This is a genomic window from Roseobacter sp. HKCCA2468, from assembly GCF_037805105.1.
GTDB lineage: Bacteria > Pseudomonadota > Alphaproteobacteria > Rhodobacterales > Rhodobacteraceae > M30B80.
On record NZ_JBBLYN010000001.1, the window covers coordinates 1 to 57,479 of the forward strand.

At 56.8% G+C, this 57,479-nt stretch carries 51 protein-coding genes, 2 tRNA genes and 2 pseudogenes (1 of these 55 running past the window's edge); 29 read left to right on the forward strand and 26 right to left on the reverse strand.

Translation table 11 applies throughout. The features are described from left to right. Together AAC620_RS00005 and AAC620_RS00010 are read left to right on the forward strand one after the other, a co-directional pair. Positions 1-233, forward strand: a pseudogene (locus AAC620_RS00005) (hypothetical protein); the annotation flags it as partial. A gap of 185 nt (positions 234-418) precedes the next feature. Further along, positions 419-1,582, forward strand: coding sequence for an NADH:flavin oxidoreductase/NADH oxidase (locus AAC620_RS00010; RefSeq protein WP_340242161.1), 1,164 nt, complete (start codon positions 419-421; stop codon positions 1,580-1,582). A 2-nt stretch (positions 1,583-1,584) separates the two neighbouring features. Here AAC620_RS00010 and AAC620_RS00015 read toward each other — a convergent pair whose 3' ends face one another. Next, complete coding sequence (locus AAC620_RS00015) at positions 1,585-2,469, reverse strand: DMT family transporter (RefSeq protein WP_340242162.1); 885 nt, start codon at positions 2,467-2,469, stop codon at positions 1,585-1,587. A gap of 371 nt (positions 2,470-2,840) precedes the next feature. Between AAC620_RS00015 and AAC620_RS00020 the strand changes: the two genes are divergently transcribed. Further along, positions 2,841-4,124, forward strand: a complete 1,284-nt coding sequence (locus AAC620_RS00020; RefSeq protein ID WP_340242163.1) for a DEAD/DEAH box helicase — start codon at positions 2,841-2,843, stop codon at positions 4,122-4,124. A gap of 97 nt (positions 4,125-4,221) precedes the next feature. Next, a complete protein-coding gene (locus AAC620_RS00025; protein ID WP_340242165.1) occupies positions 4,222-5,226 on the forward strand; it encodes a Gfo/Idh/MocA family oxidoreductase in 1,005 nt (334 codons plus the stop codon). Here AAC620_RS00025 and AAC620_RS00030 read toward each other — a convergent pair. Then, the gene (locus tag AAC620_RS00030) at positions 5,223-6,599 is read right to left on the reverse strand and encodes an 8-oxoguanine deaminase (protein WP_340242167.1); all 1,377 of its coding nucleotides are present in this window, start codon (positions 6,597-6,599) and stop codon (positions 5,223-5,225) included. The genes AAC620_RS00025 and AAC620_RS00030 overlap by 4 nt on opposite strands. Before the next feature lie 218 nt (positions 6,600-6,817). Between AAC620_RS00030 and xdhA the strand changes: the two genes are divergently transcribed. Genes xdhA through AAC620_RS00065 form a run of 7 tightly spaced genes read left to right on the forward strand, consistent with a single transcriptional unit; the run spans position 6,818 to position 16,000 of the window. Further along, positions 6,818-8,176, forward strand: a complete 1,359-nt coding sequence (gene xdhA, locus AAC620_RS00035) for a xanthine dehydrogenase small subunit (protein ID WP_340243546.1) — start codon at positions 6,818-6,820, stop codon at positions 8,174-8,176. Further along, positions 8,173-10,455: a xanthine dehydrogenase molybdopterin binding subunit gene (gene xdhB, locus AAC620_RS00040; protein ID WP_340242168.1), complete on the forward strand. Its 2,283-nt coding sequence runs from the start codon at positions 8,173-8,175 to the stop codon at positions 10,453-10,455. Before xdhA ends, xdhB begins: the two co-directional genes overlap by 4 nt. Next, positions 10,452-11,375 carry a xanthine dehydrogenase accessory protein XdhC gene (gene xdhC / locus AAC620_RS00045; RefSeq protein ID WP_340242169.1) on the forward strand — a complete coding sequence of 308 codons (924 nt, stop codon included), beginning with the start codon at positions 10,452-10,454 and terminating at the stop codon, positions 11,373-11,375. Before xdhB ends, xdhC begins: the two co-directional genes overlap by 4 nt. Then, the gene (locus AAC620_RS00050; RefSeq protein ID WP_340242170.1) at positions 11,372-12,883 is read left to right on the forward strand and encodes an ABC transporter ATP-binding protein; all 1,512 of its coding nucleotides are present in this window, start codon (positions 11,372-11,374) and stop codon (positions 12,881-12,883) included. The genes xdhC and AAC620_RS00050 overlap by 4 nt, the downstream gene beginning before the upstream one ends. Continuing rightward, a complete protein-coding gene (locus AAC620_RS00055) occupies positions 12,876-13,961 on the forward strand; it encodes an ABC transporter permease (protein ID WP_340242171.1) in 1,086 nt (361 codons plus the stop codon). Before AAC620_RS00050 ends, AAC620_RS00055 begins: the two co-directional genes overlap by 8 nt. Beyond that, positions 13,961-14,866 carry an ABC transporter permease gene (locus AAC620_RS00060; protein WP_317655310.1) on the forward strand — a complete coding sequence of 302 codons (906 nt, stop codon included), beginning with the start codon at positions 13,961-13,963 and terminating at the stop codon, positions 14,864-14,866. Before AAC620_RS00055 ends, AAC620_RS00060 begins: the two co-directional genes overlap by 1 nt. Positions 14,867-14,917: 51 nt before the next feature. Further along, positions 14,918-16,000 (forward strand): BMP family ABC transporter substrate-binding protein, encoded by a 1,083-nt coding sequence (locus tag AAC620_RS00065; RefSeq protein ID WP_340242173.1) that lies wholly within the window; start codon positions 14,918-14,920, stop codon positions 15,998-16,000. Positions 16,001-16,061: 61 nt separating this feature from the next. Here AAC620_RS00065 and AAC620_RS00070 read toward each other — a convergent pair whose 3' ends face one another. From AAC620_RS00070 to AAC620_RS00080, 3 genes are all read right to left on the reverse strand, one after another. Then, complete coding sequence (locus AAC620_RS00070; protein WP_340242174.1) at positions 16,062-16,985, reverse strand: 3-hydroxyacyl-CoA dehydrogenase NAD-binding domain-containing protein; 924 nt, start codon at positions 16,983-16,985, stop codon at positions 16,062-16,064. Positions 16,986-17,328: 343 nt separating this feature from the next. Beyond that, complete coding sequence (locus AAC620_RS00075) at positions 17,329-18,450, reverse strand: Gfo/Idh/MocA family protein (RefSeq protein ID WP_340242175.1); 1,122 nt, start codon at positions 18,448-18,450, stop codon at positions 17,329-17,331. 9 nt (positions 18,451-18,459) lie between these two features. Next, positions 18,460-19,179 (reverse strand): GntR family transcriptional regulator, encoded by a 720-nt coding sequence (locus AAC620_RS00080; protein ID WP_340242177.1) that lies wholly within the window; start codon positions 19,177-19,179, stop codon positions 18,460-18,462. 125 nt (positions 19,180-19,304) lie between these two features. Between AAC620_RS00080 and AAC620_RS00085 the strand changes: the two genes are divergently transcribed. The 8 genes from AAC620_RS00085 to AAC620_RS00120 all read left to right on the forward strand — a co-directional run bounded on the left by AAC620_RS00085 (position 19,305) and on the right by AAC620_RS00120 (position 27,836). Continuing rightward, positions 19,305-20,459, forward strand: a complete 1,155-nt coding sequence (locus tag AAC620_RS00085) for an LLM class flavin-dependent oxidoreductase (RefSeq protein WP_340242179.1) — start codon at positions 19,305-19,307, stop codon at positions 20,457-20,459. A 17-nt stretch (positions 20,460-20,476) separates the two neighbouring features. Continuing rightward, positions 20,477-21,370, forward strand: a complete 894-nt coding sequence (locus AAC620_RS00090) for an aldo/keto reductase (RefSeq protein ID WP_340243548.1) — start codon at positions 20,477-20,479, stop codon at positions 21,368-21,370. Further along, a complete protein-coding gene (locus tag AAC620_RS00095; protein ID WP_340242180.1) occupies positions 21,370-21,906 on the forward strand; it encodes a flavin reductase family protein in 537 nt (178 codons plus the stop codon). The genes AAC620_RS00090 and AAC620_RS00095 overlap by 1 nt, the downstream gene beginning before the upstream one ends. Positions 21,907-21,978: 72 nt before the next feature. Then, positions 21,979-23,244, forward strand: a complete 1,266-nt coding sequence (locus AAC620_RS00100) for an ABC transporter substrate-binding protein (RefSeq protein ID WP_340242181.1) — start codon at positions 21,979-21,981, stop codon at positions 23,242-23,244. 23 nt (positions 23,245-23,267) lie between these two features. Next, entirely contained in the window at positions 23,268-24,332 is a 1,065-nt protein-coding gene (locus AAC620_RS00105; RefSeq protein ID WP_340242182.1) for a carbohydrate ABC transporter permease, read from the forward strand. Then, positions 24,329-25,765, forward strand: a complete 1,437-nt coding sequence (locus tag AAC620_RS00110; protein WP_340242183.1) for a carbohydrate ABC transporter permease — start codon at positions 24,329-24,331, stop codon at positions 25,763-25,765. Before AAC620_RS00105 ends, AAC620_RS00110 begins: the two co-directional genes overlap by 4 nt. Beyond that, positions 25,765-26,826 carry an ABC transporter ATP-binding protein gene (locus tag AAC620_RS00115; protein WP_340242184.1) on the forward strand — a complete coding sequence of 354 codons (1,062 nt, stop codon included), beginning with the start codon at positions 25,765-25,767 and terminating at the stop codon, positions 26,824-26,826. The genes AAC620_RS00110 and AAC620_RS00115 overlap by 1 nt, the downstream gene beginning before the upstream one ends. Further along, complete coding sequence (locus AAC620_RS00120) at positions 26,823-27,836, forward strand: YeiH family protein (RefSeq protein ID WP_340242185.1); 1,014 nt, start codon at positions 26,823-26,825, stop codon at positions 27,834-27,836. The genes AAC620_RS00115 and AAC620_RS00120 overlap by 4 nt, the downstream gene beginning before the upstream one ends. A gap of 81 nt (positions 27,837-27,917) precedes the next feature. On the opposite strand, the gene modC is transcribed toward AAC620_RS00120, so the two are convergent. Genes modC through modA form a run of 3 tightly spaced genes read right to left on the reverse strand, consistent with a single transcriptional unit; the run spans position 27,918 to position 30,443 of the window. Beyond that, on the reverse strand, positions 27,918-28,991 hold the full coding sequence (gene modC, locus AAC620_RS00125; RefSeq protein ID WP_340242186.1) for a molybdenum ABC transporter ATP-binding protein: 1,074 nt from the start codon (positions 28,989-28,991) through the stop codon (positions 27,918-27,920). Then, positions 28,984-29,685 carry a molybdate ABC transporter permease subunit gene (gene modB, locus AAC620_RS00130; RefSeq protein ID WP_340242188.1) on the reverse strand — a complete coding sequence of 234 codons (702 nt, stop codon included), beginning with the start codon at positions 29,683-29,685 and terminating at the stop codon, positions 28,984-28,986. Before modB ends, modC begins: the two co-directional genes overlap by 8 nt. Beyond that, entirely contained in the window at positions 29,682-30,443 is a 762-nt protein-coding gene (gene modA / locus AAC620_RS00135) for a molybdate ABC transporter substrate-binding protein (RefSeq protein ID WP_340242189.1), read from the reverse strand. Before modA ends, modB begins: the two co-directional genes overlap by 4 nt. A gap of 349 nt (positions 30,444-30,792) precedes the next feature. Between modA and AAC620_RS00140 the strand changes: the two genes are divergently transcribed. Further along, entirely contained in the window at positions 30,793-32,946 is a 2,154-nt protein-coding gene (locus AAC620_RS00140; RefSeq protein WP_340242190.1) for an esterase-like activity of phytase family protein, read from the forward strand. A 60-nt stretch (positions 32,947-33,006) separates the two neighbouring features. On the opposite strand, the gene AAC620_RS00145 is transcribed toward AAC620_RS00140, so the two are convergent. The 6 genes from AAC620_RS00145 to AAC620_RS00170 form a co-directional block, all read right to left on the reverse strand. Continuing rightward, the gene (locus AAC620_RS00145; protein ID WP_340242191.1) at positions 33,007-33,690 is read right to left on the reverse strand and encodes a DUF1045 domain-containing protein; all 684 of its coding nucleotides are present in this window, start codon (positions 33,688-33,690) and stop codon (positions 33,007-33,009) included. 206 nt (positions 33,691-33,896) lie between these two features. Beyond that, positions 33,897-35,189, reverse strand: coding sequence for an NAD(P)/FAD-dependent oxidoreductase (locus AAC620_RS00150; protein WP_340242192.1), 1,293 nt, complete (start codon positions 35,187-35,189; stop codon positions 33,897-33,899). An 18-nt stretch (positions 35,190-35,207) separates the two neighbouring features. Beyond that, positions 35,208-36,422, reverse strand: a complete 1,215-nt coding sequence (locus tag AAC620_RS00155; protein ID WP_340243550.1) for an acyl-CoA dehydrogenase — start codon at positions 36,420-36,422, stop codon at positions 35,208-35,210. Positions 36,423-36,481: 59 nt separating this feature from the next. After that, positions 36,482-37,273: a metal ABC transporter permease gene (locus tag AAC620_RS00160; protein WP_340242193.1), complete on the reverse strand. Its 792-nt coding sequence runs from the start codon at positions 37,271-37,273 to the stop codon at positions 36,482-36,484. After that, complete coding sequence (locus AAC620_RS00165; RefSeq protein WP_340242194.1) at positions 37,273-38,052, reverse strand: metal ABC transporter ATP-binding protein; 780 nt, start codon at positions 38,050-38,052, stop codon at positions 37,273-37,275. Before AAC620_RS00165 ends, AAC620_RS00160 begins: the two co-directional genes overlap by 1 nt. Beyond that, positions 38,049-38,531 (reverse strand): Fur family transcriptional regulator, encoded by a 483-nt coding sequence (locus AAC620_RS00170; protein WP_317655256.1) that lies wholly within the window; start codon positions 38,529-38,531, stop codon positions 38,049-38,051. Before AAC620_RS00170 ends, AAC620_RS00165 begins: the two co-directional genes overlap by 4 nt. A gap of 102 nt (positions 38,532-38,633) precedes the next feature. Here AAC620_RS00170 and AAC620_RS00175 point away from each other — a divergent pair, with 102 nt between their 5' ends. Then, a complete protein-coding gene (locus AAC620_RS00175) occupies positions 38,634-39,680 on the forward strand; it encodes a zinc ABC transporter substrate-binding protein (RefSeq protein WP_340242195.1) in 1,047 nt (348 codons plus the stop codon). A gap of 4 nt (positions 39,681-39,684) precedes the next feature. Here AAC620_RS00175 and AAC620_RS00180 read toward each other — a convergent pair whose 3' ends face one another. Continuing rightward, the gene (locus tag AAC620_RS00180; protein ID WP_340242196.1) at positions 39,685-40,341 is read right to left on the reverse strand and encodes a class I SAM-dependent methyltransferase; all 657 of its coding nucleotides are present in this window, start codon (positions 40,339-40,341) and stop codon (positions 39,685-39,687) included. A gap of 160 nt (positions 40,342-40,501) precedes the next feature. On the opposite strand from AAC620_RS00180, the gene AAC620_RS00185 reads away from it, so the two are divergent. After that, the gene (locus AAC620_RS00185; protein ID WP_317655253.1) at positions 40,502-41,128 is read left to right on the forward strand and encodes an ATP-dependent Clp protease proteolytic subunit; all 627 of its coding nucleotides are present in this window, start codon (positions 40,502-40,504) and stop codon (positions 41,126-41,128) included. Positions 41,129-41,281: 153 nt separating this feature from the next. Continuing rightward, positions 41,282-42,550, forward strand: coding sequence for an ATP-dependent Clp protease ATP-binding subunit ClpX (gene clpX / locus AAC620_RS00190; protein ID WP_317655252.1), 1,269 nt, complete (start codon positions 41,282-41,284; stop codon positions 42,548-42,550). 3 nt (positions 42,551-42,553) lie between these two features. On the opposite strand, the pseudogene AAC620_RS00195 reads toward clpX, so the two are convergent. Further along, positions 42,554-43,574 (reverse strand): annotated as a pseudogene (locus AAC620_RS00195) (hypothetical protein). Here AAC620_RS00195 and gph point away from each other — a divergent pair. After that, positions 43,575-44,372: a phosphoglycolate phosphatase gene (gph, locus tag AAC620_RS00200; protein WP_340242197.1), complete on the forward strand. Its 798-nt coding sequence runs from the start codon at positions 43,575-43,577 to the stop codon at positions 44,370-44,372. Between the two features lie 30 nt (positions 44,373-44,402). Here the strand turns inward: gph and AAC620_RS00205 are convergent. Further along, positions 44,403-44,486 (reverse strand) — tRNA-Tyr (locus tag AAC620_RS00205). A 97-nt stretch (positions 44,487-44,583) separates the two neighbouring features. Here AAC620_RS00205 and rlmB point away from each other — a divergent pair. Continuing rightward, positions 44,584-45,369 (forward strand): 23S rRNA (guanosine(2251)-2'-O)-methyltransferase RlmB, encoded by a 786-nt coding sequence (gene rlmB / locus AAC620_RS00210; RefSeq protein ID WP_340242198.1) that lies wholly within the window; start codon positions 44,584-44,586, stop codon positions 45,367-45,369. A 16-nt stretch (positions 45,370-45,385) separates the two neighbouring features. After that, the gene (locus AAC620_RS00215; RefSeq protein WP_340242199.1) at positions 45,386-45,676 is read left to right on the forward strand and encodes a hypothetical protein; all 291 of its coding nucleotides are present in this window, start codon (positions 45,386-45,388) and stop codon (positions 45,674-45,676) included. Between the two features lie 153 nt (positions 45,677-45,829). Here AAC620_RS00215 and AAC620_RS00220 read toward each other — a convergent pair whose 3' ends face one another. From AAC620_RS00220 to hisB, 5 genes are read right to left on the reverse strand one after another with little or no spacing between them, the layout of a single operon-like run. Beyond that, a complete protein-coding gene (locus AAC620_RS00220; RefSeq protein WP_340242200.1) occupies positions 45,830-46,141 on the reverse strand; it encodes a phosphoribosyl-ATP diphosphatase in 312 nt (103 codons plus the stop codon). Then, positions 46,138-46,899, reverse strand: coding sequence for an imidazole glycerol phosphate synthase subunit HisF (hisF, locus tag AAC620_RS00225; RefSeq protein WP_340242201.1), 762 nt, complete (start codon positions 46,897-46,899; stop codon positions 46,138-46,140). Before hisF ends, AAC620_RS00220 begins: the two co-directional genes overlap by 4 nt. Continuing rightward, entirely contained in the window at positions 46,899-47,624 is a 726-nt protein-coding gene (gene hisA, locus AAC620_RS00230) for a 1-(5-phosphoribosyl)-5-[(5-phosphoribosylamino)methylideneamino]imidazole-4-carboxamide isomerase (RefSeq protein WP_340242202.1), read from the reverse strand. The genes hisF and hisA overlap by 1 nt, the downstream gene beginning before the upstream one ends. A gap of 26 nt (positions 47,625-47,650) precedes the next feature. Next, positions 47,651-48,289, reverse strand: a complete 639-nt coding sequence (hisH, locus tag AAC620_RS00235) for an imidazole glycerol phosphate synthase subunit HisH (RefSeq protein ID WP_340242204.1) — start codon at positions 48,287-48,289, stop codon at positions 47,651-47,653. A gap of 5 nt (positions 48,290-48,294) precedes the next feature. Further along, entirely contained in the window at positions 48,295-48,882 is a 588-nt protein-coding gene (hisB, locus tag AAC620_RS00240) for an imidazoleglycerol-phosphate dehydratase HisB (protein ID WP_317655243.1), read from the reverse strand. Between the two features lie 255 nt (positions 48,883-49,137). Between hisB and AAC620_RS00245 the strand changes: the two genes are divergently transcribed. Genes AAC620_RS00245 through AAC620_RS00255 form a run of 3 tightly spaced genes read left to right on the forward strand, consistent with a single transcriptional unit; the run spans position 49,138 to position 52,603 of the window. After that, positions 49,138-50,097, forward strand: coding sequence for a TAXI family TRAP transporter solute-binding subunit (locus AAC620_RS00245; RefSeq protein ID WP_340242205.1), 960 nt, complete (start codon positions 49,138-49,140; stop codon positions 50,095-50,097). 56 nt (positions 50,098-50,153) lie between these two features. Next, complete coding sequence (locus AAC620_RS00250; RefSeq protein ID WP_340242206.1) at positions 50,154-50,594, forward strand: DUF1850 domain-containing protein; 441 nt, start codon at positions 50,154-50,156, stop codon at positions 50,592-50,594. Positions 50,595-50,614: 20 nt separating this feature from the next. Next, entirely contained in the window at positions 50,615-52,603 is a 1,989-nt protein-coding gene (locus AAC620_RS00255; RefSeq protein WP_340242207.1) for a TRAP transporter permease, read from the forward strand. 82 nt (positions 52,604-52,685) lie between these two features. On the opposite strand, the gene AAC620_RS00260 is transcribed toward AAC620_RS00255, so the two are convergent. The 4 genes from AAC620_RS00260 to AAC620_RS00275 form a co-directional block, all read right to left on the reverse strand. Beyond that, positions 52,686-52,760: transfer RNA gene (locus tag AAC620_RS00260), tRNA-Gly, on the reverse strand. A 173-nt stretch (positions 52,761-52,933) separates the two neighbouring features. Then, positions 52,934-53,638, reverse strand: coding sequence for a Flp family type IVb pilin (locus AAC620_RS00265; RefSeq protein WP_340242208.1), 705 nt, complete (start codon positions 53,636-53,638; stop codon positions 52,934-52,936). Positions 53,639-53,786: 148 nt separating this feature from the next. Further along, positions 53,787-57,230: a pyruvate carboxylase gene (locus AAC620_RS00270; RefSeq protein ID WP_340242209.1), complete on the reverse strand. Its 3,444-nt coding sequence runs from the start codon at positions 57,228-57,230 to the stop codon at positions 53,787-53,789. 183 nt (positions 57,231-57,413) lie between these two features. Beyond that, positions 57,414-57,479: the 3' end of a hypothetical protein gene (locus AAC620_RS00275; RefSeq protein ID WP_340242210.1), read on the reverse strand. The gene runs 327 nt beyond the window's last position; only the last 66 of its 393 coding nucleotides appear in the window; its start codon lies beyond the right edge, outside the window; its stop codon occupies positions 57,414-57,416.

A 57,479-nucleotide genomic window follows, 5' to 3' on the forward strand; every position in this document is an offset into this window, starting at 1 on the left:
TTGTGGCCTTGGTCATGTGTTCGATCTTTTACGCGGTTGCCTTTGAGGCTGTATTTGTTGTCTCGGATAAATTGCAGCAGTCCGTGGTGCCTGGCATTATTTATGGCAGCGTGCTGTTCTTCCCGCATGGTGTTCGGGTGCTGGCGGCCTATTTATTTGGCTGGCTGAGCATCCTCTACCTTCTGCCTATCAGCGCGGTTTATGCGGGGCTTGGAGGTGACACGCCCACGTAATCAAGGGTTTCAATCGAGGTCATCGGCGGCACGCTCCAGATATATTTTTTGCGATCTTAACGGCTCCTGCCGCGCTTCTAAAGGAGCACGCTTTTTGGATTGTGATGAGATCACTTTACTTTCTCAGTCAAGCGCATAAGTCAGGGGCAACCCATTTCATCCAGTCTTATCATAGGCGGTCTGCTATGCCCTTTGAGAGTAAATTATTTTCACCCGTAACTATGCGCGGGCTGACCTTGCGCAATCGTATCGTTCTCTCGCCGCTGTGTATGTATTCCGCACAGGATGGTTTGGCCTCTGATTTTCACGCGTCCCACCTGTCGGCGTTTGCGCGCGGCGGGGTGGGATTGGTCTTTACCGAAGCGACTGCGGTCGAGCCGCACGGACGGATCACGCCCAAATGTTTGGGAATTTGGAACGATGCACAGGTGGAGGCGTTCAAACCCATCACGCGGTTCATCACTGAGATGGGCGCGGTGCCTGCAATCCAATTGGCCCATGCGGGGCGCAAAGCCAGTAGCGCCCCCCCATGGGGTGGCGGCAAGCCTGTTGCTCCCGATGACACAACATGGGGCGAGGGGGGGTGGCAAACGGTTGCGCCCTCTGGCCTGCCTGTAGCCGATGGGTGGCCAAGCCCCAAAGCGTTGAGTGTGGATGAGATCGCGGGTCTGATTGCGGCCTTTGCCGATGCCGCAAAACGCGCGCTGGCCGCAGGGTTCAAGGTGATCGAAATTCACGGCGCGCATGGGTATTTGATCCATAGCTTTTTGTCGCCCGCCACCAATCAGCGCCATGATGCCTATGGTGGGGATCTTGAGGGGCGAATGCGCTTTGCCTTGGAGGTCAGCCGCGCGGTGCGCGCGGTTTGGCCAGAGGATCTTCCCCTGTTTTTCCGCATCTCTGCAGTGGATACAGGGGGGTGGTCGCTTGAGGATTCCATCACGCTGGCCAAGGCGCTTAAGGCGATTGGGGTTGATGTGATTGATTGCTCATCAGGTGGGATTGCGGGCGCGCCTGCCTTCCGCGCCAGTGATGATGGGCGGCCTTTACCTGCAGGCGGACAACGACCCTTGGGATTTCAGGTGCCCTATGCCGAGGCGATGGAGCGCGAAGCAGGTATTGCTGCCATGGCGGTTGGACGGATCGTGGACGGGCAGCAGGCCGAGGATATCCTGCAAGAGGGTCGCGCCAGTTTCATCGCCTTGGGGCGGGAATTGATGCATGATCCGTTTTGGCCCCTTCACGCCGCCGAGGCCCTTGGCGAGGCGGATGCGTTTTCGCTCTGGCCTGAACAATATCGGTGGGCCATCGTGCGCCGTGCCGAGCTTGGACAGTATCAGGCGGGGTGACCTCAGGCCCTGTGGTCAAACAGGCCCGATGCCAACACCACGCCCGCAGCCACCAAGATCACACCGATCAATTTGATCAGGGTAACAGTTTCGCTCAAAAACAGCGCGCCCCCGATTAAGGCGAGAACGGGGGTCAACGCGCCAAAGGCGGCGGTTTGTGCGGCCCCCAATTGGCGCACCGCTATGGCATAGAGAACCAAAGCCAAAACCGCGATGAGAACGCCTTGCAACAGCGCCATGACTAGAAAATCGCGCGGGCTTACACCCGCAAAGCTGACATTCCCTGAGAGGGCCAAAAATGGCGCCACGGCAAGGGTTCCCCAAAATAGCCCAATCACCAAACCATGCAGGGGCGTGAATCCACTTTGTTTGAAATAGACCGAATAAATCGCCCATAAAAAAGACCCAGAGAGAAACAGGATATGCCCCCGCCATGCGCCATCTGCGCTGCCATGCAAGACCTGCCACAGCCCCACCATCAAAGCCCCGACAAAGATCACGATCAATCCGATCAGTCGTGGCTTTGAGGGCTGCTCACCCGTCATGACGCCCATAACAAGCGCCGTCCAAAACGGCAGCATTCCAGGTGCCAAAACCCCCGCATCCGAGGCAGGCGCAAAGAATAGGCCCATCGAAACGATGTAGGGGAAAAGCGCACTGGCCCCTAGACCCAGCATGACTGCACCAATCACGCTTTGCCCGCGCGGGATCACGCCCAACTTCAACATCAGCGGGATTGTGACCAAAAACCCAGTGCCAAGGCGCAGAAGCAACACCTCCTCTACTGTGAAATTCGTGCTGACGGCAAACCGCGTGCCGACCAGAAACACGGCCCATATCGTGACAGTCGCCAATGCGGCGAAAAGACCTTTGAGGGGAAGGGTCATTGGCGGGTGTCATCCATCATTGCAAAGGGGTTTTGCGCGCGGAAACTGCGCAACCCGACCATCGCGCGGATTGTGGCCCAAATGCAAGGGGTCGGGTGCATAGCGGCTATGCACCAATCACCGCTTGACTTCTCATCTCAGATACACGAGGTGCAAGCCCTGCACCCGCGTGATCGCGTGAGAGAGTTGTGCCCGACAGACGGGCCGAGCGGGGCATCACCACTCAGTATCCCAACACGCAGGGTTCCTGATACAGCGATAGGGTGGCGGGAAGGCCAATGTCGTTGTGAACCCGAAACGGCTGCCTATCATTTGGCGGCCAAACGGCTTTGTGCGCGCTTTGCATAGGGCTTTGTGAAAAGGATATCTCTTTGTTTGATTTTGATATGCTGGGACTTGAGCCCACATTGAACGCGGCGTTGAAGGCCGCAAACTTGTCCGAACCCACCCCGATCCAGAACCAAGCCATTCCTTTGGCCTTGGAAGGGCATGACATTATGGGTCTGGCGCAAACAGGCACAGGCAAGACGCTGGCCTTCGGTTTGCCGCTGATCAACCATTTGTTGGGCAAGCAGGGCAAGCCTGAACCAAAAACCGTCAAGGCATTGGTGCTTGCGCCAACGCGTGAATTGGTCAACCAAATCGCAGATAGCCTCAAGCCTCTGACGGCAGGGTCCAAGTTGCGGGTTCATTCTGTGGTGGGGGGGCAATCGATCCCCAAGCAGATCAACCTTCTTGCGCGCGGCACTGATATTTTGGTGGCAACACCCGGTCGCTTGATTGATCTGCTCAATCGCCGCGCGGTTGATCTCAGCCAAACGCGCCATCTGGTTTTGGACGAGGCCGATCAAATGCTTGATCTGGGCTTTATCCATGCGCTGCGCCAAATCGCGCCGCATTTGGCAACCCCGCGTCAAACCATGCTGTTCTCGGCCACCATGCCCAAGCAGATGGAAGAATTGTCGAGCGCCTATTTGAACAACCCTCGCCGTGTTCAAGTTTCGCCGCCAGGAAAAGCGGCAGATAAGATCACGCAGTCGGTGCATTTTGTTTCTAAGGGCGATAAACCCGCCAAACTGCGCGAAATCCTGAGCCGCGATTTGGACGCGCTGGCGCTTGTTTTTGCGCGCACAAAACATGGTGCGGAAAAGCTGATGAAAGGCTTGGTTGAGGATGGCTATAAGGCCGCATCGATCCACGGCAACAAAAGCCAAGGTCAGCGCGATCGTGCCATCAAACAATTCCGCGCGGGTGAGATCACTGTGTTGGTCGCAACCGATGTTGCGGCCCGTGGCATCGATATCCCAGGTGTGGCTTATGTGGTCAATTATGATTTGCCAGATGTGCCTGAGAATTACGTCCATCGTATTGGCCGCACGGCCCGCGCAGGGCGCGAGGGAGAGGCAATTGCCTTTTGCGCCGCTGATGAAGTGGATTTGCTGCGCCAAGTGCAAAAGCTGATGAAACTCGAAATCCCCGTGGCCAGCGGCAGCGCGCCTGAGGGTGCCGAGCAAGGTGGCGGTCGTCCCCATCGCGGCGGCCCTCGCCGTGGCTTTAAGCCAAAGGCCAATGCAGGGCATGGCGCGGCGGATGGCAAACCGCGTCATCGCCGCCGTGGCAAACCCGCCCGCGGGCCACGCCAAAAGGCAGCATAATCTTTAAAAAAGGGGGCCATGCGCCCCCTTTTTTCTTTGCACCCCCGTCCTTCGGGGTTTAGCAAAAGCACAACAGCGTTTCGTGGGAGGGGACAAGATGGTGGTGCGTGTGGCGGTCATTGGCGCAGGCGTGATGGGGGCGGATCATGCAAAGATCATCGCCCAAGATGTGCCGAATGCATGTTTGCAACTTGTCTGCGACATGGATGGCGCGCGGGCGCGCGCCGTGGCCGATGCGACAAGTGCGGTTGATTGCACAGATGACCCCGAAGCCGCGCTGTTGCGCGAAGATATTGATGCGGTGATTATCGCCTCGCCCGATTTTACCCATGCACTTTACACCAAGACGCTGATTGCACGCGGCAAGCGGGTTTTGTGTGAAAAGCCCCTAAGCCAAAAGATTGACGAATGTTTGGATGTGATGGCCGCCGAACAGGCGACAGGTTCGCCCCATATCATGGTTGGCTTCATGCGCCGCTATGATCGTGCCTATTTGGATATGCGTGAAGCCCTTGCCAAAGGTGTGTTGGGGCGGGCTTTGATGATGCATAACTTTCACCGCAACCTCGCCACGCCTTATCCCAGCTTCACGGGGGCCATGGCGATTACCAATTCCGCGCCGCATGAGTTTGACATCGCGCGGTATCTTTTGGGGGTGGAGGTGACCGCGATCACCGCCCATCAGCCTAAGCGCAGCGATGATGTTGTGGCGCCCGTGGTGATGGTTCTGGAAACCGATGATGATCAATTGATCACAGTCGAGGTCAACAACAACGCCGCCTACGGATATGATGTGCGCGCAGAATTGGTGGGCGAGCTTGGCAGTATCTCAACCAACAAAGTGGCGCATTCCCGCCTTGATGCGCGACTAAGTTCGGCGATCCGCTATGACGAGGATTGGCGCGGTCATTACCATGATGCCTATGTCGCCCAAAACCGCGATTTCATGGGATTTGTGCAAACGGGTATTTTGCCAGAAGCGGCTGCCAGCACATGGGATGGCTATGCCGCCGCCCTTGTCGCGGATACAGGCGTGCGTGCCTTGCAATCAGGCGTCAAAGAGCGGGTTGAAATGATCAATAAACCCGCCTTTTACGCTTAGGCCCGTTCCATCAAATCGCGGGTCATGGCCGCGTGATTTGCCAAGAGTTTGCTCATATCCATGCTGACCAACTGCCCGTCTTCAACAATAACCTTGCCGTTGATGATGGTGTAATTGGTCTTGCCCGAGCCGCAGAACAACAGACCTGCAAGGAGATCCCATTGCGCGCCTGCAAAATCGATGCCGCGTGTATCAAAGGCAGCAAGATCGGCGGCATAGCCCTTGGCAAGCACCCCAATATCATCGCGGCCTAGAACGGACGCGCCGCCACGGGTTGCCACCGCCAAAGCCTCGCGCGCGGTCATCGCATCGCCCCCTTTCATAACGCGCTGCAGCAGCATGGCTTGGCGCGCCTCATTGAGCATGTGGCCGCTGTCATTGGAGGCCGAGCCATCAACCCCAAGCCCCACCTTAACCCCTGCATCCAGACAGTGACGGACGGGTGCAATGCCACTGGCCAACCGCATATTCGAGCAGGGGCAATGCGCAATGCCCGTGCCTGTTCGTGCGAAGAGGTTGATCTCGCCTTCATCCAATTGAACGCAATGGGCGTGCCAAACATCATGGCCTGTCCAGCCAACCGCTTCGATATATTCACCGGGGCGCATCCCAAAGGTCGCAAGGCTATAGTCGATATCCTCGACATTCTCGGCCAGATGCGTGTGCATCCCAACCCCGTAGCTGCGCGCCATAGTGGCGGTTTCGCGCATCAAATCCATGCTGACGGAGAAAGGCGAACACGGGGCCAAAGCCACCCGCCGCATCGCATAGCGGCTGGCGTCATGATGGGTTTCGATCAGGCGTTGGCAATCGGCCAGAATGGCGGGTTCGGCTTCGGTCAGACGATCTGGGGGAAGCCCCCCTTTGCTTTCGCCAATGCTCATCGAGCCGCGTGTGCCGTGAAAGCGTAAACCGATATCTTCGGCAGCTGCAAAGCTATCTTCCAGCCGTGCGCCATTGGGATAGAGATACAGATGGTCGGAGGAGGTTGTGCAGCCCGTCATTGCCAATTCCGCCATGGCCAAGGCCCCTGACCAATAAATATGATCTGGCCCGATATTGCACCAAATAGGGTAAAGGGTCTGCAACCAACCAAAAAGCGGTGCGTTTTGCGCCGCGGGCACGGCGCGGGTGAGGTTTTGGAACATATGGTGATGGGTGTTCACCATCCCGGGGATCACCACATGACCGCGCATATCAATCACGCGATCTGCGCTTTGCGGCAAATCCGCGGTTTTTCCAACCGCCTCGATCACCCCGCCGCGTGCGAACAGCGCGCCATCGGTTATTTCATCGCCATAGGGCGCATCTGGGCGCGCCTCCATCGTGCACAGAAGATCTGCGTGTTTGATCAAAAGCGTCTCTTGCGCCATGGGTGCCGTCCTGTTGGTTATCCTGCAAGTCTGCATCATATACGGGCATTTGCGTGCAAGTTAAGCGTTTTGGCTGCGGGCGGCGCGACAAAATTCTTGCCAAACGCGAAAACCCCCGCTTTCATTGTTGTTAACACAGCCGCTCAGGTCTCTACGCCGCATCGACGCCTGAGGATGTGACACTGCATGACGGGGTAAAGCGGCAGGTTAATTTCTCGATGGAGGTTTCGTTTCTTCTGAATGGAGAGGCCGTGCAGGTCTCGACCCATGCCACTGCAACATTGCTCGATTGGCTGCGCGAAGCGCGGGGTCTGACGGGCACAAAGGAAGGGTGCAACGAGGGCGATTGTGGGGCCTGCAGCGTGTTGGTTCAGGATCTTGACGGGGTTCGCGCGGTTAATGCCTGCATTCTGTTTTTACCCCAGATTGATGGCAAAGCTATTCGCACCGTTGAGGGCATTGGCGCTGACGCGCTGCACCCTGTCCAAGAGGCCATGATCACGCATCACGGGTCGCAATGCGGCTTTTGCACGCCCGGCTTTATTGCTTCGATGGTCGCAGGCCATGCCAATGGGCGCCGTGATCACGACACGGTTTTGGCGGGCAATTTGTGCCGTTGCACGGGCTATGCCCCGATCATCCGCGCGGCACAAGCGGCTGAAGATGGCGCGCAACCCGCATGGCTTGCGCGCGATGCAGCATGGGTGGCCACAGCACAAAAAAGCACCCATGCCCCGCAAAACAGCGATGAATTGGCAATGCTTTATGCTGCAAAACCTGACGCGTTATTGATTGCGGGGGCCACCGATATCGGCCTTTGGGTCACCAAACAGTTGCGCGATTTTGACGAGGTGATTTTTCTCAACCAATGCGCTGATCTGGCTGATATGCAGCTGGACGAAGATGAAATTCGCTTGGGCGCAATGGTTAGCATGGCGCGGGTGCATCAGGTGATGGCGCAGTATCACCCCAGTTATGCCGAGATGATCCGCCGCTATGGGTCAGAGCAGGTCAGAAACGCCGCCACAATCGGCGGGAATATCGCGAATGGTTCACCCATTGGGGACAACCCGCCCGCATTGATTGCGCTTGGCGCGCGGCTGCATTTGCGCAAGGGCGATGGGCGGCGTGCGATTGCGATTGAAGATTTCTTTATCGACTACGGCCAGCAAGACCGCGCAAGCGGGGAATTTGTCGAAGCCGTCACTTTGCCGAAATCCGCGCCTGATTTGCGGTGTTACAAACTGTCGAAACGCTTTGATCAGGATATTTCTGCCGTTTGCGGTGCGTTCAATGTCGTGGTCAAAAATGGGATTGTGCAAGACGCGCGTCTGGCCTTTGGCGGTATGGCAGGAACGCCCAAACTGGCCCGCGCGGCAATGGCTGCGTTGATCGACCAACCTTGGGGCGAGGCCACAATCGCGGCTGCTGCCGCAGCCTTAGCTAATGATTTCACGCCGCTCTCTGATATGCGGGCATCCGCCGCCTATCGGATGGCAGCGGCGCAAGGCATGATGTGGCGCTATTACGCCGAACGCCAAGGCACACCCGTATCCGTGCTGGAGGTGACCCCATGAGCGTTCACGCCCCCATGGCCCATGACAGCGCGCGCCTGCACGTTACGGGGGCCGCGCGCTATGTCGATGATATTCCAACCCCGCAGGGCTGCTTGCATCTGGCCTTTGCCCTGTCGCCCGTGGCGCGCGGGGTGATCCGTGGATTGGATCTTGCCGCTATGAAGGCCGCACCAGGCGTGGTCGCGGTGCTTGTTGCGGCTGATCTGCCCTTTGCCAATGATGTCAGCCCTTCGGTGCATGACGAACCTTTATTGGCGACAGATCGGGTGCATTACATGGGGCAGCCCGTGGCCTTGGTTGTGGCAGATACTTACCTTGCGGCGCGCAAAGCTGCGCGGCTTTTGCAGATTGAGATTGAGGCGGAGCCACCGATCCTCAGCATTGAGGATGCACTGGCCGCGGAGAGTTATTTTGAAGATGGCCCGCGTGTTTGGGCCAAGGGGGATGCAAAAGCCGCCCTCAATCAGGCTCAGCGCCGCCTGCAAGGTGAAATCACCATGGGCGGGCAAGAGCATTTCTATCTCGAAGGTCAAGCCGCCTTGGCCCTGCCACAAGAGGGCGGGGATATGGTGATCTATAGCTCGACCCAACACCCGACTGAGATACAGCACAAAGTGGCCGATGCTTTGGGCCTGCCCATGCATGGGGTGCGGGTGGAGTGTCGGCGTATGGGGGGTGGCTTTGGCGGCAAGGAAAGCCAAGGCAACGCATTGGCCGTGGCCTGTGCCGTGGCCGCGCGTCAGACAGGGCGCGCCTGCAAAATGCGCTATGATCGCGATGATGACATGATCATCACGGGCAAACGGCATGATTTTCGAATTGCCTATGATGTGGGCTTTGATGATCAAGGCCAGATCGAAGCGGTGCGGTTCACGCAGATCACGCGGGGCGGTTGGGCGCAGGATTTAACTGCACCCGTGGCAGATCGCGCGATGTTGCACGCGGATAACGCCTATCTTTTGCCCCATGCGGAGATCACTTCGCTGCGGTTAAAGACCAATATGCAATCGGCTACGGCCTTTCGCGGGTTTGGGGGGCCTCAGGGCGTTTTGGGGATTGAACGGGTGATGGATCATATCGCCCATGATTTGGGCCTTGATCCCGCCCTTGTGCGGCGCAGAAATTACTACGCTGCCCCAAAGAGCGCCGCGCGTGCAGGGCTTGCGAACACCACCCCCTATGGGATGGAGGTGCGCGATTTTCTGCTGCATGAGATGACAGATCAATTGCTGTCTGATTGCGATTACGCGGCGCGGCGTGCAGAAATTGTCGCGTGGAATGAAAGCTCGCCCATCCTGAAACGTGGCATTGCGTTTTCCCCCGTGAAATTCGGAATTTCCTTCACCCTCACCCATCTCAATCAGGCGGGTGCGCTGGTTCATCTGTATCAAGATGGGTCAATTATGATGAACCATGGCGGCACAGAAATGGGACAGGGCCTATTCCAAAAATTGGCCCAAGTGGCGGCAAGCCGTTTTGGGGTTGGGGTTGATCAGGTAAAGATCACCGCGACCGACACGGCCAAGGTTCCCAATACTTCGGCCACTGCGGCCTCATCGGGCAGTGATCTGAACGGGATGGCAGTTCTGGCCGCTTGTGATGCCATTCGCACCCGCATGGCCGAGTTTCTGGGCCAAGGGGCAGAGGTGCGGTTTGCCGATGGCCGTGTCATGTGGGGCAATCAAAATATCAGCTTCGCCCAGGCTGTGGCGGCCTGTTATCAGGCCCGCGTGGGTCTGTCGGCTACGGGATTTTACAAAACCCCCGATCTGTCATGGGATCGCGCCGCAGGGCAGGGCAGGCCCTTCTTTTACTTTGCGCATGGTGCCGCCGTGAGTGAGGTGGTCATTGATCGATTGACGGGCGAGAACCGTATTTTGCGCGCCGATATTTTGTATGATGTGGGCGCATCGCTGAACCCCGCGCTTGATCGCGGGCAGGTTGAGGGCGGCTATGTGCAAGGGGCGGGATGGCTTATGACCGAGGAATTGGTCTGGGATGATCAGGGCCATTTGCGCACCCATGCGCCATCCACCTATAAAATTCCTGCCTGCTCAGATCGGCCCGCCATTTTTAACGTGGCGCTTGTGGATGGTGAAAACCCCGAAGCCACGATTTATCGCTCAAAGGCGGTTGGTGAGCCGCCCTTCATGCTGGGCATATCCGCCTTTCTTGCTGTGTCAGACGCGATTTCGGCCTGCGGTGGGGGCTATCCAAATCTGGATGCACCTGCAACGCCTGAACGTATTTTGCGCGCCATCAAAGGCTTGCAACCATGAGCCTTGATTTGGCATATTTGCGCGCTTGTGCGGCACGGGGGCCGTTTGTGCGGATTTTGATCACGCGCACGGCGGGGTCTGTCCCACGCGAGGCGGGCACATCCATGATCGTTTGGGCCGAAGGTCAAGAGGGCACAATCGGCGGGGGGCGTCTGGAATGGGAGGCTGTGGCAGAGGCCCGCGCGATGCTGCCGCAAGGCGGGATCGCGGTGCGGAACTATCCGCTTGGGCCACATTTGGGTCAATGCTGCGGTGGCTTTGTCAGCGTGGTGTTCGAGGTCTTTGCGAAAGATATTCCTGACAGTTTGCCCTATGCGCGGCCGCTTGGGCCAAATGCGCATTGGGACGCAAAAATCGCGCGCGCGGTCGCGCGTCTGCATCCATCCCATAGCCCTGCCGTTGTTGGGGATTGGCTGATCGAAACGGGGCCTGCCGCCCCGCATCAAATTTGGATCTGGGGGGCGGGTCATGTAGGGCGGGCCTTGGTGGGTGTGCTTGCGCCTTTGCCTGATCTCGCCCTGACTTGGGTGGATATCGCGCAGTCTCGATTTCCCGAAGTCATCCCCCCCAATGTCACGTCATTGATCGCGCAAAAGCCGCAAGGGGTGGTGCGCCATGCGCCAAAGACGGCTGATCATATCATCGTGACCCATAGCCATTCCCTTGATCTTGAACTGTGCCATGCCCTGCTTGGTCATGAGTTTGGCAGCGCAGGATTAATCGGATCGGCCACAAAATGGGCGCGGTTTAAGGGCAGATTATCGGCGCTTGGCCATAACAGCGCACAAATTTCGCGCATATCCTGCCCAATAGGGGATATATCCTTGGGCAAACACCCGCAGGCCATTGCCTTGGGGGTTGCCACAGCCTTGCTGTCTCGGGCAGAAGAGGCAGCACATAAAAACACGGGGGCAATGTGAAGCTTCTTGAATTGCAGGGACTGACCAAAGCCTATCCGGGCGTCATCGCGAATAGCGATGTCAGCTTTGATATCGACAAGGGCCAGATCCACGCCGTGCTTGGCGAAAATGGTGCAGGCAAGTCGACCTTGGTCAAGACCATCTATGGTCTTGTGCGCCCCGATGAGGGGCAGATGCTGCTTGAGGGCGCGCCCTTTGCCCCCAGCGACCCGCGCGCTGCGCGCGCCGCAGGCGTGGCGATGGTGTTTCAGCATTTCTCGCTGTTTGACGCGATGAGCGTGGCAGAGAATATTGCGCTTGGTATGGAAAACCCACCCAAGACGCAGGACCTTGCCGCGCAAATTCGGGCTGCATCTGAGAATTATGGGCTGCCTTTATCGCCTGATCGAATTGTGGGCGATCTATCCGCGGGCGAGCGGCAGCGGGTCGAGATCATTCGCTGTTTGCTGCAGAATCCCAAGCTTTTGATCATGGATGAGCCAACCAGCGTCCTGACCCCGCAAGAGGTCGATATCCTGTTTGGCACATTGCGTCTCTTGGCGTCTGAAGGGACATCAATCCTTTATATCTCGCACAAACTTGAAGAAATCCGCGCTTTGTGTGAGCACGCCACTGTTTTGCGCCAAGGTAAGGTTGTGGGCACCTTTGACCCACGCGAAATGAGCAACCGTGACATGGCCGAGATGATGGTGGGCAAGACCCTTACCACGCCAAAGCGCGCGGCTGTCACGACTGGACAGCCCTTGTTGCAAGTGTCGGGCCTGAGCGCGCCTGCGCCGCACCAATTCGGAACAAGCTTGAAAGAGATCAGCTTTACCCTACACGCGGGCGAGGTCTTGGGGATCGGCGGTGTTGCGGGCAATGGTCAAGATGAATTGGTCGCGGCCCTGTCAGGCGAGATGCGCACACATGCTGATATGATCCAATTAGAGGGTCAGGGCATTGGCGCCGATGGGCCAAATGCCCGCCGCGCGCTTGGCCTTTGTGCCGCGCCAGAGGAACGCAATGGCCACGCCGCCGCCCCCGATATGAACCTTGTAGAAAACGCATTGATGACCGCGAAAACGCGGCTTTCTTTGTTGAAAAACGGGTTTATTGATTGGCCGCGCAGTCGGGCCTTCGCCCAAGAGGTAATCGCGCGTTTCGATGTGCGCACCCCAAGCCCCGAAACCGCCGCGCGTGCGCTGTCGGGCGGGAATTTGCAGAAATTCGTAATCGGGCGCGAGATCAGCCAAAACCCGCGCGTTTTGGTGATCAACCAACCGACATGGGGCGTTGATGCTTCGGCCGCGGCTGCGATCCGTCAGGCCTTGCTGGATTTGGCCAGTGCAGGATCAGCGGTGCTTGTGATCTCGCAAGACCTTGAGGAGGTGTTGGAAATCACTGACCGCTTCGCGGCATTGAACGAAGGCACCTTGTCACAAGCGGTGCCAACATCTGGGCTGACCATGGAGAAAATCGGGTTGATGCTCGGTGGCGCGCATGATCTGGAGGTGGCCCATGCTTAGGCTTGAGAAACGGCCACAGCCTTCGCGCGGGTGGACATATGGCGCGCCCGTCTTGGCGGTGATTTTGACCATCATTCTCGGCATGGGTCTGTTTGCGATTTTGGGCAAAGACCCATTGATCGCGATCAAGACGATTTTCTGGGATCCAATCTTTGGCCCCTTTGCGCATTTTTACCGCCCCGAGATTGTCAAGAAAGCTGCCCCTTTGGTGCTGATCGCCGTGGGGCTGTCCTTTGGGTTTCGGGCGGGAATTTGGAATATCGGTGCCGAAGGCCAGTATATCATCGGCGCAATTTGCGGGGCAGGGGGGGCCTTGGCCTTTTACCCGATGGAGGCGCGCTGGTTGATCTTTCCGCTGATGATCGTTGCGGGGCTCTTGGGGGGGCTTCTTTGGGCGATGATCCCGGCGATTTTACGGGTGGTGTTCAAGACCAACGAAATCCTTGTATCGCTGATGCTGGTCTATGTGGCCGAGGTGTTGATCAAGGCCTTTTCCATTGGTCTTTTGCGCAACCCCGAGGGGTTTGGCATGCCTGGAAGCCGCAATTTGCGGCAATACCCCTCGGCCGCCAATTTGGATTTGATCCCCAACACAGGCTTTCATTGGGGGGCTTTAGCGGCGCTGATGGCCGTGGTGGGGGCCTATATCCTATTCACCCGACATCAGTTTGGCTTCAACGTGCGCCTTGCGGGCCAAAGCCCGCGGGCGGCGGGATTTGCAGGGGTCAATGCTCATCGCCTTGTGATCTTATGCATGGGTATATCGGGCGCGCTTGCGGGACTTGCAGGATTGTTTGAGGTGGCAGGGCCATCGGGGCAGATCCTTGGTTCTTTCCCCGCCTTTTACGGGTTTACCGCAATTATCGTGGCCTTTTTGGGGCGCTTGCATCCTGTGGGCATTCTTTTTGCGGGGCTCATCATGGCGCTGACCTATATCGGTGGACAGGCGGCTGAGGCACAGTTGAACCTGCCTGCAGCGGCAATTTTGACCTTTCAGGGCATGTTGCTCTTTTGCCTTTTGGCTGTGGATGTGCTGACCAATTATCGTTTCAAATTCGGCCAAGGGGAGGTGCGCTGATGGATATCAATCCAATCCTGCTTTTGGCCGCGCTGATGGTGGCCTCAACGCCGATCTTGCTTGCGGCAATCGGTGAATTGGTGGTCGAGCGCGCGGGCGTTTTGAACCTTGGGGTTGAGGGGATGATGATTGTCGGCGCGGTTTGCGGCTATATTGCGGGCCATTCAAGCGGCAACCCTTATTTCGGCTTTGTGGGGGCGGCCTGTGCGGGTGCAGTCGTTTCCTTAGTCTTTGCCGTCTTGACCCAATTTCTTTTGACCAATCAGGTCGCCACAGGTTTGGGCTTGACGATGTTCGGCTTAGGCCTGTCATCGCTGATCGGGCAAGATGCGGTTGGATCACCTGATTTGACCGTGGCGAAGCTGTCTTTCCCCATTTTGTCCGATATTCCTGTTTTGGGGCCGATCCTGTTTCGCCATGATCTGATGGTCTATCTGAGCATTGCCATCGTGGCGGGGGTTTGGGCGTTTTTGAAATATAGCCGTGCGGGTCTAATCCTGCGGGCTGTGGGTGAGAATCACGAAGCCGCGCATGCGCTAGGGTATAATGTGCGCCGTGTGCGCGTTCTTGCGATTGTATTTGGTGGGGCCTGTGCAGGGCTTGCAGGGGCCTATATCAGCCTTGTCCGCGTGCCCCAATGGATTGACGGGATCACAGCAGGCGCAGGCTGGATTGCTTTGGCCATTGTGGTTTTCGCCTCTTGGAAGCCATGGCGCTTGATTGCAGGTGCCTATCTTTTTGGCGGTGTTACTGTTCTTCAGCTTAATTTACAGGCAGAAGGCTTGAAAATTCCTGTCGAATATCTGTCAATGGCCCCATACCTTGCGACCATCATCGTCCTTGTGATGATACGCGCAGGACGGGCGCCTGCCTCATTGGGCAAACCCTTTCACCCCTCGTCTTGAGGGTTTCAGCAACGACCAGAGCCTGATCTCTGGTAAACCGGGAGAGTAATTATGAAACGCAGAACACTACTTGCGACTGGTGCAGGTGCCGCCCTCGCCGCAGCAATGGGCATGCCCGCGCGCGCGCAGGACAAGACCAAAGTCGGCTTTATCTATGTTGGCCCGATCAATGATGGCGGCTGGACACAGCACCACCATCATTCCGCAATGGAAATGGTCGAGCATTTTGGCGATGCGGTTGAATTTGTCTATCAAGAGAGCGTCCCAGAAGGCCCCGATGCCGAGCGTGCGATCACCCAAATGGCTTTGGGTGGTGCGGATATTATCTTTACCACATCCTTCGGCTTTATGGATCCAACCGTGAACGTGGCGGCGAATTTCCCTGATGTGAAGTTCGAACACGCAACAGGCTATAAGCAGGCGGATAACGTGTCTGTCTATTCCGCGCGCTTCTATGAAGGCCGCGCGATCCAAGGCACATTGGCGGGTCGTGTCACCACCACCAACAAGATTGGCTATATCGCGTCTGTGCCAATTCCTGAGGTGATCCGTGGCATCAACTCGGCCTATATCCACGCCAAAAAGGTCAACCCTGATGTGGAATTCAAGATCATCTGGATCTTTGAGTGGCTGAACCCCGCGAAAGAAGCAGATGCGGCCAAGGCATTGATTGAACAGGGCTGTGACGTTGTTCTGCAGCATACCGACTCGACCGCGCCGCATCAGGCCGCGCGTGAGGCAGGGGGCGTTTACACCTTTGGTCAGGCGGCAGATATGGCGGAATATGGCCCGATGCCCCGTATTTCTTCGATCATCGACAACTGGGCGCCCTATTACATCGACCGCGTGCAGGCCGTGATTGATGGCACATGGTCATCCGTGAACACATGGGATGGCATCAGCACAGGCATGGTTGGCATTGGTGAGATTTCCGATGTCGTGCCCGCAGATGTAAAGGCCGAGGCCGAGGCGCTGCGCGATGCAATCGCGGCGGGTGAATATCATCCGTTCACAGGGCCGATCAACAAGCAAGATGGCAGCCCATGGTTGGCTGAGGGCGAGACCGCGTCCGATAGCGACCTTGCGGGTATGTTCTTTTATGTTGAAGGGGTCGAGGGCGATATCCCGTCCTGATCCCAACCCTTATTGGGCGTGAAAGTGGGCGCATCTGCGCCCACTTTTTCTTTGCGGTGGGTTATAGTGCCTGATCTCCCTTTAGGCGTAGAAGCGCCACCAATGCCGCATCGCGGCGCGCGCGCAAATCTGCGCCCCCCATGCTCGCCAATTCCGCTTCGACACCTGCAACCAATTCCGCCTTGAGTGCCTCGGTCAGTTCGGGGTGACCAAGGTCTTTCCATCGCGCCTCTTGCGTGGGGCCAAGATGGTCAAGATACGCGCGATAGCCGCCCGCGCCACCGCCTAAGTGATAGGTGAGATGTGGCCCCATCAAGGCCCATCTCAGACCTGGCCCATTTGCAATGGCGCGATCAATATCAGCGACATCCGCAATCCCTTCGGCCACAAGATTGACCGCTTCGCGATAGAGTGCTGCGGTCAGGCGGTTGGCGATGTGGCCTTGCACCTCGCGCTTTGCACGAATAGGCACGCGGTGCAGCGCATGATAATGCGATTCGGCTTGATCCATTGCGTCTGGTGCGGTGAGGCGGCCTGCGACCAGTTCAACCATCGGGATCAGATGCGGCGGGTTCATTGGGTGCGCGACCAAGATGCGCCCAGGATGTTTGGCGCCCTGCTGTAGGTCACTGGCCATGAGTGACGAGGTGCTTGACGCAATCACGACCGTGGGCCCAACCTGCGCCTCGATTTGGCGGATCACCTCATGCTTGACTGCGATCCGCTCTGGCGCATTTTCTTGAACAAATCTGGCCCCTTTGAGGGCCGCATAATCGGGGCTGACATCAGGCGCAGTCGGAGATTGCGCTAACCCCAATGCTGCGAGGTTCGGCCATGCATGGGCCAAGAAGGCCGCAAGATGCTGATTGCAGTCAGGGTCAGGGTCGATAATGACCACCTTATGCCCCAGTGATGAGGCCAAAGCGGCCCAACTAAGACCGATCAAACCACCCCCAACAATTCCAATTTGGTCTAAATCCGACATATATGAAACCTTTTAGGTATTTTTATTATGTGTTAACAATTTCAAATACTTGCCTTACATCCCCCGCAAGATGAAATAATGATAACTTAACCCCCTACGACATCTAGTAGTCATTGACTGTTGCGCGTGGATTTGATTCCATAGCGTTGCCCATAAGGAGTGATTGATCATGAAAAAACTATCTGTTGCAGTTTGCATCACAGCGCTTGTTGCTCTGTCGGCGTGCTCTTCGCAGCCCGTTGCAGCGCCAATCGAAGCGCCTGCGGCAAACAAAGTTCCAGGCTGAGGCTTGCCTCGGATTTCCCCATCACCTGCCACGAGCAGGTGATGGGGCATCTTATACTTACCCATTCATCGCGCGGGTAAGTTCTGAAATCTCTACAGCGCGATGTTCTTTCATCGAAATTTGTGCAGCCATTCCCATAATGACGGCCATGTAGCCATCATTCAGGCTGACTTCGGGTGCGTGGCTTTTCCCGCGCACCAAATCTAAGAATTTCTGATGCTGATAAAAGGTTGATCCATTATGGTCGCCTGCGGCCAATAGGGTCGGGTCGACAGGGATGTCGCGGGCGATAGGCCCTTTGGGGTCTCTTGGGCTTTCAATCAATTGTGGGATTGGGGCCTCGCCCAAATGATCGGGCCAGAACCGACCGGGGCCGGGCACATAGGCCTCAATCTTGCCCTTAGGGCCAGTGGCGCAGACCTCTTCTTGATAGCGGCTGCCTTCAGCGAACATGCACAGTTCGAGCAGCGCCCGCGCGCCATTGGCGAAATCCACGATGACAAACCCATTATCGAGGATATCTGGCGTCTCGCCGTCATAGGCCTCGTCTCTGTGGTTCACATCCATCCCACCCGAGGCCAACACCCGCACGGGTTCCGATTTCAGGGCGAGGCGCATCAGGTCAAAGAAATGGCAGCATTTCTCAACAAATGTCCCGCCCGTATAGCGGTTAAAGCGGTTCCAATCGCCAACCTTTTCGAGGAAAGGAAAGCGATGCTCGCGCAAAGACAGCATCTTGATCCCCCCTGTGGCCCCTTCGGCGGCCTCAAGGAAGGCGGTTATTGGCGGCATATAACGATATTCCATCGCGACCCAAATAGGCGCGGGATAGCTGTCACGGATCTCGCGCAGGCTGTCTTGTTGCGCGGGATCCGTAAAGAGCGGCTTTTCCACGAGGACGGGCAGGGGGCGATGTTTTGCGAGATATGTTAACTGCTCGACATGGCGGAAATTCGGGCTGGCGATCAGGTAACAGTCGAGATCGGGATGGGCCACCAGTGCCTCAAGGCTATCGTAAAGCGTGGCCTTTGGTGCAAGGGCCAGTGATTTCGCAGCCATACCTGCATCGGGCTCGAAAATCGCGGCCACCTCCGCCCCGTCTAGCAGGGCGATATTTTGCAGATGTTCTTGGCCCATCATACCGCAACCGATGATGCCGTAGCGTGTAATTTGAGACATTTGTCCTCTCTACTTTAGACGCTGCACATAATGTGCGCGCGTGTGGTCAATCCAATTTCGGGAATATTCAATGATGCCCTGACCGTCTGCATGGCTGTAACGCTCGACAAAGGGGGCGGGGCTTGTGGCTGGGCGGGCGAACTCGGGCGGCACCCAATCGGGGATGGGGGCGATGCTGACATAATCCTCAGCCTGAAGAATCCGCAGGCCCAATTGCACACGATAGGTCAGATACAACGAATCAGACAGTTTTTCGGCCTCCAATCGGCCCGCAGCCCCGTCTAGCCAGATCTCCTCCACCGCCACTGGCAGAGAATTGAGGAACCTCAAACGGCGGATTCGCGTGGCATGCGAGGCCGTGCCAAAACGGGGCAGATCGGCGGGTTTCGCAAGATAGTCCACCGCCAAAACTTGCGCGCTTGGCAGCCCGCCGCCTGTGCGAAGTTCGAGGCGAAACATGGAATAGATTGAACTGATCTGCGCGCTTGATTGCACATAATTTCCAGACCCCTGCACGCGGCGTAAAAGACCTTTTTCTTCTAGAATATCTAGGGATTTTCGTAATGTGCGCACCGTGGTTTGATACTGCGCAGCCAGCGCGCGTTCGGGCGGCAGGCGGCTGCCATCGGGCAGGCGTCCCGCTGCGATTTCACGGATCAAGACCTCGCTTAATTGTATGTAAAGCGGCAGCGCCGATGAGGCGGGTCTGCGGTCGATTTGATCGCGCATCGAAGCGGCCTTTCGAAAAAATTGATACACTATTGATCCAGATCAAGGACACGGCTAATTTCGGGGAAAGTCAAGCGGCAGCGCTGACGATTAGATCAACGCGCCGTAGGGAGGGGAGAAGAGATTTGAGCGTGGTTCCCATCACATCTGCCGATGTAGATGCCGCCGAAGTGTCGTGGTTTGCTGCGCTTTGCTCGGATGATTATCAATTCTTGGGCGTGCCAGATGGGGCGTTGCGCTCATCTTTTGCGCATTGCTCGGATATTGTGAAAACCGCTGAAAACCACGGCTTTCGCAATGTGCTGTGCCCCTCGTCCTATCAGGTGGGGCAAGACACGCTCAGCTTCGTTGCGGGCTGTGCGCCGATCACCTCCAAGATTAACCTGCTGGCGGCTGTGCGCTGTGGCGAGATGCAGCCCATTATGTTGGCGCGCACCATCGCGACACTCGATCACATGCTGGAAGGCCGCCTGACGGTTAACATCATCTCTTCGGATTTTCCTGGTGAGGTGGCCGACAGTTCATTTCGCTATCAGCGTTCGCGCGAGGTTGTGGAAATCCTGAAACAGGCATGGACGCAGGACGAGATCAATTACAAAGGCGAAGTTTATAACTTTGAAGGCCTGACCACAGATCCCGCTCGCCCCTATCAAAAGGGCGGGCCGCTGCTGTATTTCGGAGGCTACTCGCCTGATGCGCTTGAGCTTTGCGGTCAGCATTGTGACGTCTATCTCATGTGGCCTGAGCGCGAGGAAGAGTTGCGTGGACGGATGCAGGCCGTGAATGCCGTGGCCGAACGTTATAACCGCACGCTTGATTACGGTTTGCGCGTCCATGTGATTGTGCGCGACACCGAGGCCGAAGCGCGCGAATATGCCGAATATATCGTTTCGAAACTTGATAAGGATCAGGGGGACGCGATCCGCAATCGCGCGCTTGATGCCAAATCCCTTGGGGTGAGCCACCAGTCGAAAAACCGCGAGATTGCGGATGATGCGGGGTATATTGAACCCCATCTTTGGACGGGTGTTGGCCGCGCGCGGTCTGGCTGTGGGGCGGCGCTTGTTGGCTCTACCGATCAGGTTTTGTCACGGCTTGAGGATTACCAAAAAATGGGCATCCGCGCCTTTATTCTTTCGGGGTATCCGCACAAAGACGAGGCAGAGCATTTTGGCAGCCGCGTGTTGCCGCAGATGAAAACTTGCTCTTTGCCCCATGAATATGGCCGCGTGCCCGCTACATTGCCGAATACACCCCTAGGCGGAGGCGTTCGCAAATGACCAAAACACCCCCCACCATGCCCCGCGTCCAAATCGCCGAGGGCCTGAGTTTTAGCCGTCTTGTCTACGGGATGTGGCGGCTTGGCGATGACACGGATACCTCCACCGATCATGTCATCGCAAAAATCGAAACCTGCCTTGCCCAAGGGATAACAACCTTTGATCAGGCGGATATTTATGGCGCTTATACCGCTGAGGCCATTTTGGGTGCAGCATTGCGCGCGCGGCCCGATCTGCGGGCCAAAATGGAAATCGTCACGAAATGCGATATCGTGGCCCCGATTGGCCGCTATTCTGACGCGCCTGTGAAATATTACGACACATCCGCAGCTCATATCACGCAATCTGTTGATACCTCATTGCGCGAGATGGGGATTGATCAGATTGATCTGTTACTCATCCACCGCCCCGATCCTTTGATGGATCACCACGAGACGGGGGCCTGCCTTGATGGATTGATCAAATCGGGCAAGATCCGCGCAGCGGGCGTGTCGAATTTCCGCCCTTGGGATTGGGAGTTGCTGCAATCTGCGATGAGCGCCAAATTGGTCACCAACCAAATTGAGCTGTCGCTGTCTCATATCGCGCCCTTCACAAATGGGGATTTGAGTTTCCATCAACGCCATGCACAGCCCGTTATGGCGTGGTCGCCTTTGGGGGGTGGTGCGCTGATGACGACACGCGAGGGTCTGTTGGCCACGCGTCTTGACGCCATTGCGGCAGAGCAGGGCGTGGATCGTGCGGCTGTTGCTGTGGCCTTTCTCTTTGCCCATCCTTCGACAATCTTGCCTGTGCTTGGCACCAATGCGTTGCCGCGCATTGCCACTATTTCAGACGCGCTGCGCGTGCGTCTTGATCGGCGTGATTGGTTCTCGCTTTATGAGGCCGCACTTGGTCACGAGGTCGCCTGATGGATCAGAAGATGCGCCGCCACCCCCTCAGCAGCTTTGTGCCCGACCCAGCAAACCCGCGCGCCTTTCGCACGGCGCTTGGATGTTTTGCAACGGGTGTGACCATTGTCACAGTCGCAAGCGATGAGGGGCCGGTGGCCATCACGGCGAATAGTTTTACATCCGTGTCTCTTGATCCTGCATTGGTCTTGTGGTCGATTGATCGCGCTTCGCGCCGCTACCCCTTTTTCGGTGCGGCCCCTGCCTATGCCATTCATGTTTTGGGGGCGGATCAAGAAGATCTTTGCTGGCGCATCGCGCGCGATGCAAAGGGGCTTGGGCCTGATGATTTTGATATGAATGCCGAAGGTGTGCCCGTGCTGCATGACTGTCTTGCGCGGTTTGAATGCACCGCTTGGGCCAATTACGCGGGCGGTGACCATGATATCATGGTCGGCCAAGTGCAGCGTGCGGGCTATCGCGATTTGGGTGGGTCGCTGGGATTTTTCCGCGGCAAGCTTGGTACGTTCACCGTGAGGGAGACTGAGCCCGCATAACTAAGTTACCCCGATCAAAAGGGGGAAAGTGAGACGACCAAAACCAACGGGAATGTTTAAGGGAGGAATTACATGACCGCTAAGTTTACCAGCACTGCACTTGCAGCACTTATGGTTGCAAGCGCAGCCCCCGCTTTCGCGGATGAAATTACGTTTTTGTGCTACCAGGACGGCAATGAATGCGATGTGATTGGCGAAATGCTGCCCGAATTCACCGCTGCCACAGGCCATACTGTTAACATGGAAACCGTTGCCTATGACGTGATCCGTGATCAGTTGGAAAACCAGTTGCAAACGGATGCGGCCCCTGATGTCGCGCGCGTGACCAATTTGGGCGGCTTGAACCAGTATTACCTTGATCTCGCGCCCTATGTCGATCGTGGCACATGGGAAGCGGCCTATGGCGCAACCCTGCCGTGGTTCCGCGCACCAGGTGCGGGGGATGATGGGATTTACGGGTGGATGACCCAGCTGACTGTGACAGGCCCCTATATCAACGTCTCGCTCTTTGAAGATGCGGGCGTGGATATGCCAGAGGATGGCGCAACATGGGACGATTGGGCAACGGCCTTGGCCGAAGTTCAGGCCGCAACCGGCGTGACCGCAGGCTTGGCTATGGATCGCACGGCGCATCGTATGGCGGGCCCCGCGTTTTCCTATGGCGCGAAGTTCTTTGATGATGCGGGCAACCCGATCCTCGTGGATGAAGGGTTCCGTGACTTTGCAGAAACATTTGTGGGTTGGCACGCCTCAGGCCTGATGCCTGCCGAAGGTTGGCCTGCGGGTGAAGGCACGCAATATCGCAACGCTGCACCGCTGTTCCAATCAGGCGAAGCTGTGATGCACATGTCGGGCTCGTGGATGATCAATTCCTACTCGGAAAACATCACCGATTTCGAATGGCGCGCGGTTCCAGCGCCATGTGGCGTAGGTGGCTGTGGCGCAATGCCAGGGGGTGCCGCGATCACGGCGTTCAAATCGACCGATGCACCTGAAGCAGCTGCGGCCTTTATTGATTTCCTCGCCTCTGAGGAAAATGCGGCCCGCTTTGCATCTGCAACCCGCAACATCACCGCGCATCAGGGCCTTCAGGCTTCGGGTGTTGATTATGGTGATGCATCCCCTGCGGTTGCGGCGGCGCTGTCTGTCTTTGCGGCAAATGCTGGCAAGGCAGCAGAAACCACACCGCAGGCTTACACCTTCCAAGGTTACGCCAAGAATTTCGTAATCTATGGTGTTGTGCCTGACTACCTGACCAAAGCAATCACTGGCGAAATGAGCCTTGATGATGCTTTGGCCGCGATTGATGCGGATGTTGCCGCACAAATCGCCCAGTAAGTGAACCAAAGGACGACCCTGCAATGATTGACGCCTTCATCGCCGCATTTGCAGGGTCACCTTGGCCACTTTATCTGGCCCTCTACTTGGCCGTGGGGTGGGTGTTGATCCGCCCCACTGGCCCAATCACGGGGCAATTGGCCTCGATCATGGGATGGCCGATTGAGATGACACAGCGCCTCGCAGGCGCGACTGGTCTGCCCTATTTGTTTCTTTTGCCCAATATGTTGGTCTTTGGCCTGTTCACCTTTGCCCCGATGTTTATCAATTTGGGGTTCGCGGTGACCGAAGGCCAATCCATTCTCTTTGATGAGCGTGCCTTTGCAGGTCTTGATAACCTGCGCCGTCTTGTGGCCGAAACACAGATTGACACGGGCGCCGCCAATCTTGAGGATGACAAATTTTTCTCGGCCGTCTACGACACGGCGATCTTCGTGATTTTCCAAGTGCCGGTTATGATCCTTGTTGCTCTGTTATCTGCGCTTGCGCTGAACCGCCAAATCATCGCGCGCGGCTTTTGGCGGGCGGTGTTTTTCTACCCTGTGATGTTGTCGCCCGTGGTGGTCGGCTTTTTGTGGAGTTTGATCCTCAAGCGTCAAGGCGTGTTGAGCCAAAGCCTGATCATGTGGGGCTGGATTGAGGAGCCGATCCAATGGCTGACTGATCCGTCATGGACGATGTTTTGGTCTGTCTTTGTCTACACTTGGGCGCATCTTGGCTTCTATATGCTGATCCTGCTTGCAGGGCTGCAGGCAATCCCGCGCGATGTGTATGAGGCCGCTGAAATGGATGGCACATCCGCCTTTCGGCAATTGACCCGCATCACCATCCCCCTGCTTGCGCCGACCCTGTTGGTGGTCACGGTTCTGTCGCTGATCAAAGCCTTTCAAGCATTTGAGGAACTCTATGCCATGTCGGTGCGGTGGTCTTCGCTTGTCGCCTATATTTTTGAAACATCAGGTCTGCGCGGGCAGGCCACAGCCAATGGTCTGGGGGTTGCGGCGATGGCATCGTTGATTGTCGCTGCGGTTTTGATTGTGCTGTCGTTGTTGCAGGTTTGGCTCTCATCGCGGGGGGCGCGGCAATGAGTGGGGCATGGGCATTTCTGACCCGCAAGGCAGGCGGGCCACGCGCGAATTGGTTGGATTATCTCACCTATGCCTATCTCTTGCTGGGTGTGGTTGTGATCCTCGTGCCTGTGCTTTGGCTGGGGTTGAATTCGTTGAAATCTTCGGCCCAGTTGGAGCGCCAAGACCTATCGCTTTTGCCTGCCCGCTATGAACAGGTGGCGCGCGCCACAGTCACAGGGCCAGAGGGCAAGCGCATTTTCTACATCAGTGATCTGCCCTATTGGGTTTTGGATTGGTCGGATCTGCCCGATGCGCAAAAGGCACGACACGATTTATCCGCCTTTTTGGCAGGGTATGAGGGGGATGCGCTTTATGCCTTGCGGGCGCATTTGGGCCTTTTGCCTGAGATGACACGTGACTTGGTTGCACGGGAAAACCTGCCTGATTGGATTTTGCGCTATGTGTCCATGTCGGCGCAGGCACGCAGTGAATATGATGTTGCGGCCATCATCGCGGGGCTTGGCCCCGAAGATCAGCGACTTTTGTCGGAATTTCTATCGCTTGATCCTTACGAGCCATCGGCCATTTCTGTTCAGATTTTGGCCCGCGCCCCTGATCCAGTTACAGGCATTGAGACATTGTTTGGGGTGTCGCGCATCAACCCCACGCGCGACACAACGCCCGCGCGCTATGTTGATAACCGCAGCGCGGAGGTGGTGCAGCTTGCCACGGCCACCATTCGCACAGAGCGCAGCTTTGCCCCCAGTTGGGAAAACTACACCGATCCCCTTTTGGGGCGTGCCTTCGGCGTAAACGTGAATTTTGCGACCTGCTTTACCAATTCGGTTTTGGTCACGACCATTGCCACGGCCCTGACCTTGCTCATCAATTCGATGGCGGCCTTTGCGTTGGCGAAATATAAATTCCGCGGCCAAGTTTTGTTCTTTGTGATCATCTTGGCCACGCTGATGGTGCCCCCCACCATTACGCTTGTGGGCTTGTTCAAGGCAATCAATGCCACGGGTCTGTCAGGGTCGATCTGGGGCGTTATCATTCCAGGGGCGGCCACCCCAACGGGGGTGTTTTTGCTTCGCCAATATATGCTGTCGATCCCCGATGAGTTGATCGAGGCAGCGCGCATGGATGCGGCGAGCGAATGGAAGGTCTATTGGCGCATCATTTTGCCTTTGGCCTTGCCCGCGATTGCGGCCTTGGCAATCCTATCGGTGATCTGGCGTTGGAATGATCTGATCTTGCCGATGGTGGCCATCGCGACCACCAAAGAGGCCTATACAATTCAACTTTGCCTGCTTGAATTCCGTGGCGAGCATCTCAGCCAAGAGCATTTCCGCCTCGCTATGACCATGGTCAGCCTCGTGCCTGCGACCTTGGTCTTTGTGTTCTTGCAGAAATACATCACCACGGGCATTGCCAATACGGGATTGAAATAGTGAGTGACCTACAGCTGAAATCAGTGATCAAGCGCTACGGCTCGGTCGAAGTGATCCATGGCATTGATCTTGAGATCAAGTCAGGCGAGTTTTGCGTATTTGTTGGCCCATCTGGCTGCGGAAAATCCACGCTGCTGCGCATGATTTCGGGGCTTGAGGGGATCACGGGCGGCGATGTCGTGATCGATGGGGCCGTGGTCAACCATGTGCCCGCGGCACAGCGTGAATTGGCGATGGTGTTTCAATCCTATGCGCTTTACCCGCATATGTCGGTGCGCGGAAACCTGTCTTTCGGGCTTGAGAACCTCAAAATGCCGAAAGCCGAAATTTCCCGCCGCGTGGAGGAGGCCGCGCGTATGCTCCGCATTGAGGCGTATCTGAACCGCCGTCCTGGTCAATTGTCAGGCGGTCAGCGTCAGCGGGTTGCCATTGGCCGCGCGGTTGTGCGCGAGCCAAAGATTTTCCTTTTTGACGAGCCGCTGTCCAATCTTGACGCTGAGCTGCGCGTGACGATGCGCCGCGAGATTGGCAACCTCCATCGCCGCCTTGGGAACACGATGATCTATGTGACCCATGATCAGGTCGAGGCGATGACAATGGCCGATAAAATCGCGGTTTTGCGCGATGGCAGGCTGGAACAATTCGGAACTCCATTAGAGCTGTTCAATAATCCAGATAACCGCTTTGTTGCGGGCTTTATCGGGTCGCCTGCGATGAATTTCCTGAAGGGCGAAATCGCCGAAGGTGGGGTGGCTTTGGCCGCTGGGGGGCACATTCCCCTTGGGCCGCGCGGCGGTGTCGGTCAAGGCGATGCAATCGAATTGGGCATCCGCCCACGCGACATGAGCATTGCCAAAACAGGCGGCGTGAAGGGCGAAGTGACCGAAGTCGAACAATTGGGCAGCGAAAGCTATATCTTTGTCACCCTGCCGTCAGGGGAGCCGCTGGTGATCCACCAAGCGGGCCAGACTGATATCGCCATTGGCCAAACAGTTGCCGTCAAGCTTGCCCCTGAGGCCGTTCACATCTTCCGTGCCGATACAGGGCGTGTGTGTCGGTGACCCTGCGCAACGCTGACATCCTCTCTGGCCTTCAGCGCATTGGGCCAGGGTTGCTGATGGCGCTTTTGGTGGCGATGGCTGCGCAATTCCTGTCGGATCATTACGGCGCGCCTGTGATGCTGATGGCGATTTTGCTCGGCATCCCATTTCATTTCCTCTCGCAAGAGCCGCGTATGGCCGCAGGCATCCAATTTGCGGGCCGCACCGTTCTGCGCATTGGGGTGGCGCTTCTTGGCCTTCGCATTAGCGGGAAATTGTTAGAAGGCATTGGCGTGGCCGAAGCGGTCATGCTGGCGATGGCGGTCGTCACCACGATTGGCGCGGGAATTTGGCTGGCCCCGCGTTTTGGCAGATCGGGCTATTTTGGGTTTCTTGCGGGTGGCTCTGTTGCCATTTGTGGTGCCTCTGCGGCGCTTGCCATTTCAGCGTTGCTGCCAAAACGGCATGTGGCCGAAGATGATGTCACCTTCACTGTGGTGGGGGTGACGGTGCTCTCGAGTGTCGCGATGATCATCTATCCTATGATCGCCACCTCGCTTGGTCTGTCGACCCATATGGCAGGGATATTCTTAGGCGGCACCATTCACGATGTGGCCCAAGTTGTGGGGGCGGGCTATTCCATCTCGGATGAGACGGGGGATCTTTCCACCTTGGTCAAATTGTTTCGCGTGATGATGTTGGCCCCCGTGATTTTGGTGGCGTCTTTGATCCTGCGCAAAGCCCATCTTGAGGCGCGCGAGGGCGGGAAAGCCCCGCCGCTCATCCCTGCTTTCGTGGCGGGGTTCATTGCATTGGCCATTCTGGGCACGATGCAGCTTGTGCCGCCGTTGATCACAGAGAGCGTGAACATTGTCTCGCGAAGCTGCCTTGTGGTGGCCGTTGCCGCCGTTGGGATGAAAACCTCGTTGCAGGCATTTGCATCAGTTGGGCGCAGCGCCTTGGCGTTGTTGATCACCCTGACGCTGCTGATTGCGGCTTTGGTGGCCATTGGCCTCGCGGTCTTAGTCTAGGCCTACTTGTTTTGCGGGGCTGATTTGCAGACCCGTATTTTGGCGCGCACCTTGTTCATGCCGATCTCAAAGGCGGCATGATCAGCCAATATCTTCGCGCGCGACCGATAGGGTTTTGAGGATGGCATAGACCGCCCGCCCTTCGTTCAAGCCCAATAGATGGGCCGAGCGGCGGGTCACACGGGCCAAGATCCGCCCCAATTTCGTGTCGACTGCGACCAAAACGGCGGGGCCATCGCCGCTGCGCATACTGTGAATTGTGCCTTCGATGACATTGAGCGCGGATAGTCCTTGTGGTTTTTGGGTGGCTAAAATCACTTCATGCGCAGCAATACGCATTTGTAATTTTCGCCCCAAATCGCCACTCAGACGCGGCACAAAAAGTGCCACATCGGCGTTGCGTAATTCGCTGACCTCATCCGCGTGATGCGCCGTCAGCGTGGCCTCAATAACGGCCCCCGCTTCGCGTGACCCTGCAGGCAGGCTATGGGGGTCAGAAAAGACCTCGCTTGGGCGCCCTTGCGCCTGTATCCGCCCCGCCTCAATCGTGATCACTTCTGTCGCTAAGCGCGCAACCTCGGTGGGGGCGTGACTTACATAAAGAATGGGAATGTCCATTTCATCGCGCAGACGTTCAAAATAGGGCAGGATTTCTTGCTTGCGCTCCTCATCAAGGGCTGCCAGTGGCTCATCTGCCAGAAGGATACGGGGGGCCGCTAACAACGCGCGCCCGATTGCCACGCGTTGCTTCTCGCCGCCTGATAGCATCGCGGGTCGCCGCTGCAAGAGGTGCCCGATCCCCAACATCTCGACAATATCTGCGAAATTCGGGGCAGGGCGCGCGCCGCGATAGCGCATCCCATAACGGAGATTTTTCGCAACGCTAAGATGCGGAAAGAGGCGCGCCTCTTGAAAAATATACCCGGCTTGGCGCTCATGCGCGGCAAGGTTTATCCCGCGCGCAGGGTCAAACAGATCCATATCCCCCACGCGGATATAGCCTTCATCAGGCGTGATAAGACCCGCGACTGCATTGATCACGGTGGTTTTGCCCGCGCCCGAGCGGCCAAAAAGGGCAGTGATCCCGCGGGCGGCTTGGAAGTTAAGATCAAGTGAAAACGCACCGATCTGGTGACGAAGCCTCAGATCAAGCATCACGTCCCCCGATACGTTTGGACAAAGTCCGCGCCAGAATTTCTGACAAAACGAGGGCAAGAATAGCGATAAAGATTGACACGGCAACTAAGATCAGTGCGCCCTTTTCCCCGCCTGGTTGCTGTAAAAATGTGTAAATCGCCGAAGGGATTGTGCGGGTTTGATTTGGAATATTCGAAACGAAGGTGATGGTGGCGCCAAATTCCCCCATGGCCTTTGCAAACCCCAAAATCGCGCCAGCCAGAACCCCGGGCAGGCTCAGAGGCAAGGTGAGGGTGGCAAAGACTGCCCAAGGCGGCGCTCCTAGGCTGCGGGCTGCATCCTCAAGTTTGGGGTCAACCGCCTCAAGGGATAGGCGCATCGCGCGCACCATCAGTGGAAAGGCCATGACCGCCGCGGCAAGGGCTGCACCCGTCCAATGAAAGGCAAAGCCCAGACCTAGTGCAGCCAAGGCTTGCCCCACGGGGGCCTGCGCGCCAAAGGCCAAAAGCAGCACATATCCCGTCACCACAGGCGGCAAGATCAGGGGCAGATGAACCGCTGCATTCAATATTTGCTTTCCAAAAAAGTTACAGCGGGCCAACAGATAGGCAACCCAAAGTGCGACAGGCAGGCTGGCCAAGGTGGCCCAAAAACTGACCTTGAGGGATAGCGCGATTGCGGCCCATTCTGCGGGGCCGAGAAGATCACTCATTTCTCAGCCTCCGCCAGTGTCTCAAATCCATTCGCCGTGAAAATCATTGCCGCGTCATCCCCGCGCAGATAGGCGAGAAAAGCCGCGGCCGCAGGTTTCATCTCCGCACCAAGCGCGGCGGCAGGGTAGCGGATTGGGTCGTGACTGTCTGCCGGGAAGGTGCCAATGATATGCACCTGCGTGCTGATCATAGCATCGCTGCGATAGACCACTCCAAGGGGGGTTGCCCCCGCTGCAACTTGGGCAAGGGCGCTGCGCACATTGTCGAATTGCGCGACCCGATCCGCGACCGTGTCCCAAAGGTCGAGATGGCTGAGCGCGGCGCGACCATAAATCCCTGCAGGCACGGCATCAACAAGGGCCATGGCCAGATAACCGCCGTCTAGCAAATCGGCCAAATTGATCTCGGGCGTGATATTCTGATCCGATTGATCTAGACCTTCCCCATGCGCCACAAGAACCAATTGATTGCCCAAGAGATCAAACCTAGCATCGGGCGCAATCAATCCCGCTTGGGCGATGCGATCCATCCAGTCGGTATTGGCTGAGATAAAAATATCGGCAGGCGCGCCCTGTTCAATCTGACGGGCCAGCGTAGAGGACCCTGCATAAACCATGCTGACCTCGAAATCGCTTGCTGCCTCAAATTTCTGTTCGATTTCATCTAGGGCTGTCGCAAGGCTAGAGGCCGCGAACACCAATATCTCTTCAGCCCGTGTCAAAGTCGGGCTAAGGCACAGCATCAGGGCCAAAAACATAGGACGGATCGGGGCGTTCATAGGGGCAGAGTTTCCGCGACCAATGCCGCTTGTGCAAGGGTCTTATGCGCTATTGATAACCTCTGCTGGATAGCCACGCCACCGTGGGCGCGCATCGCCAACGCGGCGCGGTGTTATGACCAAAAGTCCCGCGGGGGGATATCTTTATGTGCATGATGCTGCCTCGGGACATTTCCCTTTAACTGTATATCGACCCGCGCCCCCTGACAAGAAACCCCAACTTTAGCCCTCTTGTTGTTTCATGGCTTTGTCACCCTTCTGTTACGCAGTCGTAATTTAGATAGGGCAATGGCGTGGGGTACTCTGTTTTACCCAAGGGGGATACCTGATGAACCTGCGCATGCTTTTGGCCACAACAGGCCTTGCTTTGTTTGCAGGGCCTGCATTGGCCCAAGATATGAATTTTAACCGTATCGCGTCTTTTCCAGTTGCCGCGAATACGCCCGATGCCGAAGAAACCTCAGCCGAGATTATCGTGGCCACGGGCGATGGCATGACATTGGTCTATTCCGACAGCCCTGCAGGTGTGATCGGTTTTATCGACATCACCGATCCCGCGAACCCTGTTGCCGCAGGCGTATTTGCGCTGCCAAATGGCGAGCCAACAGCCGTATCCGCGCTTGGAAACACGGTGTTTGTCGCGGAAAACACATCGGAAAGCTTCACCAACCCGTCAGGCGTTTTGCATGCGATTGATGCAGGGAGCCGTGACGTTCTCGCCTCTTGTGATCTGGGTGGACAGCCCGACAGCACGGCTGTTGCCCCCGATGGCAGCTTCATCACTGTTGCGATTGAGAACGAGCGGGACGAGGATCTGGGCGATGGCCGCGTGCCGCAAATGCCTGCGGGTCATTTGGTGATCCAACCCTTGGGTGAAAATGGCGCGATGGATTGCGCGGCGCAGATCCGTGTTGATCTGACAGGCCTTGCTGATATCGCCCCAGAAGACCCTGAACCAGAATTCGTTGACGTCAACGCCAATGGCGACATCGTTGTGACGATGCAGGAAAACAATCACATGGTTGTCGTCTCTTCTGCAGGTGAAGTGCTCAGCCATTTCTCAGCGGGTGAGGTGACGCTGAACGGCGTGGACACCGAAGAAGAAGGCGCGCTGATCTTTGATCAGACCATCACAGTCCCGCGCGAGCCTGATGGGGTGCAGTGGATCGATACAGACCATTTCGCGATTGCAAATGAAGGCGACATGGATGGTGGCAGCCGCGGCTTTACCGTATTCCACCGCAATGGCACCGAAGTTTTTGAGGCAGGCACAGATTTTGAATACGCGAATGTAGAAATCGGCCATTATCCCGAAAAACGCTCTGGCAACAAAGGTGTCGAGCCTGAAGGGATGGAATTTGCAACATTTGGCGGCGTGCCAATGATGTTCCTATTGTCCGAACGCTCCTCTATCGTGGGCGTCTATGATATGTCGAACCCTGCTCAGCCTGTATTGGCACAGCTTCTGCCCTCTGGCATTTCCCCTGAGGGTGCGATTGCGATCCCCTCGCGGAATATTTTGGCCACGGCCAATGAATATGACGCGCGGGGCGATGGCGGCGCGCCTGCCCATGTGATGATCTATGAATATCAAAACGCCCCTGCCGTATATCCGCATCTGACGAGCGCAGGTATCGATGAGTTGACAGGCTGGGGTGCGATCTCGGGGCAGGTTATGGCTGAAGATGGAACACTCTATGCAGTGTCTGACAGCTTCTATGCCCTGCAGCCAACCATCTTCCACATCGATGTTAGCCAAACCCCTGCGCGTATTGTTGATGCAATTCACGTCACCCGCGAAGGTCAGCCTGCGCAGTTGATGGATATGGAAGGCATCGCGCTTGATGGTGAGGGCGGTTTCTGGGTCGCCTCAGAAGGGCGCAGTGACCGCTTGGTGCCGCACGCAATCTATCACATTGGGGCCGATGGCGCGATTGAGGATTACATCGCCCTGCCAAATGAATTGCTGGCCGTGGAGCAGCGTTTCGGGTTTGAGGGGATCACCCGTGTTGACGATATGCTGTATATGGCCGTGCAGCGTGAATGGCGCGATGATCCTGAAAACCATGTTAAGGTTCTGGGCTATAACCTAGAAACCGAAGCGTGGAGCGTGGCACATTACCCGCTGACCGAAGCATCTACGGGTTGGGTTGGTCTTTCGGAAATCGTTGCGCATGGTGATGACCTCTACTTCCTCGAGCGTGACAATCAACTGGGTGACGCAGCAATGACCAAGCTGATCACCCGCGTCTCAATGGATCAGATGGCGGGGATGGTCGCGCTGGGCGAAACGCCACCCGTTCTGACCAAAGAGATTGTTGTCGATCTGCTGCCTTATCTGACCTCGACAGGCGGCTTTGTCTTGGACAAGGTCGAGGGCTTGGCAATCGCCGAAGATGGCACAATGTGGGTGTCCACCGACAATGATGGTGTGGACGACCATTCTGGCGAAACGATGCTGTTCGCGATCTCAGCGCAGTAACCATCGGTAGTTTGACTGAGCGAAAAATGCCCCTCGCAAAGCGATTTGCGAGGGGTTTTCTTATGCCAAATGTTGGCTTTCGATATGATGAAACCGCCCCGTCTCATCCTCGCCCACAAGGGCCAATGAGGCGACCTCAAAAGGCTGCGGGATCACAGGCGCGAAATGCGCATGCAGACGGGACACCAGATCATTAGCCTCGGATTGCGGCAGGCGGCCTGACAATGTCAGATGAAAGTGGAATTCTTCCATGACATAGGGATAGCCCCATGCGACTAACATCTCCTCCTGACGGGGGGTGAGGTTGGCGGATCTGCGCTTGGCCAATTCCGCCTCGGATGCAGGCGCGCGAAACGGATCCAACCCTTTGACCATCGTTGCGGCCAGCTCTTGGAGCGCGGGATTATGACTTGCAGGGACAGCGGCGACGAAGCCCCCCAAACGGCGGATTTCCAAAACGGGGATTTCAACCCGCGATGTTGTTTGGCACAATTCCCGAAATCTTGCCGCAAGGTCATGGGCGCTTTGACCCTTGGCCAGTTTGAAAGGTGGCTTGATCGTTGCGTGAAACCCGTATTTGCGGGGGGTGCCGGTGATCTGTGCGATGGGCCGCGATAGGCCCGCAAGCTCGGGATGCGTGCGCACAGCGCCTTGGCGGCTGCACCAGCCCAACCAATCCGCCCCAAGGCGATAAAACCCGCCATCGGGCAGAAAATATACCGCATATCGGCTATAGTCGGACATTCCGCGTCCCCCCTTTTGGCTTGGGGTCGGCCTAGGTTCTGCGTCCTGATTTGGCAATGATTAATTAACCAATAAGGTCTATCCTCTGGTTGTGGCAGATGGTGGACAACACCCCCCCTTTTTGGGCGCTGTAACAAACACCGCTGCCCTTGGCCGAGTTTCACTTGCCCGAACGGGGGATCGGTCGCACATATCATGGTTTAATCCTAATTCCGCTGCAAGGCATGCGCTATGGTCGCCCCTAATTCGTAATAGACCGCGCGCAATTGACCAAATCCCGTTACCGATTTTTGTAATGGCGGCATCGGCCAGAGGTTGCGGTTTTGTTGCAAAAGGGCCTGCGCGGCCTCTGTGCCAAATACGGTTCCGGGCCCTATCCCGCGTCCCGAATAGCCAAATACAGCCGCACCATTTGGCCCGATCTCCAAGACTTTGGGAATATGGTCGCCCGTCATGGCGATGCGTCCTTGCCAGATATGGCCAAAGCCTTGACCTGCCAGCTGCGGGAAAGTTTGCGCCAATTTGCGCGCTGCCCATGCGTGATGCGTGCCGCCCCCAAGCCGCCCTTCAACATCGCCAATCGCGCCCAAGATCAGGCGCCCTGCCGCATCCATGCGAAAGGAACTCATGACCATTGCCGTGTCCCACGCCCCTTCACCGCCCGCTAGAATTTCGGCGCGCAAACTCTGCGGCAGGGGTGTTGTCGCAAATTGGCTGTAATACACGGGGATGAAGCTGGGGCTGTAGCTAGAAAATCCCGCCTTGTGATAGGCATTGGTGGCAATCAATGTGGATTGCGCGGTGATCTCGCGCCCTGCGGCGCGTGCCACCCAAGCGCGGCCTTGATGGGTTAAATCTTCAACAATAAGGGGGGCAAAGATCTGTGCCCCTGCCGCTTGGGCCGCGCGGGCCAGCCCGCGTGCGTAAGCCAGAGGTTGAATTGTGCCTGCACGCGGATCAAACAGCGCGCCTGCAAAGTTAGGGCTGCCCGTGCGCGCGGCGGTTTCCTCGGCATCAAGCAGCTGTAAGGGTGCGCCATATTGGTTACCTTGGCGATGGCGGGTTTTCAGATCATCCAATCCCGCCGCGTTATGGGCAAGGTGCAAGGTGCCGTTCCGCGTGGCTTCGCAGGCGATATTCTCGCGCGCGATCAGATCAAAGACACGGGCAGGGGCCGCGCCAAGCGTATTAATCAGCGCTTCACCCGCTTTGACGCCGAGGGTTTTGATGATCTCCTGCGGCGGCAACCACAGCCCTGCGTTCACAAGGCCCACATTGCGCCCCGATCCGCCATGGCCGATCTCTTGCGCCTCAAGAAGCGCGACCTTGGCGCCCATGCGTGCGGCCTCTAATGCCGCAGAAAGGCCCGTGAAGCCGCCCCCGATGATCAAGAGATCAACCGCGCTTGGTAAAGCGTCTGCGCTGTCGGCTGTCACCTGCTCTCGCGCGGTGCTGTGCCACAGATTGCCCTTTGATCCAAAAGCCCCAGACGCCTGCATCGGCGCGCCCCTTTGTGATTAGAAAAACGCCTGAAGCCCTGTTTGCGCGCGCCCCAAAATCAGGGCATGCACGTCATGTGTGCCTTCGTAGGTGTTGACCGTCTCAAGGTTTTGCGCGTGCCGCATCACATGATACTCGGCCATGATCCCATTGCCGCCATGCATATCCCGCGCATCGCGCGCCACGGCCAAGGCTTTGCCGCAATTATTGCGTTTGATCAGGCTGATCAGTTCGGGAGCACAGCTGCCCTCATCCATCATGCGACCTGCACGCAAAGCCCCTTGCAGGCCAAGCGCGATTTCCGTCTGCATATCGGCCAACTTTTTCTGAAACAGCTGTGTTTGCGCAAGAGGGCGGTCGAATTGGCGGCGGTCGAGCCCATATTGGCGGGCGCGATGCCAGCAATCTTCGGCGGCACCCATCACCCCCCACGCAATGCCATAGCGCGCGCGGTTGAGGCAGCCAAACGGCCCCTTCAGCCCCTCGACATTTGGCAAAAGCGCATCTTCTGGCACCGCAACCTGATCCATCACGATCTCGCCCGTGACCGAAGCCCGCAAGGAAAGTTTGCCCTCAATCTTGGGCGCAGACAGGCCCTTCATCCCTTTCTCAAGGATAAAGCCACGAATCTTGCCGCCATGGGCCTCCGATTTTGCCCAAACGATAAAGACATCCGCGATAGGTGCGTTGGAAATCCACATCTTTGCGCCGTTCAACACATAGCCATCTGCGGTTTTTGTGGCTGTGGTTTTCATCCCTGCGGGGTCAGAGCCCGCTTCGGGTTCGGTCAAACCAAAGCAGCCAATAAGCGCGCCGCTGATCAGTTTGGGCAAATATTTTTGTTTTTGTGCCTCTGACCCGTAGGCGTGGATCGGGTAGATCACGAGGCTTGATTGCACGGACATCATCGAACGATATCCAGAATCGACCCGCTCTACAGCGCGGGCGATTAAGCCATAGCTGACATAGCTTGCGCCAATGCCGCCATAGGTTTCGGGCACAGTTACGCCCAAAAGGCCCATTTCTCCCATCATGGGAAATAGTTCCGGCGCTGTGGTTTCATTCAAATAAGCTTCGGTGACGCGGGGGGCGAGGTGGTCTTGGGCAAAGGCCTCGGCGCTTTGAGAAATCATCACTTCCTCAGGCGCAAGCTGCGCTGCCAGATGAAAGGGATCTGCCCACTCAAAAGCCGCGAGAGCAGGGCCTGATTTTGCGCTGTGACCATCTGGCATCGTTACGTCCTCCAAAGCAAAAAACATATGGCCGACATTGCCGCGAAGCGCGGCAAGGTTCAACCCATGCGCACCCGCCCAATAAGGGCAGAAAGCGCAAAGAACAGGGCGGCTGCACAGACAATGCTTGGCCCTGTGGGGGTGTCATAAGCGAATGATCCCCAAAGTCCAAGCGCCACCGAAACCACCCCAATCAGCGAGGCCAAAATGGCCATCCCTTCTGGGTTGCGGGCCAAGGGCCGTGCCGCTGAAGCGGGAATGAGCATCAATGCAATGATCAACAGTGCCCCCACCACCTTGATGGCCACAGCCACGCTGATGGCGAGGGCAAGGGTCAGCAGCATATTCTCACGCCGTGGCGCAATGCCACTGGCATGGGCCAATTCAGGCGACAGCGTCACAGTCAACAGCGCCTGCCAACGGCTGAGGATCAGCACCAAAACCACCGCCGCACCAAGCCAGATCACCGCCAAATCAGCACGACTAACCGCCAGAATGTCACCAAAAAGATAGGCCGATAAATCAGCACGCACCCCTTTGGTCAGGCTTACGGCCACTAGGCCAATAGCAAGCGCTGCATGGGCGAAGGTGCCAAGCAAGCTGTCAAGACCGAGTGAGCGTTCCGATAGGCTTGTCACCATCAAGGCCACGATCAGGCAGATCACCAGAACCCCTGTGAAAATCGACAGGTTCAACGCAAGCGAGATGGCAACCCCCAATAGCGCGGCATGGGCCGTGGCATCGCCAAAATAGGCCATGCGCCGCCAAACCAGAAAACAGCCCAAAACACCCGCAACCACAGCGACCCCGACCCCCGCAAGGGCGGCGCGGATCATGAAATCATCCAGCATCATTGCACCTTTTCGGGGCTATGGTCGTGGCTGTGAGCATGGCCGTGATCGTGATCATGGCTGTGGCTATGTTCATGCCGATACAGGGCCAATGCCCCATGCGTGCCCGTTCCAAAAAGCGCGCGATATTCAGGCGCGCTTGCAACTGTTTCGGGGCGGCCTTCGCAGCAGATATGCCCGTTGAGGCAAATCACCCGATCCGAGGCACTCATTACAACATGCAATTCATGGCTGACCATCAAAACCGCACAACCCACCTCGCGCCGCAGATCTTCTATTTGGGTGTAGAAGGCGGCAGATCCCGGTTGATCCAGCCCTTGTGTGGCTTCGTCCAAAATCAGCAGTGTTGGGCGGTCAAGAATGGCGCGGGCCAAAAGGACACGCTGAAATTGTCCCCCTGACAATTCGGTCATCTGCCGCGCGCCCAAATCGGGCAAACCCGCTTGATGTAAGGCGGTTGCAATTTCTGCAGGGCTGTGACGGCGCGGCATCGACAAAAACCGTGCCACAGTCACAGGCAGGCTGCGGTCAATATGCAGCTTTTGCGGCACATAGCCGATCCGCAAATTCTCGGCCCTTGTGATTATGCCCCGCTCAGGCTGCAACGCCCCAATCAAGGCGCGCAAAAGCGAGGTTTTCCCCGATCCGTTCGGCCCCACGATTGTAACGATTTCACCAAGGGCAATTTCAAAATTCACATGATCCAACACCACGCGCCCCGCTTGGCTCAGGCGCAGATTTTGGGTTTGGATCAGGGGCCGTTTTATTGGTGCGTTCATGGCCGTGCCTCGCGGCAGGCGGGGCAGAGCCCTTCCAATTCGACCGAACTGCGTTCAACCGCGAAGCCCAAATTTTTTGCCTCGCTCACCAGCCCCAATTCCGCCTCAGGCCTGCCCGTTTCTGCAACCATATCGCAGTTGCGACAGATCATGAAGGCAGGCATATGCGCCCCCTCATTGGGCAGGGTGCAAGCGATATAGGCATTGAGACGCTCAATGCGATGCGCAAAGCCATGGCTGACCAGAAAATCAAGCGCGCGATAGGCCACAGGGGGTTGGGCATTCTGCCCCTCAGCCGATAGGCGCGCCAGAATATCATAGGCCCCTAGCGCGCGATGCTCCTCAAGTAGGATTTCCAAGACACGTTTACGCTGCGCTGTCAGGCGCAGGCCTTCGGCGGCGCATCGTGCCTCGGCGGCGGCAAGCGCCGAGGCGATGCAGCCTTGATGGTCGTGGTCGTGGAATTGGTTTTGCGACATTGGCGCGCATAACCTTTCATGTTGCCGATTTTCGGTATTGATATGTTATAACATATCTACTAACTCTGACCCCGTTCTAATCATGAAGGTGCGCGGATGTCTATGAGATTCTTACTTGGCACAGGTGTGATTTGCGCCTTTTCAGCGGCAACGCCGTCTGCGGCGGTCGCAGAGGTGCCGAGGGTTGTAACAGATATCGCGCCCGTGCATTCGCTTGTGGCACAGGTCATGGCGGGGGTCGGTGTGCCTGATTTGTTGATCGACCAAGCCACAAGTCCGCATCACTTTGCCTTGCGCCCCTCGCAGGCGCGCGCGCTGCAAGAGGCTGATTTGGTGGTCTGGATCGGGGCTGGCCTGTCACCCGCCTTGTCGGGGGCGATTGCTGATCTTGCGGGGGCGGGGAAAGAGATGGCGCTTTTGTCGGTGCCGCAGACGGATCTCTTGCCCATTCGCGAAGATGTGCGTTTTGAGGCGCATCGCCACGATGATCACGATGATCACGGCCATGATGACCAAGGTCACGATGATCATGACGACCACGGGCATGACGACCACGGGCATGACGACCACGGGCATGACGACCACGGGCATGATGATCACGAAGATGAGGGCCACGAAGACCATGCGCATGATGGCGCGATTGATCCCCATGCGTGGCTTGATCCTGACAATGCCGCCCTGTGGCTGACCGCGATTGCCGAGGAATTGGCGGCGGCAGACCCCGACCATGCACAGACCTATCGCAGAAATGCCGAAAACGCCGCGCGGCAGGTCGAACAGCTCGCGGATCAAATCGAGGCGGATTTTGCGGCAACGCCGCCGCCCGCCTTCATCGTGTTCCACGATGCTTATCAGTATTTTGAAGATGCGTTTGATATTTCCGCGCAAGGGGCCATTAGCCTGTCAGATGCAAGCGCCCCTTCGGCGGCGCGCCTGACTGAAATTCGCACGATTGTGGCCGAGCAGGGGGTTGAATGCCTGTTTGCAGAGCCACAATTCGACCCAGATATCCTGAGCGCCGTGGCCGATGCGGCCCCTGTCTCAATCGCAGTGATTGACCCATATGGCGGGCATATCCCCACGGGTGTCGATTTCTACCCCGCGCTTTTGCGGGATTTGGCGACAGGTATTTCGGGCTGCAAGGGCTAATGGCCTAGCGTAGGCCAAGCCGCTTTTTGAGGCTACGCTTCCAGCGGAACATCAGATGCACGCGCCGCGCATGGCGCAAATCTGCGGCGGTGACAGCGGGGCGCTTGGTGACCGCAATGCGGCGCAAAATCGTCAGGCTGCCTGCACGCGCCTCAATTTTGAAATCGGGATTATGGGCGAGGAACGTGTCAATCGCCCATCCCACGCCAGGAAATGCCGCGCCGTGATCATGCAGGGCAATAACGCCACCTTTGGTGACGCAATCGGCCCATTGCAAATCCACAGTGACGTAATAGTGGCGATGGTCACCATCAATGAAAACGAAATCAAACATCTGCCCTGACGCGCGGGCAGGATCGATGAAATCTTGGGTCACACCTTTCCAAAAGGTGACCAGATTGGGGTCAATCCCCGCCGATATCAGGTTGCGGGTGATGATATTTTCTTGATCGGGGTAATAGGTCAGCGGATCAATCACAAAAAAATCTGGGCGGGCATCGGGCGCGTATTGCCCCATCATCTCTTTCAATGTGCCGCCCGCGGCGGTGCCAATTTCCAAATGCGCCCCTGAAAATGCAGAATTTTTCAAGGTTTCCATCAAAAGAGTGCGCTCTTCTGCGGTGCATTCGGAGTCAAGCGTGGTCGCGCTAGGTCTGGCCATTGTGATATTTCCCCGTAAATCTTGTCTGCGGCATTGCGCGAATATGGCAACAAGTCAAGCGTGCCACCCTTGCAGCCCCTGTCCTGCAAGACTAAGACTCTTGGTAACACTTCGATGATACAGCGCCAAAACAGCAATTAACCCCAGTTGAGGATGCACCATGAAAGATCCGATTGATACCTACATGAACACGCTTGTGCCTATGGTGGTCGAGCAAACCTCGCGCGGGGAGCGGGCCTATGACATTTTCTCGCGCCTGCTGAAGGAACGGATCATTTTCATCTCTGGCCCAATCCATGACGGCATGTCGAGCCTGATCGTGGCGCAGCTTTTGCACCTTGAGGCCGAAAACCCTTCAAAAGAGATTTCGATGTACATCAACAGCCCCGGCGGCGTGGTGACATCTGGCCTGTCGATCTATGACACCATGCAATATATCAAACCAAAGGTCTCGACTTTGGTGGTGGGGCAGGCGGCCTCGATGGGGTCGCTGTTGCTAACGGCAGGTGAGGCGGGCATGCGCTTTTCCCTGCCCAATAGCCGCATCATGGTGCACCAGCCCTCAGGCGGGTATCAGGGTCAGGCGACCGATATCATGATCCATGCACAAGAGACGCAAAAGCTGAAAGATCGCTTGAACCAGATCTATGTGAAACATACGGGCCAGAAATTCGAAAAAGTGGTCGAGGCGCTTGAGCGTGACAATTTCATGGATGCCGAACAAGCCAAGGCTTGGGGCCTGATTGACCAGATCGTGGAAAGCCGCGCAGCCTTGGAAGAAAAGTAAGAATGACACGGGCGGGGCAGATATGACCTCGCCTAATGCAATTTGGCGTTGTGGTGACGGTTTTGCTGTTCTACGCTATGAGCCAAAGATGAAACAGGCGCAGATAGTTTGCGGCAGGGGCCGTTCCTGCCGAACCGTTCGAAGGTGATTGAGATGGCAGATTCCGCCAGTGGCGACTCGAAAAATACGCTTTACTGCTCGTTTTGCGGCAAAAGCCAACACGAGGTTCGCAAGCTTATTGCAGGCCCGACAGTGTTCATTTGCGATGAATGCGTTGAGCTGTGTATGGATATCATTCGTGAGGAGACGAAATCCTCAAGCTTGAAATCCACTGACGGCGTGCCAAGCCCGCGCGACATTTGCGCGGTTCTCGATGACTATGTGATCGGCCAAGAGCATGCAAAGCGCGTGCTGTCTGTTGCGGTTCACAATCACTACAAACGCCTGAACCATTCCGATAAATCCGAGATTGAATTGGCGAAGTCCAATATCTTGCTGATCGGCCCGACTGGCTGCGGCAAGACCCTCCTTGCCCAAACCTTGGCGCGGATCTTGGACGTGCCGTTCACGATGGCTGATGCGACCACCCTGACCGAAGCAGGTTATGTGGGTGAGGATGTGGAAAACATCATTCTCAAGCTACTGCAGGCCTCTGAATATAACGTGGATCGTGCGCAGCGCGGTATCGTCTATATTGACGAGGTCGATAAGATCACGCGCAAATCTGACAATCCCTCCATCACCCGTGATGTGTCGGGCGAGGGGGTGCAGCAAGCCCTTCTGAAAATCATGGAAGGCACGGTTGCAAGCGTTCCGCCCCAAGGGGGCCGCAAACACCCGCAGCAGGAATTTTTGCAGGTCGACACGACTAATATCTTGTTCATCTGCGGCGGTGCTTTTGCAGGTCTTGAAAAAATCATCGCGCAGCGTGGCAAAGGGTCGGCCATCGGTTTTGGTGCCGATGTCAAAGACAATGACAGCCGCGGTGTCGGTGAAATGTTCAAGGAACTTGAGCCAGAAGATCTGTTGAAATTCGGCCTGATCCCCGAATTTGTGGGCCGTTTGCCCGTGATCGCAACGCTGACCGATCTTGATGAGGCGGCTTTGGTCACGATTTTGACCGAACCGAAAAACGCGCTTGTGAAACAGTATCAGCGTCTTTTTGAACTGGAAGATGTCAAGCTGAAATTCACTGATGATGCCCTGAGTGCGATTGCCAAGCGTGCGATTGAGCGTAAGACGGGTGCACGCGGCCTGCGCTCAATCATGGAAGATATCCTGCTCGATACCATGTTTGAATTGCCAGGCGCGGAAGGCGTGTTGGAGGTTGTTGTCAATGATGAGGCCGTGACGTCAGACGTTCAGCCCCTGATGATCTATGCCGATCGCAAAAAGGATGAGGCCGCCTCCTCGGCAGGTTAAGGTCTAGCGCATCCAATAGCCTGCATTGCGCAGTCTGTTTCGAATAACCTGCTCCTTTCGGGGCAGGTTTTTTGATCGAACAAGGCCCGGGCCTCACGCCCTTTTCCCTGATAAATCAGCCGCTTGAAGGGGGCATACGCCTTGAGAACCTTTTTGTATTTCTGGGGCGCTGTGATCGCCTCTAAGGCCTCTACCACGGCATCGCTTTCCCGCGCATATAGCAATGGGATTAAGCGGTAATGGCAGGAATGGCTGCCATCGAGATATCCCTTTGGCAGGGCCTCTGCCCCCCGCCGAAGGAGTGGATAACCAAGGGAAGCGCCACTTGATCCAGCCACGGATCAAGCGATTGACAGGCAAGTTCGGGCAAATCGCGGTCGCGGATTGTGCAGGCATATTCTGCAAACCGCTCCCCGAATTGCGGGGCTGAGTGATAATAGAAAAATCCCGCATTGAAATAGGGGTAATGGCGCCAATAGTCAGGCGGATATGCGGGATTGACGGCTGTCGCCATATCAAGCCCAAACAGCCCATAGAGCGCCCCCCAAATGCCCGCATAATCGGGCCCGTAAAGGGGCAGTTCAGGCCAAGTGCCGCTGACCCGCAGCGAGGCAGAGGGGCGGCTGAAATCAAAAGGCACATTGCGCAGCTCGTCCGTGATCAGCGTATCACTGTCAAAGAAGAGGAAAGGCCGCCCATCGGGCATCGCGCTTAACGCTTCGATCTTGTTGCCGTAGGGGTAGGGCGCACCAAAATGACGGTTTTCAAACGGTAAGATCTCCGCCCCTAAATCGCGCAACAAACCCTTGACCTGAGGGTCATTGATGCGCGGGTCTTTGGGCCAAAGCGGCCCGGGCTGCGGTTCGGCCACATAGAGCTTGCCTGAAAAACGGGGGGAATAGGCGCGCAAAGACAGCGCAAACAGCGCCGCCTCATATTGCCACCGCCCCGCTTGGGCAATGATGACGATGTCAAAATTCTGCTTAGACGCGGGGTGCGCCTGTGATGTTTGTGCTTTGGCCATATGTCCCGTAACCCTTTGGACAGCTTATGCTTAGGCCCGTTTCCCTGCGCTGTCACGAGGCAAATCACCGAGCCGCCCTTGGCAAGCCCGTTTCGCACTGCGATAGAGGAGCAAGACGCACGACAAAAGGGGCATGGGCAAATGGCCGCCATCATTTTCGACCTCGACGGCACGCTGATTGATGCGGCGCCTGATATTTGCGCCACCGCCAATGCCGTCTTGGCCGAGGAGGGGGCCGCCCCCATCAGCCTTGATGAGACAAAGTCATTTATTGGCAATGGCGCGCGCGTCTTTGTCGAGCGGATGTCAAAGCTGCGCAACCTGCCTGAGGCGGGGTTTGTGGCGCGCCACCGCCGATTTCAACAGGTCTATGTCGAGGCGCATGATCACACCGTAATTTACGAGGGCGCAGTGGCCGCGCTTGATGATTTGCGCGCGGCAGGGCATCGTTTGGGCCTGTGCACCAATAAACCGCTGCTGCCCACGCAATCGGTTTTGGCGCATTTCGATCTGGATGGCTATTTCGATCATGTCATCGCAGGCGATAGCCTGCCGCAGCGCAAACCAGACCCCGCCCCTTTGCAGGCCGTGATTGCGGCGCTTGGGGTTTCGCCTGTGATCTATGTGGGCGATAGCATGACCGATGCCCTGACCGCCAAATCGGCAGGCGTGCCGTTTCTGCTTTATACGGAGGGCTATAATCATGGCCGCTTGGCCGAGATGGAGCGCGCGGCAAGTTTCAGCCATCACCGCGATATGGCCGCGCAAATTCAGTCAATTTTGGCCTGTGAGGCCTAAATCAAACCACCAAGTCCATGAGGGGGAGAATGGTGGGCGACCCTGGAATCGAACCAGGCATGGGTCTCCCCGGCGGAGTTACAGTCCGCTGCCGCACCTTGCAGCACGTCGCCCGACGCGAGAGGCGGGATAGCCGCCACAGGCCTCAGGGTCAAGGGCAAATGCGCGCTTTTGGCTTGCAGTTTTTCGCGCAGAGTGATCAAGGTCAGCCATGGCAAAAAAACCAACATGGGTGGTGGAAAAGGAACGCGGCGCAAAGGCGGCTGCGGCCGCTACGATTTGGCTGTTTGGACTACACGCAGTGCGAGATGCGCTGATGAATCCTGCGCGGCAGAAATTGCGCCTGATTGTTACCAAAAACGCACATGACAAACTGGCCGATGCAATTGCAATGGCCGCGATTGAGCCAGAATTGGTGGATCCGCGCAAATTCAACGCGCCGCTTGATCCGCAATCTGTCCATCAAGGGGCAGCCCTCGAGGTTAAGGCGCTCGATTGGGGCAGTCTGGCTGATCTGGCGTTGTCGGATGGTCACGGGCCTGCGCGGCTGTTGCTGCTGGATCGGGTCACAGACCCGCATAATGTCGGCGCAATCCTACGCTCAGCCGAAGTTTTCGGCGCGCGTGCGGTGATCGCCCCCGCCCGCCATGCCGCGCCCGAGACAGGCGCGCTTGCCAAAACGGCCTCGGGCGCGTTGGAGCGGCAACCCTATCTGCGGGTCAAAAACCTTGGCGATGCGATGGAAGAACTTAAGGCGATGGGGTATATCTGCCTCGGCCTTGCGGGCGAGGCTGAAGATGAGATTGACAGCATCGCAGATCAATATCGGGATCGCCCCCTTGCCTTGGTTCTCGGGGCTGAGGGGCCAGGATTACGGGAACGCACCCGCGAGTTGTGTGACCATTTGGTCAAAATCCCCTTTTTGGGCGAGTTTGGATCGCTCAATGTCTCAAATGCGGCGGCAGTCTCCCTATATGCGGTAAGAGCAAAACCGTAATGAGGAGGGGGTGCCAATGCCCCATGATCGCAAAATTGCCACCTGCTGCTATTGTGGGCGGCGCACGGTTCTGGAACTAACCGCGCGGGGTGGGCATGAACTGGCCTGTGGATCATGTGGCGCGCCTTTACATGAGATGAAGGCGCTGAAATCCCCAAGCGGGTCAGCGAAATATGCGCCGCCAAAATCGCGCCCCGTTACAGAATTTGGCCAAGGACGCAAGAAATCCGCGCAGAAGAAAAAGAAGAAGCTTTGGAAAAAGGCCTTTGGCGAGATTTTTGATCTGGTCGAAGACATCCTCGACTGATCTCACAAATTCGTGGGCAGGTCTTTTACGCGCGCTGTGCATGCATATCTTTAACATATGCCAATGTGGCTTCGGAACGCCATGTTGGGCAATGTTACTGTCCCTCGTTCCGTAACTTATCGCCTGCGCGCCTTTGGCCCGCAGGCGTTTTTTTCAGCGGTTGGCTTTCTCGGAAATCCCGCTTTGGTTTGTGCGGCGCTCAAGCTCGGCAAGGACGTCTGAGAGCGCAACATCGCGCGCGGCAAGCATGACCATCAAGTGATAAATCACATCGGCGGCCTCCCGCGTCAGCGCCGCCGTGTCGCCCTTTACGGCCTCGATAATGGCCTCAACCGCCTCTTCGCCGAATTTCTCGGCGGCTTTTTCGGGGCCTTTGGACAGGAGTTTTGCGGTCCAACTGCTTTCGGGATCGGCGCCTTTGCGGGCTTCGATCGTTTTGGCCAATTGGATCAGAATATCACTCATGTCAGCCTCATTGGGATGCCTGCCTTGGCCATATGCGCCTTGGCTTCGGCAATCGTATAGGTTCCGAAATGAAAAATCGAGGCGGCTAAAACCGCGCTTGCCTTGCCGATGGTCACCCCTTCGACCAAGTGATCCAAATTCCCCACCCCGCCTGAGGCGATCACGGGCACATTCACCGCGTCAGAAACCGCGCGGGTCAGGGGCAGGTTAAAGCCCGATTTAGTGCCGTCCCGATCCATCGAAGTCAGCAAAATCTCGCCCGCGCCTTTTTGGGTGACCAGTTTTGCGAATTCCACCGCATCAATCCCCGTGGGTTTGCGCCCGCCATGGGTGAAAATCTCCCATTTGCCTGGGCTGACGGTTTTGGCGTCAATGGCCACGACAATACACTGGCTGCCGAATTTATCGGCGGCGCGGGCCACCACATCGGGGTCAGCCACAGCTGCGGAATTAAAGCTGACCTTATCGGCGCCTGCCAGAAGCAGATTGCGGACATCTTCCACTGTGCGCACCCCACCACCTATGGTCAGTGGCATGAAACATTGCTCCGCGGTGCGGGTGGCCAGATCATACATGGTGCCGCGGTTTTCATGCGTGGCATGGATGTCTAGGAAACACAGCTCATCCGCGCCTGCCGCATCATAGGCGCGGGCCTGTTCGACAGGGTCGCCTGCATCAATCAAATCCACGAAATTCACACCCTTCACCACGCGGCCATCGGCCACGTCCAAGCAGGGGATGATCCGTGTCTTGAGCATTACGCGCCCTCACGCAACGCGGCCAAGGCCGCCGCTAGATCAATCGCGCCATCATAGAGCGCGCGGCCCGAAATCGCGCCTGCAATCACGCCTGTGTCGCGCAAGGCGATGAGATCAGCCAATGATGACACACCGCCCGAGGCAATCACAGGCAGTGTGGTTGCGCGCGCCAGAGCCTCAGTCGCCTCGATATTTGGGCCAGCCATTGCGCCATCGCGATTGATGTCGGTGTAGATAATCGCGGTCACACCTGCATCCTCAAAGGATTTGGCCAAATCGGTCACCATGATATCGGTTTCTTCAGCCCAACCACGGGTGGCGACACGGCCCTCGCGCGCGTCCAAACCCACAGCGATTTGATTGGGGAAGTGGCGCGCGGCTTCGCGCACCAAATCGGGGTTTTCCACGGCCACGGTGCCAAGAATGACCCGCGATATGCCGCGCGTAAGCCACATCTCTATCGTGGCCATGTCGCGGATGCCCCCACCAAGCTGCGTTGGCACATCGACATCGGCCAAAATTGCCTCAACCGCAGCGCCATTAACGGGCGTGCCTGCAAAAGCCCCATTAAGATCAACCAAATGCAGATATTCACACCCCGCGTCCACAAAGGCGCGCGCTTGCGCGGCAGGATTGTCGTTGAACACAGTCGCCTGTTCCATTTCGCCTTTGTAAAGGCGCACGGCCTGTCCATCTTTGAGGTCAATCGCGGGATAAAGGATCATCTTATCTATGGTCTTTCTAACCGAGGTTACGGCGCCCAATTGAGGAAATTTGCAATCAGGCGCAAGCCCGCCTCTTGGCTTTTTTCCGGGTGGAACTGCGTGCCGATCACATTGGCATGGCCCACAATTGCGGTGACATCGCCGCCATAATCACAATGGGCCAAACGATGGGCGGGGTCGCGCATCTCCATGTGATAGGAATGCACGAAATAGGCATGCGCGCCTGTGGCGATACCCTCTAAAACGGGGTGGGGTTGGTCGATGACCAGATCATTCCACCCCATATGCGGCACTTTGAGGGCGGGATCATTGGGTGTGATCTTGCGCACATCGCCCGCGACCCAGCCAAAGCCTGAGACGGTTTCATATTCATGGCCCTCATCGGCCAACATTTGCATCCCCACGCAAATGCCCAAAAAGGGAACAGCGCGTTTGGTCACCGCTTCGACAATCGCCTCCTCCAGCCCTTCAATCGCGGCGAGGCCGCGGCGGCAGGCGGGAAACGCCCCATCGCCTGGCAAGACGATACGGCTTGCTGTTGCCACATCCTCGGGGCGGTTGCTGACCCGCACCATGCCTTGGCCCGTTTCGCGCGCCATGCGTTGAAAGGCTTTTTCCGCCGAATGCAGATTGCCGCTGTCGTAATCAATTAGAACGGTGGTCACGGCGATTACAGCTTGCCCTTGGTGGAGGGGATTGCGCCCGCACGGCGGGGGTCTTCTTCCACCGCTTCGCGCAGCGCACGGGCAACGGCCTTAAAGGCCGCCTCTGCAATGTGGTGGCTGTTGACCCCGTCAAGCTGTGCAATATTCAGGGTGATCCCCCCATGGGTGGAGAGCGCCTGAAAGAATTCGCGCAGAAGTTCGGTGTCGAATGTGCCGATTTTGGGGGCTGTCATGGCCACATTCCAGACCAGATAGGGTCGCCCCGACAGATCAAGGGCCGCCCGCACCAAGGCATCATCCATCGGCAAAAGACAGGCACCGTAGCGGCGAATCCCAGCCTTGTCGCCAACAGCCTCGGCAATTGCCTGACCAAGCGCGATCCCGCTATCCTCGACCGTGTGGTGGTCATCAATGTGCAAATCGCCCTGCGCGCGCAATGTGATATCGATCATCGAATGGCGGGCCAGTTGTTCGACCATGTGATCAAAAAAGCCGACCCCTGTTTTCACATCATAGGCACCTGTGCCATCGAGATTGATCTCAACCTCAATGGATGTCTCGGTCGTGCTGCGGCTGATCTTTGCGCGGCGCATGGGGCATATCCTTATCGTGTGCTGTGTCACAGGGGGCTTATAGGCGGATGTGGCTTTCGTGCCAAGCCCGCCAATGCGCAGGGCAAATTTACGCGATGTGTCGGTTCTGACACGCAAATCTCGGGCAGATGTGTCCTTTTCCGCCCATTGGTTCAGGGCTCTCGGAAAACCAGAGCGAAATTAATATTTGATCCCTTGCTCCATCACCTTAACTCAACCTCCATGGCACCATTAATTGTCTAGGGAGGACATCGGATGAAACATACGCATAAACTGGCCTTCGCTTTGGCCCTGCTCGCAAGCCCCGTTGCGGCGCAAGAGCAGCTTTCCATCGCCACAGGCGGCACAGGCGGCGTTTACTATCCCATGGGGGGTGGTTTGGCCGAGGTGATCAACAACTACGTTGATGGGTATTCTGCAACAGCCGAAGTGACCGGCGCATCAGTCGAAAATATGGGCCTTGTGGCCACAGGGGACGCGGATCTGGCGATTGGTTTGGCCGATACTGTGTTTCAGGCGCAATCAGGCACAGGTCGCTTTGAAGGTCAGCAGCTTGAGATGATCCGCGGCGTTGCGGTTCTTTACGCAAACCTCGTGCAGATCGTGACCTTGGCCGATAGCGGCATCACCACGCTTGATGATCTGGTGGGCAAGCGCGTGTCAGTCGGCGCGCCCGGTTCGGGCACTGAAGTGAACGCAGAGGCTATTTTGAGCGCCAATGGCATTTCCTATGATGACATTGACGAGCAGCGCCTGAACTTTAACGAAACCGCAGATGCATTGGCCAATGGCGATATTGATGCGGGTTTCTTCTCGGTGGGTGCGCCGACCTCGTCTATTTTGAACCTCGCCACCACCAATTCGATCCGCATGATCGCCCTCAGCGAAGAAGAGATTGCCGCAGCGCAAGCGGCTGATCCGATTTTCGCCAGCGCCGAGTTGGCAGGCGGCCTTTATGAGGGGGTCGATGCACCCGTGGCAGGTTTGGGCATTCCAAACGTCTTGGTCGCATCCTCTGAGATGAGCGAAGACACGGTTTACGAGATCACCAAAGCGATGTTTGAAAACATTGCAGATCTGCGCGCCGTGCATCCTGCGGCGAACCAAACCGAGATCAGCTTCACTTTGTCGGCTTCTCCGATCCCGCTGCATCCTGGTGCAATTCGGTATTACGAAGAAACAGGCGCAACAATTCCTGACCGTATGCGCCCCTAATGTTAGGACGTCATGCAAAGGGGTGGCGCATCTGCGCTGCCCCTTTTTTCTCTTTGATGGCAGGGGCGGCGCTGTTGCTGCTGCCGCAGACCAGTCATGCCGCATCGCTTGAGGTGAGTTTGGCCGAGACCGGCGCGGTATTGGCCGAAATTGACCTTCCTGATCCCGCTGAATGGTGTGTGCTGTGGCGGCATTCTGTCAAAGGGTTTGAAGTGCAAGATTGCTACGCGATGCAGAACGGGCAAATGGTGCTTGTTTGGTCGCATCTGCCAGATTTTGCCGCGGGTCTTGACCATATCATTGGCCGCGGTCGACAAATCTCTGACGGGCAGGGCGGTTATATCATTGAAGACATTAACGAGCCTGTCGCAGGCAATGCCTATATCTTGCGGCCAGGTTCGATGGCGGTGGATCACCGTATCCACGCGGGCGCGACTGAAATCTCGCTCTCGCGCATGGCAGAACATCAGCGGGTGCGCATTGCGCTGATCCCGTAACGAACAAAAGGATTTGGGGTATGGCAGATCAAATCGACATCACAGATATTGGCCCAAAAGACGCGGCTGAACCGAAATTGATCCTGCGCTTGATCGCTGTGGTGGGCATCGCGCTGTCGCTGTTTCAACTTTACGCTGCGGGTGTTCAGCCCTTGGGGCTGTTCTATCAAAGGCCCATCCATTTGGGTTTTATCCTTGTTCTGTGTTTCTTGATCTATCCGCCCCGTGGCCGCGCCAAAGGGCGCAGTCCCTTAGAATATGCGATAGATGGCTTTCTCATTCTGGCCTCTATCGCGGTTGGGGCTTGGGTGCCTGTAAACATTGACACAATCGCAAATCAAATCTTTCCCCGTGACATCGATGTTGCAATGGGGGTTTTGACCGTTCTCTTGGTGCTTGAGGCTGCGCGCCGCGCGGTCGGTTGGGTGATGACGGTGATCGCGGGCGTGTTCTTGCTTTATGCTTTTGCAGGGTCGCGCGGGGAACTGCCGTTTTTGGCAGATTTCATGCCCGGCATCCTAAACCATCGCGGCTATTCCTTGGATCGCTTGGCAAGTCAAATGACGTTGGGGGCCGAGGGGATTTATGGCATTCCCTTGGGGGTGGCTGCGACATTCATTTTTGTATTTGTTCTCTTTGGCGCTTTCCTTGAGGTGACGGGCGCAGGCAAATTTTTCATTGATCTGGCCTATGCCACAACAGGCCGTCAACGCGGCGGGCCTGCCAAGGCGGCCGTTGTTGCCTCTGCGGGGATGGGGTCAATCTCAGGCTCGGCCATCGCAAATGTGGTCACAACGGGGGCCTTCACAATCCCGCTCATGAAAAAACTGGGCTATCGCCCTGCCCAAGCGGGCGGGGTAGAGGCCGCTGCCTCAACAGGGGGGCAGATCATGCCGCCCTTGATGGGGGCAGGCGCCTTTTTGATGAGTGAATTTACCCAATTGCCCTATGTTCACATCGTGTTGGTGTCGATTTTCCCAGCCTTTCTCTATTTTGGGGCCGTCTACCTGCTTGTGCATATTGCGGCTGTCAAACAGGGGATGCGAGGCTTGACTGCGGCAGAACTCCCCAGCGTGCGCCAAGTGATGCGCGAAGGATGGCATTTCATCTTTCCGCTTGTGGCGCTGATCTTTTTATTGGTGGCAGGATATTCACCGATGCGGGTGGGGTTCTACGCGATTGTGGCTGTGATGGCGGCGGCAGCGGCACGCGCGCTTTGGACATTTTCAAAGGACGCGCCTAGTGTCGAAGGCTTTGTTGCCCTGTGCAAACGTGGCGGGGCCTTGACCCTTGAGGCGCTTGAACTTGGGGCGCGCAACGCGGTTGCCGTTTCAGTCGCCTGTGCCGTGGCGGGGGTGATTGTGGGGGTTGTCGGGCTCACAGGGTTGGGTCTGAAATTCTCGGCCATGATGTTGGCCTTCTCAGGCGGCAATCTGTTCTTGGCGTTGATCCTCGTGATCTTGGCCTCCTTGATCCTTGGTATGGGCCTGCCTGTCACCGCGGCCTATATTGTTTTGATCATCTTGGTCGGCCCTGCCTTGACCACGGAATTTGGCGTGCCGCTGTTGATCGCGCATTTGGTGGTGTTTTGGTATAGCCAAGACAGCAACGTCACCCCCCCTGTCGCATTGGCAGGGTTTGCAGGCGCGGCCATTGCAGGATCAAAACCGATGGAGACCAGTTTTCAGGCGTGGAAATACGCCAAGGGCCTCTATCTGATCCCGCTCTTCATGGTCTATAATGATGAGATCATCCTTGGTGGCCCGCTGCATATGGTCATTTTTGCAGGCATCTTGGCGCTTGCGGGGATTGTGGCCTTTGCTGCTGTCCTTGAAGGGTTTCTCTTCACCACGATGCCGCTTTGGCACCGTGCGGCGCTGATCCCTGCGATTGTTGCGGTCTTTTGGTCATCGGCCATGGTTGAGGCGCTCGGTCTTGTCGCGATCCTTGTCCTTTTGGGGCTTAACTGGTGGCAGGCCAAACAGCACCCCTATCAGGCAAAAACCTAAGCGGTTGGGTCTAATCATGACACAAGAAAAAACCCTCTCGCAATCGAGAGGGTTTTTTTCTAACATCTTCGATTTTGAAGATTGGAGCGGGCGATGAGATTCGAACTCACGACCCTTACCTTGGCAAGGTAATGCTCTACCCCTGAGCTACGCCCGCTCTGTGAGGAGGGGTTCTATGACCATGGATCAGGGTTTGCAAGGGGGAAATTCCACAATGCGCGCGTTTTTTTGCGCCATTTGCCATGCGCATTTTTGAGCTGATTTCAGGTTGGGAAAATCCCCGCCTCAAGGCCGTGGCCACAGGGCGGGGGATGTTCTGATCCGCGTGGCTCAGTAACTTACCTCGAAATTGTCGAGGCCATAGAATTCATTATCTATGCTTTCGTTCAGGTTGTTTGTCATGGCAAAGGTCACCTCAGGAGGTGGGTTGTCCATGGTTAGGTAAACCCGCGTGATTGAGTCCTTCCAATAAGGATCGCCGCCGATATTCTCGTTGATACGGATTGTTTCATATCGCGCAGAAAACCCTGCAGGCGTGCCACCATCATTGCCAAGGAAGGCAAGGTTGGTCTCCTCGCTATCGGTTGGCCGGCTTTGCGAGTTGAGGTGGGTGATCAGCTCATCATTCAGATAAAAGAAGGCGGTTTCCAAATCCACTGTGTCGCCAGAGGCCACATCAAAGGAGAAAGTCACCTGTTCAGTGCCTTCTGGAATCTCAGCTGTGCGGGTCATGGTTTCGCCTGCGGCCATCACCAACAGTTCACCAAATTGGTCGATATCCATCACCGTGCCGCCCGTCCATCCTGCACGATCCCCGCCCGCGAACCCGTCAGACGCTAAGATATTTTGCGTCTGTGCGGATGTTCCCATCAGTTCTGATGCGATGTTTTGCGCCAAGGTGTTGACGCCACCTGATACTGCCGCGGCGGTCGTCACACCAACGCCCGTGAGTGCGCCCGACAGGACGACATAATCCACGGTCACTGCGCCAGTTTCATCCCGTAAAAAACGGGTAATCCTCTCGCCATGTTTCATGTTGCTCTCCAAACTATGCCCCTGATGATGGCTACTGGCTTGGAAAGGCCAAATTGTGGCGAAACTGGTTAATTTCCGCTGAGTATTTTCTGATTTTTGAACGATTGGCGGGATGTTGCGGCACTATCCACAGCGCCGCAACAATCTCTTAGGCTTCGAACTCGATCAGCAGGTCTTTTGCGTCAATCTGGGCGCCAGGGGTGACATGCACAGATTTGATTCGACCATTGCGTTCCGCGTGCAGGCCTGTCTCCATTTTCATCGCCTCGATGGTCAGCAAAAGATCCCCCGCCTTAACCTCGGCCCCGTTTGACACGGCGATTGAGGCCACAACCCCCGGCATCGGCGCACCGATATGCGCAGGGTTGCCGCCTTCGGCCTTGGCGCGTTTGGTGCTGCTTGCGGCGGCTTTGCGGTTTGGCACGCGGATGGTGCGGGGTTGGCCGTTCAATTCAAAGAAGACTTTGGCCTCGCCTTCTTCGTTGGTGTCCCCGACCGCTTGCAACTGCACAACCAGCGTCACACCTGGGTCAATTTCGACTTCGATTTGCTCGCCAACATCCATCCCATAGAAAAAGGTTTTTGTAGGCAAGGTGCGCACAGGGCCGTAATCGGCGTGACGCATGGCGTAATCGGTAAAGACCTTGGGATACATCAAATAGCCGTTGAGGTCTTCATCATCGACCGCCTCATCAAGTGTAGCTTCCAATTCCTTGCGCGTGGCCTCCAGATCAACGGGGGGCAGATGCTTGCCGGGCCGTTCGAAATTTGGTGCCTCGCCTTTGAGAACTTTCGCCACAATTGCAGGGGGGAAGCCGCCATGGGGTTGGCCCAAATTCCCGCGCATCATGTCGATCACGCTATCGGGGAAAGAGACGTCTTTCTGCGGGTCTTCCACATCGGCGCGGCTCAGACCTTGGGACACCATCATCAGGGCCATATCCCCGACCACTTTGGAGGATGGCGTCACTTTGACAATGTCGCCGAACATTTGGTTCACATCCGCATACATCTGCGCCACTTCGTGCCAGCGTTCTTCAAGGCCCATGGAGCGCGCCTGTGCCTTGAGATTGGTGAATTGGCCACCTGGCATTTCGTGCAAATAGACCTCGGATGCAGGGGCCTGTAGCCCTGATTCAAAGGCCAAGTAATGGGCGCGCACCGCCTCCCAGTAATCCGAAATCTCGCGGATTGCCGCGATGTCCAGACCTGTGTCGCGTTCGGTATAGCGCAAGGATTCCACGATCGTGCCAAGTGTCGCTTGGCTGGTATTGCCCGATAGGGCATCCATGGCGCAATCGACCGCGTCAACACCTGCCGCACTGGCCGCCAGAATGGTGCCAGAGGCAACACCTGCCGTGTCATGGGTGTGGAAGTGGATGGGCAGATCAACCGCATCCTTCAAGGCGGGGATCAGCACCGATGCCGCGGCAGGCGTCAACAATCCCGCCATATCCTTAAGGCCCAAAACATGCGCCCCTGCGGCCTCAAGCGCGCGGGCCATATCGACATAATATGTGACGTCATATTTCGCGCGATTGGGGTCAAGGATGTTGCCCGTGTAGCAAATTGTGCCTTCACAGATTTTGCCCGTTTCACCGACCGCATCCATGGCCACACGCATATTCTCAACCCAGTTGAGGCTGTCAAAGACGCGAAAGACATCGACCCCCGACTGCGCCGCTTGTTTGACGAAACTTTGCACCACATTGTCAGGGTAATTCGTATAGCCCACACCATTCGAGGCGCGCAAAAGCATCTGCGTCATGATGTTGGGCATTTTCGCACGAATATCGCGCAGGCGCTGCCATGGGCATTCCTGCAAGAAACGATAGGCCACATCGAATGTCGCCCCGCCCCAACATTCTACGCTGAACAGCTGCGGCAGTTTCTCGGCATAGGCAGGGGCCACTTGAATCATATCATGTGAGCGCATCCGTGTCGCAAGCAGCGATTGGTGGCCATCGCGCATGGTTGTGTCAGTGATCAAAAGCCGTGTTTGATCTTTCATCCATTTGGCAACCGCAAGCGGGCCTTCACGCTCAAGCAGCTGCCTTGTGCCATCGGTGACAGGATCGGTTCCCACATGCGGCGCGCGCGGTGGTTTAAGATCAGCCGCAGGGCGGGGGCGGCCAACCGTTTCAGGATGCCCGTTCACCGTAATATCCGCGATATAGCGCAAGATTTTGGTTGCGCGGTCGCGGCGCGGCGCAAAGTCAAAAAGTTCCGGCGTGGTGTCGATGAATTTCGTTGTATATTCGTAATTCAAAAATGTTGGGTGCTTGAGCAGGTTTTCGACAAAGGCGATATTGGTTGAAACCCCGCGAATACGAAATTCGCGCAAGGCCCGATCCATGCGCGCAATTGCGGCCTCGGGCGTGGGCGCCCATGCCGTCACCTTTTCCAAGAGGCTGTCATAATAGCGCGTAATGACCGCGCCCGAATAGGCCGTTCCGCCGTCAAGGCGGATGCCCATCCCTGTTGCCCCGCGATAAGCGGTGATGCGGCCATAATCGGGAATGAAATTGTTGGTTGGGTCTTCGGTTGTCACGCGGCACTGAATGGCATGGCCCGACAGCGTGACCTCATCTTGCGCCGCCACGCCCGTGGCCTCAAGCAGGGTTTTGCCTTCGGCAATCAAAATCTGGGCGCGCACGATATCAATGCCTGTGACCTCCTCGGTCACAGTATGCTCCACCTGCACGCGCGGGTTTACTTCGATGAAGTAGAAATTCCCGCTGTCCATATCCATTAGGAATTCAACAGTGCCCGCGCATTCATAGCCCACATGGGCCGCAATCTTGCGACCAAGCTCGCAAATCTCGCTGCGCTGCGCCTCGGTCAGATAGGGGGCAGGGGCGCGTTCCACCACCTTTTGGTTGCGCCGTTGCACCGAACAATCGCGTTCATAGAGGTGATAGATATTGCCATGGCTGTCGCCCAAGATCTGCACCTCAACATGGCGCGCGCGGGTGATCATCTTTTCAAGATAGCCCTCGCCATTGCCAAAGGCGGCTTCTGCCTCGCGGCGGCCTTCGCGGATTTTTGTTTCAAGCTCGTCTTCGCCAAGGATTGGGCGCATACCGCGCCCGCCGCCGCCCCATGAGGCCTTCAGCATCAACGGATATCCAATTTCGCGCGCGACTTCGCGGGCGCGGGCCATGTCATCGCTTAAAACCTCGGAGGCGGGGATCACGGGCACCCCTGCGGCAATCGCCACCTGCCGCGCGCTGGCCTTGTCACCCAAGGCACGCATCGTGTCAGCCTTGGGGCCAATAAAGGTGATACCCGCCGCGGCGCAAGCCTCGACAAAATCGGGGTTCTCGGACAAAAGCCCGTAGCCGGGGTGGATGGCATCAGCCCCCGCCATTTTGGCCACGCGAATAATTTCAGGGATCGACAGATAGGCCGCAACAGGCCCCAAACCTTCGCCCACCTTATAAGCCTCGTCTGCCTTAAAGCGGTGCAGCGACAGCTTATCTTCTTCGGCATAGATCGCCACGGTGCGTTTTCCCAACTCATTGGCCGCGCGCATGATGCGGATGGCAATCTCACCGCGGTTGGCGATCAGGATTTTCTTGAATTCGGGCATATCATGTCCTTGAGCTGTCAAAACGGAAGGGAGGGGCAAGGAAACTCAGGTCGCGCGGTTCGGCCACCTGTCACAAAACTTTTTATGATCTGTTCTATCGTCATCGCTGCAAAGCAGCATTAACTGCAACGCGGCAAGAGTCAATCAGCCGTGAAAATAGGGTTTTGCCCTTTTCAAATGCAATTATTGCGTCAGATCAGTGTCGATGCGGCGGTTGCGAAATGGCGCGGTCATTTGCAGACGTATCAG

Bases quoted from the DNA above. Each gene is read 5' to 3' on its own strand.
- AAC620_RS00060 (WP_317655310.1), top strand. From the start codon at position 13,961: ATGGATATCAATCCAATCCTGCTTTTGGCCGCGCTGATGGTGGCCTCA.
- AAC620_RS00090 (WP_340243548.1), top strand. From the start codon at position 20,477: ATGCCCCGCGTCCAAATCGCCGAGGGCCTGAGTTTTAGCCGTCTTGTC.
- AAC620_RS00270 (WP_340242209.1), bottom strand. From the start codon at position 57,230: ATGCCCGAATTCAAGAAAATCCTGATCGCCAACCGCGGTGAGATTGCC.
- rlmB (WP_340242198.1), top strand. From the start codon at position 44,584: ATGGCAAAAAAACCAACATGGGTGGTGGAAAAGGAACGCGGCGCAAAG.
- AAC620_RS00105 (WP_340242182.1), top strand. From the start codon at position 23,268: ATGATTGACGCCTTCATCGCCGCATTTGCAGGGTCACCTTGGCCACTT.
- AAC620_RS00025 (WP_340242165.1), top strand. From the start codon at position 4,222: ATGGTGGTGCGTGTGGCGGTCATTGGCGCAGGCGTGATGGGGGCGGAT.
- AAC620_RS00245 (WP_340242205.1), top strand. From the start codon at position 49,138: ATGAAACATACGCATAAACTGGCCTTCGCTTTGGCCCTGCTCGCAAGC.
- AAC620_RS00160 (WP_340242193.1), bottom strand. From the start codon at position 37,273: ATGCTGGATGATTTCATGATCCGCGCCGCCCTTGCGGGGGTCGGGGTC.
- AAC620_RS00255 (WP_340242207.1), top strand. From the start codon at position 50,615: ATGGCAGATCAAATCGACATCACAGATATTGGCCCAAAAGACGCGGCT.
- AAC620_RS00140 (WP_340242190.1), top strand. From the start codon at position 30,793: ATGAACCTGCGCATGCTTTTGGCCACAACAGGCCTTGCTTTGTTTGCA.
- AAC620_RS00095 (WP_340242180.1), top strand. From the start codon at position 21,370: ATGGATCAGAAGATGCGCCGCCACCCCCTCAGCAGCTTTGTGCCCGAC.
- AAC620_RS00075 (WP_340242175.1), bottom strand. From the start codon at position 18,450: ATGTCTCAAATTACACGCTACGGCATCATCGGTTGCGGTATGATGGGC.
- AAC620_RS00150 (WP_340242192.1), bottom strand. From the start codon at position 35,189: ATGCAGGCGTCTGGGGCTTTTGGATCAAAGGGCAATCTGTGGCACAGC.
- AAC620_RS00165 (WP_340242194.1), bottom strand. From the start codon at position 38,052: ATGAACGCACCAATAAAACGGCCCCTGATCCAAACCCAAAATCTGCGC.
- AAC620_RS00185 (WP_317655253.1), top strand. From the start codon at position 40,502: ATGAAAGATCCGATTGATACCTACATGAACACGCTTGTGCCTATGGTG.
- AAC620_RS00055 (WP_340242171.1), top strand. From the start codon at position 12,876: ATGCTTAGGCTTGAGAAACGGCCACAGCCTTCGCGCGGGTGGACATAT.
- AAC620_RS00010 (WP_340242161.1), top strand. From the start codon at position 419: ATGCCCTTTGAGAGTAAATTATTTTCACCCGTAACTATGCGCGGGCTG.
- hisA (WP_340242202.1), bottom strand. From the start codon at position 47,624: ATGATCCTTTATCCCGCGATTGACCTCAAAGATGGACAGGCCGTGCGC.
- modB (WP_340242188.1), bottom strand. From the start codon at position 29,685: ATGAGTGATCTTCTCGGCCCCGCAGAATGGGCCGCAATCGCGCTATCC.
- AAC620_RS00030 (WP_340242167.1), bottom strand. From the start codon at position 6,599: ATGGCGCAAGAGACGCTTTTGATCAAACACGCAGATCTTCTGTGCACG.
- xdhB (WP_340242168.1), top strand. From the start codon at position 8,173: ATGAGCGTTCACGCCCCCATGGCCCATGACAGCGCGCGCCTGCACGTT.
- modA (WP_340242189.1), bottom strand. From the start codon at position 30,443: ATGTTTTTGGCCCTGATGCTGTGCCTTAGCCCGACTTTGACACGGGCT.
- AAC620_RS00145 (WP_340242191.1), bottom strand. From the start codon at position 33,690: ATGTCCGACTATAGCCGATATGCGGTATATTTTCTGCCCGATGGCGGG.
- xdhA (WP_340243546.1), top strand. From the start codon at position 6,818: ATGGAGGTTTCGTTTCTTCTGAATGGAGAGGCCGTGCAGGTCTCGACC.
- AAC620_RS00265 (WP_340242208.1), bottom strand. From the start codon at position 53,638: ATGAAACATGGCGAGAGGATTACCCGTTTTTTACGGGATGAAACTGGC.
- AAC620_RS00180 (WP_340242196.1), bottom strand. From the start codon at position 40,341: ATGGCCAGACCTAGCGCGACCACGCTTGACTCCGAATGCACCGCAGAA.
- AAC620_RS00170 (WP_317655256.1), bottom strand. From the start codon at position 38,531: ATGTCGCAAAACCAATTCCACGACCACGACCATCAAGGCTGCATCGCC.
- AAC620_RS00065 (WP_340242173.1), top strand. From the start codon at position 14,918: ATGAAACGCAGAACACTACTTGCGACTGGTGCAGGTGCCGCCCTCGCC.
- AAC620_RS00100 (WP_340242181.1), top strand. From the start codon at position 21,979: ATGACCGCTAAGTTTACCAGCACTGCACTTGCAGCACTTATGGTTGCA.
- AAC620_RS00070 (WP_340242174.1), bottom strand. From the start codon at position 16,985: ATGTCGGATTTAGACCAAATTGGAATTGTTGGGGGTGGTTTGATCGGT.
- AAC620_RS00175 (WP_340242195.1), top strand. From the start codon at position 38,634: ATGAGATTCTTACTTGGCACAGGTGTGATTTGCGCCTTTTCAGCGGCA.
- modC (WP_340242186.1), bottom strand. From the start codon at position 28,991: ATGCTTGATCTGAGGCTTCGTCACCAGATCGGTGCGTTTTCACTTGAT.
- AAC620_RS00220 (WP_340242200.1), bottom strand. From the start codon at position 46,141: ATGAGTGATATTCTGATCCAATTGGCCAAAACGATCGAAGCCCGCAAA.
- xdhC (WP_340242169.1), top strand. From the start codon at position 10,452: ATGAGCCTTGATTTGGCATATTTGCGCGCTTGTGCGGCACGGGGGCCG.
- gph (WP_340242197.1), top strand. From the start codon at position 43,575: ATGTCCCGTAACCCTTTGGACAGCTTATGCTTAGGCCCGTTTCCCTGC.
- hisF (WP_340242201.1), bottom strand. From the start codon at position 46,899: ATGCTCAAGACACGGATCATCCCCTGCTTGGACGTGGCCGATGGCCGC.
- AAC620_RS00080 (WP_340242177.1), bottom strand. From the start codon at position 19,179: ATGCGCGATCAAATCGACCGCAGACCCGCCTCATCGGCGCTGCCGCTT.
- AAC620_RS00155 (WP_340243550.1), bottom strand. From the start codon at position 36,422: ATGCCAGATGGTCACAGCGCAAAATCAGGCCCTGCTCTCGCGGCTTTT.
- clpX (WP_317655252.1), top strand. From the start codon at position 41,282: ATGGCAGATTCCGCCAGTGGCGACTCGAAAAATACGCTTTACTGCTCG.
- AAC620_RS00250 (WP_340242206.1), top strand. From the start codon at position 50,154: ATGGCAGGGGCGGCGCTGTTGCTGCTGCCGCAGACCAGTCATGCCGCA.
- AAC620_RS00110 (WP_340242183.1), top strand. From the start codon at position 24,329: ATGAGTGGGGCATGGGCATTTCTGACCCGCAAGGCAGGCGGGCCACGC.
- hisB (WP_317655243.1), bottom strand. From the start codon at position 48,882: ATGCGCCGCGCAAAGATCAGCCGCAGCACGACCGAGACATCCATTGAG.
- AAC620_RS00015 (WP_340242162.1), bottom strand. From the start codon at position 2,469: ATGACCCTTCCCCTCAAAGGTCTTTTCGCCGCATTGGCGACTGTCACG.
- AAC620_RS00215 (WP_340242199.1), top strand. From the start codon at position 45,386: ATGCCCCATGATCGCAAAATTGCCACCTGCTGCTATTGTGGGCGGCGC.